The following is a 55691-nucleotide window of genomic DNA, read 5'->3' as shown; positions in this document are numbered from 1 at the left end:
GACCTGGCGCGCGTGCTGAGCGGGCTGGAGGAGCTGCTCCTGGTCGAGAGCCGCCCGCGCGGCGAGGAGTCCCGATGAGCGTCGCGAGCGTCGTCGTCCCCAGCTACGCGGGGGCGGCCCGCCTGCCCCGCCTCCTCGCCGCCCTCGCGGCTCAGACCCACCGCGACCTCGACGTGGTCGTGGTCCTCGACGGCGTCGTCGATGCCAGCGAGCGCGCCCTCGACGCCTCTCCCGTGCCTGTGCGCCGCGTCGTGCTCCCCGAGAACCGGGGGCGCTCCGCCGCGCTCACGGCCGGCTTCGATGCCGCGCGGGGGGACGTGCTGATCCGCTGCGACGACGACCTCGAGCCCGGCCCGGGCTGGGCCGCCGCGCACGTCGGGGCCCACCGGGACGCGGTCGTCGGCGTCGTCGGCCTCTGCCCCGACGTCGATCCGGGCACCGCCTACTCCCGCGCCTACGGCCGGCCCGCCGGCGAGCGCTTCCGCCGCGGCGCCTACGCGGCGGGCCCCGACGCCTCCTGGCGCTACTGGGGCGGCAACGTCTCGGTGACGCGGGCGACGTACGACCGGGTCGGCGGCTACAGCACCGACTACCGCGAGTACGGCTGGGAGGACGTCGACTGGGGCTACCGGCTGCACCGCCTGGGAGTGCCGGTGCGGATCGAGCCCGGCGCCGAGGCCCTGCACCACGGCGCTTCCGTCTCAGCGGCGGCCCGCAGCCGGCGCGCGTTCCTCTCGGGGGCGGCCCGCCGCACCTTCGAGCGGCTGCACCCCGAGCAGGTGCGGGAGGCGGTGCCCGCGGCCGGCGCGTGGGACGCGGCCGTGCGCCTCCTGGCCCGCGGCGGGAGCGAGCGGCGGACGGCACTGGTCGCCGGATTCGCGGACGCCGCGCTCGGAGTGGTGCCCCGCCCGGTCGGCGAGAAGCTGGTCGCGCTCGCCGTCGAGTCCGCGGCGATCGCGGGCTACGACCGCGGCAGAGGGCGTCCCGCGCACGGGTGACGGCGGCGCGGATCGACGGATCCGCGGGCCCGGCAGCGGCGCCGACGCCGTGCGGGAGCCGGTCTAGGCTCCCCCGCATGCGAGTCCTTCTGGTGGGCGGAGCGGGCTACATCGGGAGCCACACCGCCGTCGCGCTCCTCGAGAGCGGCCACGAGGTGCTGGTCGTGGACGACCTCTCGCACGCGAGCGAGCGGACCCTCGACACGGTGGAGGAGCTGACCGGCTCGGTGGTCCCCCGCCTGATCGCCGACGCGCGAGACACGGCCGCACTGACCCGCTTCCTCGCCGCCCACGGCCCGGTCGACGCCCTGGTCCTGCTCGCCGGGCTCAAGTCGGTCGGCGACTCGGTGCGGCGGCCCCTCGAGTACTGGACGGTCAACGTCGGGCTCGCCACCGCGGCGTTCTCGGTCGCGGCGGAGAGGGGGATCCGCACCGTCGTCTTCTCGAGCTCGGCGGCCGTCTACAGCCCGGGCTGCGTGATGCCGGTCGGGGAGGACTCCCCCGCCGGGCTCAGCGCGGCGAGCCCCTACGGCGCGACCAAGCGCGTCATCGAGAAGATCCTCGGCGACGCCGCGCGCGCCGATCCCCTCCTGCGCGGGGTCAGCCTCCGCTACTTCAATCCCATCGGCGCGCACCCGTCGGGGCGGATCGGCGAGGATCCGGCCACGGCGCCGGGGAGCCTCCTGCCCGTGCTGACGCGGGCCGCGGGCGACCCCTCCCGGTGCGTCGACGTCCTCGGCGACGACTACCCGACCCCCGACGGCACGGGGCTGCGCGACTACATCCACGTCTGCGATCTCGCGGCCGGGCACGTCGCGGCGCTCGAGCGCGCGCGGCCCGGGCACCGCGTCTACAACCTCGGCACGGGCTCGCCGACGAGCGTCCTCGAGCTGATCGACGAGGTCGAGCGGGCGAGCGGGGAGACGGTCCGTTGGCGGGCCGTGGGGCGCCGGCCGGGCGACCTCGCCGCGAGCTGGGCCGACCCGGGACGGGCCGAGCGGGAGCTGGGCTGGCGGGCGGTGCGCACCGTCCGCGAGGGAGTCCGCGACCAGTGGCGGTGGCAGACCCTGCAGCGCATCGGCGTCTCCTGATCCTCTCGGCACGGCGTCACTGAAAGAGTGACTTCTTCTTCCCCGCGGCTTTTCTCCATCGTTGTGATCTCCAAGGGAATAGCGCCTCCGCGACGCACTCCAGACGATCCTCGCCATTCCACTCGCGGCTTATCCGGATTATCGGACTCTCCTTTCCCCGTCGTTCTGCGACGACTCGTACTCGCCTTTCGATTCCTTCTCCACGAGCCGGTTAGCTTCTACTGCACTGCTGATCGGTCACCGACGACGGATAAGCATTCGGAGCCGCTCCCGTCTCCGGATGGCCGCCCGATCCTCACCGCACGCCCGGGGGAAGGGGCCCATCATCACTGCCGTCATCGACGCGACCACCCGTTCCCGATCCGTCCCGCCGGTCGGTCCCGGCCTGATCGTGCACGAGTGGGTCGAGCGCCGCGGAGGCGCCGAGCGCGTGCTCGAGGCGATGACCGAGGCCTTCGCCGACGCCGACGTCCGCGTCCTCTGGAGCGACTGCGCCGAGGTCGTCGGCAGGCCCGTCTCGGAGTCCTGGCTGGCGCGCACGCCGCTGCGCCGCCACAAGGTCCTCGCCCTGCCGGCGATGCTGCCCACGTGGCGGCTCCCGGTCGGCGCCTCCCGCGAGTGGGTGCTGGTCAGCTCGCACCTCTTCGCCCACCACGTCCGCACCAGCGGGCCGACCCGCAAGCTCGTCTACGCGCACACGCCGGCCCGCTACATCTGGGAGCCCGACCGCGACGGCCGCGGCAGCAGCCTCGCCGCCCGCACCGCGAGCCTGCTCCTCAAGCCGATCGACCGCCTCCGCGCCGCCGAGGCCTCCTCCATCGCCGTGAACAGCCTCTTCACCGGGCAGCGGGTGCGCGACGCGTGGCACCAGCCGTCGCGGGTCATCTACCCGCCGGTGAACACCGAGCTGCTCTCGACGATCACCGACTGGCGCTCCCCGCTCGACGACGACGAGCTGCGCCTTCTCGACTCGCTCGCGCGGCCGTTCATCCTGGGCGCCTCGCGGTTCGTCCCCTACAAGCGCCTCGAGAAGGTCATGGACGCCGGAGCCCGCACCGGGCTGCCGGTCGTCATCGCCGGGCACGGCCCCTGGGAGGCGCGGCTCCGCGCCTACGCCGAGGAGATCCGGGCCGACGTGACCTTCGTCATCTCGCCCTCCGACCAGCTGATCCGCGCGCTCTACGCGCAGGCGCTCGTGTACGTCTTCCCCGCGGTCGAGGACTTCGGGATCATGCCCGTCGAGGCGATGGCCTGCGGGACGCCGGTCATCGGGACCGACATCGGCGGAGTGCGCGAGAGCGTGTCCCTCGCCGGCGGGGGCGTCATCGCCGACCTCGAGGGCGATCCGGACTGGAGCGACCTGCTGCGCCGTGCGCTCGCGCTCGACGTCGACGCCTTCCGGGCTCGCACCCGGGTCTTCTCGCGCCGGCGCTTCATCGCCGAGATCCAGGACTGGGTCGCCGAGCAGACCGCCTGACGACGGCGCTCCCCGCCGCGGGAGGCCGTCCGTGCGCGCGTCACCGTGCGTGCGGACGACGCTCCCGCGGAGGGATCAGAACAGGCCGCGCGGGGGCTCGATCGAGGCGAGGACGCCGGGGGCGGCGATCACGCTGAGGCGGCCGACCTCCTCCGGGGTCAGCTCGGGCAGGCGCTGCGCGAGGTCGAGGAAGCGCTCGATCTCGGACTCCTCGAGCACGTCGGCGGCGAGCGTGCGGAACTTCGACACGTACTGCTCTCGGCTGAACGGGTGCGCGCCCAGCGGGTGCGCGTCCGCCACCGCGATCTCGTCGACGATCGTCGTGCCGTCCGTCATCAGGATCTCGACGCGGGCACCGAACGCCTTCTCGCCCGGATCGGTGGAGTGGTAGCGGCGCGTCCACTCCGCGTCCTCCTGCGTCGTGACCCGGTGCCAGAGCGCGATGGTGTCGGCGCGGGCGGCCCGCTCGGGGGCGTAGCTGTGCACGTGGTGCCAGGCGCCGTCCTGCAGCGCCACCGTGAAGATGTACGGCACGGAGTGGTCCAGCGTCTCGCGGGACGCGGCCGGGTCGTACTTCTGCGGGTCGTTCGCGCCCGAGCCGATCACGAAGTGCGTGTGGTGCGAGGTGTGCAGGACGATCCGCTCGACGCGCTCGGGGTCGGCGGCCTCGGGGTGCGTCCGGTGCAGGCGGCGGGCGAGGTCGATCAGCGCCTGCGCCTGGTACTCGGCCGAGTGCTCCTTCGTGTACGTGTCGAGGATCGCGCGCTTGGCCTCGCCGCGGTCGGGCAGCGGGACGTCGTAGCTCGCGTCGGCGCCGTCGAGCATCCAGGCGATGACGCCGTCCTCGCCCTCGTAGATCGGCGACGGGCTGGTCTCGCCGCGCATCGCCCGGTCGACCGCCTCGATCGCCATCTTGCCCGCGAAGGCCGGCGCGTACGCCTTCCAGCTCGAGATCTCGCCCTTGCGCGACTGCCGCGTGGCGGTCGTCGTGTGCAGGGCCTGCGCGACGGCCTGCTCGATCGTCGCGACGTCGAGGCCGAGCAGCGTGCCGATCCCGGCGGCGGCCGAGGGGCCGAGGTGCGCGACGTGGTCGATCTTGTGCCGGTGCAGGCTGATCGCGCGCACCAGGTCGACCTGGACCTCGTATCCGGTGACGATGCCGCGGACGAGCTGCGCCCCGCCGATGCCCGCGTGCTGGGCGACAGCGATCAGCGGAGGGATGTTGTCGCCCGGGTGCGAGTACTCGGCCGCCAGGAACGTGTCGTGGTAGTCGAGCTCGCGCACGGCGACTCCGTTGGCCCAGGCCGCCCACTCGGGCGAGACCCGGCGAGCCGGGTCGACGCCGAGGACGACCGAGCCCTGGCCGCCGATGGAGGCGGGGTGCGCGAGAGCCTGCGCGCGGGCGGCGACGACCGGGCGGCGCAGGAGCGACGCGGTGGCGACGGCGGCGTTGTCGATGACCCGGTTGACCACCATCTCGGCGACCTCGTCGTCGATCTCGACCGGATCGGCGGCGACCTCGGCGAGCGCGTGGGCGAGCTGCCCGTGTCGCGGGAGCTCCTCGTCGCTGCGGTGGACGCGGACGTGGTGTTCGTGCACGGGCGGCTCCTTCGTCTCTCCCCCCAGGCTATCGCCCGCCTCCGGCCCGGGCCGCGCGGGCAGAATGGGCGGATGTCCTCCCTCACGCGCGTCGCGGCGCTCGACTGCGGCACCAACTCCCTCCGCCTGCTGATCGCCGACGTGGAGGGCGGGCGCCTCCGGGACGTCCAGCGCCGCACCGAGCTCGTGCGGCTGGGCCGCGGGGTCGACCGCACCGGCCGCTTCGACCCGGCCGCGCTCGAGCGGACCCTCGCCGTCACCCGCGAGTACGCGGCCGCCGCGCAGGAGGCCGGCGCCGAGCACCTCCGCTTCGTCGCCACCTCGGCCACCCGCGACGCGGCCGACCGCGAGGACTTCCTCGCCGCCGTCGAGCGGATCCTCGGCGTCACCCCGGAGACGATCTCCGGCGAGGAGGAGGCGCGGCTCTCCTTCCGCGGCGCGGTCTCGGCCGTCGACTCCGCCCGGCCCGTGCTGGTCGTCGACCTCGGCGGCGGCTCGACCGAGCTCGTGCTCGGCGGAGCGGAGCCGGAGCAGGCGCACTCGATGGACGTCGGCAGCGTCCGCCTGACCGAGCGCCACCGCCGGGCCGCCGAACCGACGGAGGGCGAGCGCGCGGCGATGCGGGCGGACGTGGCCGCCGCGCTGGCCGCCTCCTCCGTCGACCTCTCGCAGGCCCGGAGCGTCGTCGGCGTCGCCGCGACCGTGCTCACGATCACCGCGCACGTCCTCCGCACCACCGACCGCGCCGCGCTCGAGACGTCCCTCCCCCTCTCCGACGTCCTCGCCGCCTGCGACGAGCTCGCCGCACTGTCTCCGGAGGGGACGGCGGCCCTCCCCTGGGTCCGCCCGGGGCGCGAGGACGTGCTGGCGGCCGGCGCGCTGGTCTGGGGCGAGGTCCTCCGCGCGGTCCACGAGGCGTCGCCAGGCGTCGACCGGGTCCGCTCGACCGCGCACGACATCCTCGACGGCATCGCGCTCGGCCTCGCCTGACGCCCGCGCGGGTCAGGCGGTGAGGGCGCTCCCGGAGTCGCGCGGGAGCCGGGCGGCGGCGGCGAGCGGCACGAGGGTCAGCACCGCGAGGGCGAGGAAGGCGACGCGGTACGGGACGAGTCCGGGCCCGATCGCGGTGCCGACGGCGAGCGCCACCGCGCCCACCGCGACTCCGAGGCCGGCCGCGATCTGCTGCGTGGTGGCGTTGAGGGTGTTCGCGCCCGACATCCCCTCCTGCGGGACCTCGGCGAACGTGACGGTGTTGTAGGCCGTGAAGCCCGCCGAGCGGGCCACTCCGCTCAGCACCAGCAGCGCCACCACGAGCGCCACCGGAGTCGCCGGATCGAGGAACGCCATCGCCGCCATGCACGCCGCCCCGACCGCGCTCGCCGCGACCAGCACCCCGCGGAAGCCGAGGCGCCGCAGCAGCGGAGTCGTAGCCGGCTTGATCGCCAGGTTGCCGGCGAAGAGCGCCAGCACCACGGAGCCGGCCTGCACCGGGCTCCAGCCGAACGCGTCCTGGAACAGCAGCGGGAGCAGGAACGGCACCGCGTTCACGGTCGCCCGGTAGAGCGATCCGCTCGCGTTGGCGACCCGGAAGGTGCGGAAGCGGAAGGCGTCGAGCCGCACGAGCGGATTCTCGGCGCGGCGCAGGTGCCGCACGGCGAGCGCCGTCACGACCGCGCCGACGAGCATCGGCGCCACCGCCCGCCCGTCGAGCTCGGAGCCGGTGAGGAGCCCCGCCGCTCCGACCAGCGCGCCGAGCCCGACCGCGACGAGCACCAGCCCCGTGACGTCGAGCGGGGGCGGCGCGCTCTCGGCGGTGCCGGGGACGATCCGGCGCGCGATCGCGAACGCGATGACCCCGAGGGGCAGGTTGATCAGGAAGATCCAGTGCCAGGAGGCGACGGTCGTGAGCAGCCCGCCGAGGAACGGCGCGATCACGGGGGCGACCAGTCCCGGCCAGACCAGGATCGCGATGGCGTGGATGATCCCCTCCCGCGGAGTCGCCCGCAGCACCGCGAGCCGGCCGACCGGCACCATCAGCGCGCCGCCGACGCCCTGCAGGACCCGGGCGCCGACCAGCAGCGGCAGCGTGGGGCTGAGCGCGCAGAGCAGGGAGGCGAGGGTGAAGACGGCGATCGCGCTGGTGAAGACGCGGCGCACGCCGAAGCGCTCGCTGAGCCAGCCCGAGGCCGGGATGAGGACGGCGACGGTGAGGAGGAACGCGGTGACGGTGATCGAGACCGCGGCGGAGTCGACGCCCAGGTCGGCGGCGATCGCGGGCGCGGCGGTCGTCACGATCGTGGCGTCGAGGTTCTCCATGAAGAAGCAGCCGGCGACGAGCAGAGCGAGGGAGCGGTGGCGGGGGTCCGTGCTGTCCTCCTCGGCGTGGGGCTGTCGGCGGCGAGCGTAGCGCGGCGACGGCGCGGCCGCCGGGCGGGTACCGTCGCAGCATGAGCGCTGCAGCCGAGACCAGGACGATCCAACTCCGACGCTACGAGCTGATGGACGGGGTGATGGACGACTTCCTCGCCTGGTTCCCCGAGCGGATCGTGCCGGCGCGCGAGGCCCACGGCTTCCGGATCGAGTTCGCCTACGCCGACCGCGAGGTGAACGAGTTCGTCTGGGCGGTCAGCACGGCCGGCGACGCCGACGCGTTCGCCGAGGTCGAGCGGGCGTACCTGGCCTCGCCCGAGCGCGACGCCGCCTTCGCGGGCGAGCCGAAGCGCGTCGCGGTGCAGCACGTGCGGCTGGTCGAGCGGATCGTCTGACCCGGGCGGCGTCCGAGCCGAGCGGCGTCCGACCCGGGCGCCGTCGTCTCCGGGGCGCCGCCGACTCCGGGTGCCGTCGGCTCCGGGCGCCGTCAGCTCCGGGCGCGCCGCACGGCCGCGAGGACCCCGCGGACCACGAGCGTCCCGACCGCGATCGACCCGATCGCTCCGGTCAGGCGTGCCCAGACGTGCTTCGGCCGGTTGATCCCGGCACGGTCGGCGGGCGAGGGGAGCGAGGCGGGCGCGAGCGTGCGTCCCGCGGCTCCCGCCTCGGCCATGTGGGCGAGCCGGCGCACGGCCTCGCGGTTGCGGATCCAGAGGAACGAGTGCATCAGCGGCTTCGGGATGAGCGTGCCCGGGCCCTTCACGGGCGCCTCGTGCATCCGCACCTTCGCGCCGCGGGCGTGCGGCTCGACCTCGACGCGCACCCGGGCCTCGCCGAGCGGCCAGCCGGCGGCCTGGATGACCATCCGGCGCGGAGGGTCCCACTCGAGAACCGTGGTGCGGTCGTCGATCACGAGCGGCCACAGGCCGAAGGAGTGGTGCAGCTGCGAGCCCACGTGCGGGAAGTCGGCGTCGACCTTCCGCATCCGCGACGCGCCGACGACCCAGCTCGGGAACAGCCAGCCGGAGGCGAGCACCGCGAAGACGGACTCGGGCGGGCAGTGGACGACGCGGGTGGTGCGGGACATCGCGGACTCCTTCGAGTGGTGGTGGGGCGCGTGGGGGCGCCGTCCCTCAGCCTGGCAGGCCGGGGGCGGCGACGGGCGCAGCGCAACGGCGGCGGCTCAGGCCGGGCGCGCCTCCGGCGACAGGTCGGGCGACTCGCGCACCCCGAACTCGTGCCGCAGCGCGCTGCGGGCGGCGTGCCAGCCGGCCATGCCGTGCACGCCCGGCCCGGGCGGGGTGGACGAGGAGCAGAGGTAGAGCCCCTTCGCGGGCGTCCGCCACGGGTCGGTCGTGGGGACCGGGCGCGAGAGCAGCTGCGCGACGCTCGCGGCGCCGGCGGCGATGTCGCCGCCCAGATAGTTCGGGTTGTAGGCCTGCATGTCGCGGGCGGTCATCGAGGAGGCGCCGATCACGCGGTCGCGGAACCCGGGGGCGAAGCGCTCGATCTGGGCGGTGATCGCCTCCTGCTGGTCGGCGGGCGAGTACCGGGGGACGTGCGTGTACGCCCAGAGGACGTGCTTGCCCTCGGGCGCCCGGGTCGGATCGACGATCGAGGGCTGCGCCACCAGCACGTAGGGGCTGCGGCTGTGCCGGCCCCGCTTCACGTCGCGCTCGGCGGCCGCGATCTCGGCGCGGCTGCCGCCCACGTGCAGCGTGCCCGCGCCGGCGAGCTCCGGGTTCGTCCACGGCACCGGCCCGTCGAGGGCGAAGTCGACCTTGGCCACGCCGTTGCCGTAGCGGAAGCGCTGGAGGGCCGCGGCGTACGCCGGGGGCAGCCGGTCCCCCGCCATCGCGAGCAGCGCCGTCGGCGTGCCGTCGACGAGCACGGCGCGGGCCGGGGGCAGCTCCGAGAGCGAGGTCACCTCGACGCCGGTCTCGATGGTGCCGCCGTGCGCCCGAAGGTCGTCGGCGAGCGCGTCGACGATCGACTGGCTGCCTCCGATCGGCACCGGCCAGCCGCGCGCGTGGGCGTAGGCGCCGAGCGCCAGGGCGGCCGCGGCCGTCGACGGGCTCGGCATCGGGCGGATCGAGTGCGCGGCGACCCCGGAGAACATCGCCGGGGCGACGTCCTCGCGGAAGCGCAGGTTCCACACCGGGGTGCCCTGCTCGAGCACCCGCAGCCCGAAGCGGATCAGCACGCTCGGGTCCGTCGGGATCCGCAGCAGCGCGTCGTTGGTGAAGCCCGCGACGCGGTCGGCCCGCTCGGAGAGAGGTCCCATCAGGGCGCGCCACGCCGCCCCGTCGCGGCCCAGCGCCTCGACCGTGCGGTCGAGGTCGCGGTAGGCGATGCCCGCGCGGCCCCCGTCGAGCGGATGCGCGTACGAGATCTCGGGGACGACCAGCTCGATGCGCCGGTCGAGCCCGAAGGCACGGAAGAAGCCGGACGCGAGCGCCATCGGGTGCACCGCCGAGCAGACGTCGTGGTGGAAGCCGGGCAGCGTCAGCTCCGCCGTGCGCGCGCCGCCGCCGATCGTCTCGTTGCGCTCGAGCACGGTGACCGAGAGCCCGGCCCGCGCGAGCGTGACCGCGGCGGCGAGGCCGTTGGGCCCCGCCCCGATGACGACGGCGTCGACCACGGTCACTTCCTCCGCAGGGCCGAGACGACGCCCGCGGCGCCGGCGGCGAGGGCCGCGGCGGCCCCCGCGTAGCTCAGGGCGCGGTGGCGGATCATCCAGATCTGGGGCGTCATGGTGTGCGCGCGGTCGCTGAAGAGGCCGCGGGCGCCGTGATCGCCGGGGACCGGCTCGTACACGTTGTTCGGGAGCATCGGCTCCGTCTTGTCGGGGGCCTGCTGACCGTCGAAGGCGCTGCGGGCGAGGTACCAGTCCATGAAGCGCCCGGCGAAGCGGTCGCCGAGGATGGTGCCCGCGGTCGGCTCGCCGACCCAGGTGCGGCGGCGCGGCTTGTCGGCCACGTCGGCGATCGCGATCGCGCCCACCTCGGGCTCGTAGATCGGCGGCACGGGCTGCGGGTGGTGCGGCAGCTGCGACTTCACCCAGTTGAACTGGATGGTGTTGAGCGCCGGCATGTCGACCTCGGACAGGCGCACGCGGCTCTTCGCGTGCAGCAGCTCCGCGGTGACGGCCTCGGTGAAGCCTCGGGCGCCGAACTTGGAGGCGCAGTACGCGGCCTGCAGCGGGATGCCCCGGTGCGCGAGGGCGGAGCCGACCTGGATGACGTGCCCGCGGTCGCGCGGGGTCATCCGGGAGAGGGCTGCGCGGGTGCCGTTGACGAAGCCGAAGAAGTTGACGCCCACGGCGCGCTCGAAGTCGGCGGGCTCGGTCGAGAGGAACTCGCCGAAGACGCCGACCATCGCGTCGTTGACCCACAGCTCGATCGGGCCGAGCTCGGCCTCGACCCGGTCGGCCGCCGACTCGACGGCCTCTCGGTCGGCCACGTCGGTCGGGATGCCCAGCCCGCGCCGGCCCTTCTGCTCGATCTCGGCGACCGTGGCCGCCAGTCCGTCCTCGCCGCGTGCCAGCACGGCGACGTCCCAGCCGCGGGAGGCGAGCTCGCGGACCGTGGCGCGTCCGAGCCCGGCCGTGCCGCCCGTGACGACGGCGACTCCGCGGCTCATGCGCGGGCCTCGCGGGAGGAGGTCTCGAGGCGGGGGTGCTGCGTCATGGTGCGGGCTCCTTCGTGAGGGCGCGGTGTGCGTCGGGAGTCCCACGCTAGGCGGGAGCGGCGGCGCGGCGCGCGGGGTTGCGCCCGATCGGTGGAGAGCTCGGTGGATCCGCGCCCGGGGAGGAGAATCGCTCCCGACAGCTCCCGGCACTCCTCCAGAGACCGCCGCCAGACTGACGCCCGCCCGAGCACCCTCCGACCGGATCGACGCATGACCTCTCTCCTCGACCTGAGCCTCGTCTCCGGCCCCCTCGTCGTCGCCGTCTACGTGCTCGCGATCGGAGCGCTCCTCCTCCTGCTCGCCGCCCACGTCCGCGCTCCCCGCCGCGGGCGCTCCCGACGCGGCGGGATCGCCGTCGCGGTCCTCCTCCTGGGCCTGATCGGCGGCGCCGCCCTGGCCGCCCTCGTCGACGGGCCCGACGGCCCGTTCGGCGTCGACTTCACGCCGGTCACCCGGGTCGCGATCGGCCTCGGGATCGGCGGGCTGGGCGTCGCCCTGGTCGTCCTCGGGCACGCGATCGCCCGCCGCCGCGCGCGCGGGGTGCTCGCGTCGCTCGCGGCCGGAGTGCTCGTCGTCGCGGCGGCCGCGATGACCGTCAACATCGACTTCGGCCAGTACCCCACGGTGCGCAGCGCGCTCGGGATCAGCGCGTACTCCGACTCCTCCGTGCCGGTCGCCGCCGCGGACGGACCGCACTCGGACCTCGCGACCTGGACCGCCCCGGCCGGGATGCCCGCCGTCGGCTCGGTCTCGACAGTCGCCATCCCCGCCACCGCGTCGGGCTTCCCGGCCCGCGACGCCGTCGTCTACCTCCCGCCCGCGGCCCTCACCGCGACCCCGCCGCTGCTGCCGGTGATGATCATGCTCTCGGGGCAGCCGGGGTCGCCCTCCGATCCCCTCTCGACCGAGAAGTTCCAGCAGACCCTCGACGCCTACGCCGCCGCGCACGCCGGCCTCGCGCCGATCGTCGTGTCGCCCGACCAGCTGGGCGATCCGGACAAGAACCCGATGTGCGTCGACTCGCCGCTCGGGAAGTCGGCCACCTACCTCACCGTCGACGTCCCGAACTGGATCCGCGCCAACCTGCCCGTGCTCGGGGACGCGCAGCACTGGGCAATCGGCGGCCTCTCGCAGGGCGGGACCTGCTCTATCCAGCTCGGCGCCGGCCACCCGTCGCTCTTCGGCAACATCGTCGACGCCTCGGGCGAGCTCGCGCCGACCCTCGGCAGCGAGGCGGCGACGGTCGCGCAGGGGTTCGGCGGCGACCAGGCCGCCTACGAGGCCGCGAAGCCGGTGAACGTCCTCGCGGAGAACGCCCCCTACACCGGCACCGTCGCGATCTTCGGAGTCGGCGCCGAGGACACCTCGTTCCTCCCCGGGGCGAAGACCGTCTACGCCGCGGCCGTCGCCGCCGGCATGAGCGCCACCTACCTCGAGGTGCCGGACAGCGCCCACGACGTCACGGCGTGGTCGGCGACCTTCGACAAGGGCCTCGAGATCCTCGCCGACCGCTGGAAGCTCGTCCCCGCCTCCTGAGCGGCTCCGCGCCTCAGGCGCTCTCGACCAGCCGGACCGCCGCCTCGATCCCGCCGCTCCACGGCGCCCCGTGTCCCGGTACCACCCAGCGCGCCCCGGTGGGCAGGAGCGCCCGGAGCGACGCGAGCGCCTGCTCCGGCTCGTCGGTGAAGGGCGCGGGCTGCGGACCCGTGCGGCCGGTGAGCACGTGGCGGGTGGTCAGCCCGTCGCCGACGAAGACCGCGTCGGCCAGCGGCACGTGCACGGCGATGCTCCCCGGGGAGTGGCCCGGGAGCGCGATCACGCGGGGAGCGCCCGGCAGGTCGAGCGTCTGCCCGTCGTGCACCTCGACGACCTCGGTGAGCGGCGGGACCGTCGCGATGCCCTTCCGCAGCGCGTAGGCCGCGAAGCCGAGGAGCGGCAGGACGCGCAGCCGCGGTGTCGCGGTCCTCGGCTTCGCCCCGCCCTTCGCCCGCTCGGCGTCGGCGGCGTGCACGTGGACCGGCACGCCGTGGTCGCGGCGCAGGCGCTCGGCGAAGCCCACGTGGTCGGAGTCGCCGTGGGTGAGCACGACGCCGCGCACGTCGTCGAGGGTGCGGCCCATCGCGCGCAGCTCGGCCAGGAGCTCCGGCCAGAGACCGGGCAGGCCGGCGTCGATGAGGGTGACGCCCTCGTGGGTGTGGACGAGGTGGACGGCGACGATGTCGGTGCCGATGCGGCGCAGGTGGGGTCCGAGTTCCATGATGGCTACGCTAGTTAGCCATCAAGGCTACTGTCAATAGCTATACTCGGCCCATGCCCACTCCCGACCGCACCTCCCTCGAGGCGATCGTGCGCGCCGCCGGCGAGCTCCTCGAGCGCGACGGGCTCGCCGGGGTCACGATGCAGGCCGTCGCGCAGAGCGTCGGAGTCCGCGCCCCCTCCCTCTACAAGCGCGTCGAGGGGCGCGAGACGCTGATCCGCCTCGTCGCCGCGGACGCCCTGACCGTGCTCGCCGACCGCCTCGCCGACGCCCCGGACGCCGCCGCGCTCGCCGACCGCCTCCGCGCCTTCGGCCACGAGCGGCCGGCCGCGTTCCTCCTCGTGATGGCCCCCGCTCCCGGCACGCCCGTCACCGCCCAGGAGTACCGCGACGCGGCGAGCGCCCGCCTGCTGGACCTCACCGCGCAGCTGGCGGGCGAGGAGGACGCCCTCGAGGCGGCGCGCACGCTGACCGCCTGGGCGACGGGGTTCATCGGGATGGAGATCACCGGCGCCTTCACCCTCGGCGGCGATGTGGAGAGCGCCTGGCGCTTCGGGCTGGGGCGGATCGTCTCCGCGCTCGCTCCGGCCGCGTCGCGCTGAGCGCCGCCGCTCAGGCTCGGCGGAGCGCCGCCTCGTCCTCGAGGAACCGCGGACGGCACGCGACGATCCCGCTGACCAGCAGCACCGCCACTCCGGCGAACAGCAGCGCGTACGCGCCGCTCCAGTCCCCCTGCGCCTCGTAGAGCACGCCGATCAGCAGCGGACCGAGGCAGGCGAGCCCGTAGCCGAGCCCCTGCGTGGCGCCGGAGAGGGTCGAGGAGCCGGTGGTCGTCCGCGTCCGCGCGTTCACGAGCGTCAGCGTCATCGGGAACGTGCTGACGCCGAGCCCGAGGCAGACCACCCACGCCACGGCACCCTCCAGCGGAGCGACGACGAGGCCCGCGTAGCCGACGGCGAGCAGCGCGCAGCACACCACCACGACCACGACCGGGTTGCGCATCCCCAGCGTCAGCGGCGGCACCACGAAGGCGGCGGCGAGGCCGAACACGGAGAACAGCGCCAGCAGCGCACCGCCCTGCGCCGGATCCGCGCCCGCGTCGACGAGGATCGTCGGCAGCCAGGTGATGATCCCGTAGGTGTGCAGACCGGTCATCCCGAGCATCAGCACCATCGCCCAGAGCAGCGGCGTGCGCCACGCCCCGTCCACGCGGCCGCCGGCGGCGGCCGGAGCCGCCCCACCTCCTCCGCGGGCCGCGAGCGCCGCCCAAAGCAGGCAGGCCGCGGCCGTCATCACGGCCCAGATCCCGATCGCCCAGCGCCACCCCTCCGTCGAGGCCAGCGGCACCGCGACCAGCGGAGCGACGAACTGGCCCACCTGCAGCAGCGCCAGGTAGAGCGAGCTGACCGTCTTGATCCGCTCGGCGAAGTACCGCTTCACGATCGGCACGATGAGCACGTTCGTGGTGCCCACGCCCGCGAAGGCGACGACGGTCGAGAGCACCAGAGCGACCGGGCTCGGGCTGAGCGCGCGGAGGGCGATGCCCAGCGTGGTCACCAGCGTCGCGATCGCGAGCGTGCGCTCCAGGCCGATCCGGCGCGAGACGGCCGCGGCGACGAAGCCGAAGACGGCGAAGGAGGCGGTGACGATCGTCCCCAGCGCCCCGTAGAGCGAGGGCCCGAAGCCGAGATCGGCGCCGATCGTGTCGAGCAGCGGGCTGAAGCCGGTGACGGCGGTGCGGAGGTTCAGCGCGGTGATCGCGATGGCGGCGAGGGCCAGGAGGGCGGTGGCGCGGAGCGTCGGTGCTGCGGTCATGGAGTCCCCGAGAGATAGGATGATGGGATGAATTCTGGCGAGTCTAGCCCCGCGGCGCCGTTCCAGCGCGAGAGCGTGATCGACCACGTCACGGCGCTGTTCCACGAGGAGATCCGCTCCGGCCGCTGGGCCGTCGGCGAGCGGATCCCGGTGGAGGCCGAGCTCGCCCGCTGGACCGGCGCCGGACGCAACTCCGTCCGCGAGGCCGTCCAGGCCCTCGTGCAGGCGGGCCTCGTGCGGCGGGAGCAGGGGCGCGGCACGTTCGTCACCGCGCGCTCGCAGCTCGCCGAGTCGCTGCGCCGCCGCATCCCGAGCGCCGCCCGCCGGGAGGGCCTCGAGCTGCGGTTCGCGATCGACGGGGCGACGGCCGCGCTGGCGGCCGAGCGCCGCACCGGGGAGGACGTCGCCGCCCTCCGCGCCCTGCTGGCCCGCCGGGCCCGCTCGTGGGAGGCGCCGGAGCTCGCCGAGCGGATCGCCGCGGACACCGCGCTGCACCGGGCCGTCGTCGTCGCGACCCACAACGACCTGTTCGTCGAGCTCTACGACGGCCTCACCGGCATGTTCGAGTCGGTGCTGGAGGAGGACGTCGTCGGCGAGGAGGACGTGCACGCCCGGCAGCACGCCGAGCTGGTCGAGGCGATCGCCGCGGGCGACGCCGAGGGGGCGCGGCGCCGGATCGAGGAGCTGCTCGCGCCGCTGCTGGCCGAGGCGCAGCACGGCGGCGGCTGAGGAGGATCCTCCGAGGCGGGCGGCACGCGCTCACGGCCGGCGTCGTGCCGCCCGGCGTGCCGCCCGCCGAGTGGGATCAGCCCCGCGGACGCCGGGTCGACCAGAGCGCCCACGCCACCAGCAGCGGCTGGAACGCGAGGCGCACGGCGCGCTTGCGGTCGGTGTCGAGGCCGAAGGCGCTCGTCCGCGTCACCCACTGCGAGACGTTGCCCGGGAAGATCGCGGTGAAGAAGGCGGCGGCCACGGCTCCGACCAGCGGCGCCCGTCGGCGCGCGAGCACCAGCGAGGCGCCCAGCCCGATCTCGACCACGCCCGAGGCGAGCACGACCGCGTCCTTGTCCAGCGGCACCCACTCGGGCACCTGCGCCTGGAACTCCTCCCGCTTGCGGGTGAGGTGGCTCACCCCCGCGAAGAGGAGGGCGGAGCCGAGGAGCACCTTGGCGCCGGTGCGGAGGAGGGACGGGGAGGAGGATGTCATGCGCTCCATCGTTCCCGATGCGGGCCGCCGCCGCCGCCGTGGCGCGGCCACTGCGCACGAACGTGCCGGTGTCGGAGGCGGCGCCTAGTCTGATCGCGTGACTGACCGCATCCTCGTCCTCACCACCGGTGGCACCGTCGACAAGGAGTACTCGCTCGCGGGCGAGCTCGAGATCGGCGCCCCGATGGTGCCGCGCCTGCTCGCCCCGGTGCTCACCACGCTCGAGTTCCGCGTCGAGGAGGTCCTCGCCAAGGACAGCCTCGAGCTCGACGACGCCGATCGGGCCCTCATCCGCGAGCGGGTGCTCGCCGCCGAGGAGGACCGGATCGTCCTCACCCACGGCACCGACACGATGACCGCGACGGCCGAGGCCCTCGGCGTCGTCCGCGATCGGGTGGTCGTCCTCACCGGCGCGATGCAGCCCGCACGGATGCTCGACAGCGATGCCGCGTTCAACCTCGGCACCGCGGTGGCCGCCGTGCAGCTGCTGCCGCCGGGCGTCTACCTCGCGATGAGCGGGCGGGTGCTGCCCGCCGGCTCCGTGGTGAAGGACCGGTCGATCGGCGTGTTCCTCCCGGCCTGAGCCGGACCAGGATCGAGGGGCGCCCGCGGACGGGCTCCCGGCCGGACCGGCGTCAGGCCTCGGCGAGCTCCGCGGTGCAGGCCGCGCAGAGCCCGAAGACGTCCACGACGTGGTGCGCGTCCGTGAAGCCGTTCTGCGACGCGACCGAGCGCGCCCACTCCTCGACCTCGTCGGCCGCGATCTCGACCGTCAGCCCGCAGCGGCGGCAGATCAGGTGGTGGTGGTGCGTCCCCGGCGTGCAGGCGCGGTAGAGGCTCTCGCCCTCGGGCGACTGCAGCGAGTCGGCCTCGCCCTCCACAGCCAGGTCCGAGAGCGCGCGGTAGACCGTCGCGAGCCCGATCGGCGAGCCGGAGGCGTGCAGCGCACTGTGCAGGCCCTGGGCGCTGACGAAGTCCTCGCGACGCCCGAGAGCCTCGCGCACCGCCTCGCGCTGCCACGTGTTGCGCTTGACCACTGGACCACCTCCACTCCGCACGACCCGGGCCACGCTACCGCCCCCCGCCGACGGCGAGCCGGGAGCGCCGGACGCCCTTGCGGCCGATGATCCGGCAGACCGCGTAGATCGCGAACGAGATCGTCGTCACGTAGGGGCTGATCGGGATCGATCCGCCCAGCGCGAGCAGGATGCCGCCCACCAGCGCGCCGACGGCGAAGAGCACGCTCAGCAGCGGCACGACCACCGGCGAGGCGGAGAGGCGCAGTGCCGCAGCCGCCGGCGTCACCAGGATCGCGAGCACGAGCAGCGAGCCGACGATCTGCACCGAGACGGCGACCGCGAGGCCGAGCAGGAGCATGAACGCGATCGAGAGCGCCCGGGTGGGGATGCCGCGCGCGGCCGCCACGTCGGCGTCGACGCTCGCGAAGGTGAGGGGGCGCCAGATCAGCGCGAGACCGACGAGGACGACCACCGAGATGCCGATCAGCCACCCGAGCTGCGGGTCGTCGACCGCGACGATCTGCCCGGTGAGCAGGCCGAACTTGTTCGCGCTGCGGCCCGGGTAGAGGGCCAGGCAGAGGATGCCGATGCCGAGTCCGAACGGCATCAGCACCGCGATGATCGAGTTGCGGTCGCGGGCGCGCGAGCCGAGCACGCCGATCAGGACCGCCGCGATCAGCGAGCCGACGATCGATCCCTCGACGACGCCGACGCCCAGCAGCAGCCCCGCGGAGGCCCCCGCGAACGAGAGCTCGCTGATGCCGTGGACCGCGAAGGCCATGTCGCGCGACATCACGAAGACGCCGATGAGCCCGCCGACCACTCCGAGGACCGCGCCGGCGATCACCGAGTTCATCAGGAGCGACAGCAGCGCTCCGTAGTCCGAGAAGTCGAAGATCTGCGACCAGACGTCCGTCACGACTGCCCCTCCTCGTGCTCGTGCACGTGCGAGTGGTCGGGGGCGCCGACCACGATGACCCGGCCCCGGGCGCGGATCACGTCGACGGGTGCGTCGTAGAGCTCGCTGAGCACCTCCGAGCGCAGGACCTCGTCGGGGGTGCCGATCCGGAACCGGCCGCCGGCGAGGTAGAGCACGCGGTCCACCATGCCGAGCACCGGATTCACGTCGTGCGTGACGAAGAGGACGCCGAGGTTCCGCTCGCGGCGGTGCCGGTCGATCAGCTCGCTGACCGCTCGCTGGTGGGCGAGGTCGAGCGCGATCAGCGGCTCGTCGCAGAGCAGGAGCGCCGGGTCGCCCGCGAGCGCCTGGCCGACGCGGACGCGCTGCTGCTCGCCGCCGGACAGGCTGCCGATGGGGGCGTCGGAGAAGGCGGTGGCACCGACGGCCTCGAGCAGCGCGTCGACGGCCGCGCGCCGGGAGCGGGAGGGCAGGGGCAGGCCGAACCGGTGGCCGTCGATCCCGAGCCCGAGCAGATCGCGGGCGCGCAGCGGAGTGCCCTCGTCGGCGAGCTTCTGCTGCGGGATGTAGCCGATGCGCCGGTTGCCGCGGTGCACGGGCTCGCCGAGCACCTGCAGCTCCCCCGCGCTCAGCTGCTGCTGGCCGAGCACCGCGCGCAGGAGGCTCGTCTTGCCGGAGCCGTTCGCGCCGAGCACCGCGACGAACTCGCCGGCGCGCACGTCGAGGTCGACGCCGCTCCACAGCTCGCGGTCGCCGAAGCGGAGGCCGGCGCCGCGCAGCCGCAGCACGGACGCCGAAGGGCCCGCCTCCGGGGAGACGGGCCTGGTCGGGGAGTCGTGGCTCACTGGGAGAGGGCTCCCTCGATCGCGTCGAGGTTGGCGGTCATCCAGCCGGTGTAGTCGTCGCCCTCGGGCAGCGTCTCGGTGACGGGGACGGCCGGGATCCCGGCGGCCTTCGCGGCGTCGAGCACCGCGTCCGTCTGCGCGCCCTCGGTCTGCTCGTTGTAGATCAACGCGTCGACGGCCTTGCCGGAGAACAGCGCCAGCGTCTCCTGGAGCGTGGTCGCGGGGACGTCGGTGCCCTCCTCGACCGCCTCGCTGAAGGCCTCGGGAGTCGCGTCGGTCAGGCCGAGCGCATCGGTCATGTACAGCGGGACGGGCTCGGTGATCGCGATGGAGCGGCCGGAGAGCGCGCCCTTCAGCTCGCCCTCGCGGGCGATCAGAGCGTCGAGCCCCTCGTCGAGGGTGGCGAGATTGGCGGAGTAGGCGGAGGCGTTGTCGGGGTCGAGCGCGGCGAGCTCGTCGCCGATCCGCCCCGCGACCTCCTTCATCACCGAGAGGTCGTACCAGACGTGCTCGTTGAACTCCGCGTGCTCGTGCCCGCCCTCCGACTCCTCCTCCTCCGCGTGGTCGTGGACGTCCTCCAGGCCGGCGATCACGGTGGCCGTGATGACGGGGGCCTCGGTGCCGGCCGCGCTGATCATGGTGTCGAGGAAGTGGTCGTAGCCGCCGCCGTTCTCGATCACGAGGGTCGCGCCGGACACCGCGAGCTGATCGCGGGCGGTGGCCTCGTACTCGTGCGGGTCCTTGTCCGGGCTGTCGATGATGCTGGTCACCTCGACCAGGTCGCCGCCGATGCTCGAGACGAGGTCGCCGTAGACGTTCGTCGACGCGACGACCTTCACGGGCCCGCCCGCGGCGGCGGCGGAGGAGCTGTCGGAGGCGCTGCCCGCTCCGGAGCAGCCGCTCAGGGCGAGCGCGGTGCCGCCGAGGAGGGCGGTGAGGGCGAGGAGGCGGGTCTTCACGGTGAGCCGATCTGGGTCAGGGGCCGGGCGGGTGCCCCCACGCTAACGGCTATTGATAACGATTGTCAAAATCGTGCAGAGGCGCCCGCCGGTCATCCGCGGACACACGCGGACACGGGGCGACACGCGCCTCGCTCCGGACACCTCGCCCTGGCACAGTCGCTGCACACCGCCCCCGACGAGACGAGGACACCGTGACCACCACCGCACCCACGACCGCCGGCGCCGACGCCGCGACGACGATCGGCGCCGCCGCCGAGCACTGGTCGGCCGCACCCCGGCCCGACTCCCCTGACGCCTGGCTCGTCCGCGCCGAGGAGGTCGCCACCGTGCTCGCGACCGACGCCCTCGAGCGCGACCGCGCCGGCGCCGCCCCCTTCGCCGAGGTCGCCCTGCTCAAGGCGGCCGGCCTCGTCACGCTGCTCGGGCCCGCCGAGCACGGCGGCGGTGCCCAGGAGTGGACCACCGCCCTCCGCGTCGTCCGCACCGTCGCGCGCGGCGACGGCTCGATCGGCCAGCTGCTCGGCTACCACTACCTCTGGGCCTGGGCGGCCCGCCTCGTGGGGACTCCTGAGCAGATCATCGCGGTCGAGCAGCTCGCGACCGAGGGGGACCTCCTCTACGGAGGCGCGGTGAACCCCCGCGACTCCGACCTCACCGTGCGGGAGGAGGGCGACGAGCTGGTCTTCACCGGCCGCAAGTCGTTCTCGACCGGCGGCGTGGTCAGCGACCTGACCGTGCTCGAGGGGGTGCTCGAGGGGACGGACACCCACCTCTTCGCGATCGTCCCCACCGATCAGGAGGGGATCGTCTTCGGCCGCGACTGGGACAGCCTCGGCCAGCGGCTCACCGAGTCCGGCTCCGTCGAGATCCGCGGCGTCCGCGTGCCGTGGGCGGCCGCGGCCGGCTTCGTCGACAAGGTCTACCGTCCGCTCGTCTACAACACCCTCAACGTGCCCGTCATCCAGCAGGTCTTCGCCGAGTTCTACCTCGGCATCGCGCAGGGAGCGCTCGAGCGCGCGGCGCAGTACACCCGCGAGCACACTCGGGCCTGGCCGTACGGCGGCGACGACAAGGAGCGCGCCGGCGACGAGTGGTACGTGCTCGAGGGATACGGCGACCTGCAGTCCCGGCTCTGGGCCGACGAGGCGCTGATCGACGCGACGGGGGCCGCGCTCTCGGCCGCGCTGCACGCTCCGCGCGAGAAGCTGACGCCTCGGCGCCGCGGCGAGATCGCCGTGCGGATCGCCGCGGCCAAGGCGCGGATCGTGGAGGACGGCCTCGCGACGGCGACCCGCGTCTTCGAGCTGACCGGCGCCCGCGCCTCCGCGAGCTCGGTCGGACTCGACCTCTACTGGCGGAACCTCCGCACCCACTCCCTGCACGATCCGCTGCCCTACAAGCGCCGCGAGGTCGGCGTCTTCGCCCTGCTCGACACCGTCCCCGAGCCCAGCTGGTACACCTGATCGGCCGCGGGGCGCGTCCTGCTCCGGCGGCGCGCCCCGCCCGCACGCCGCCCCGGCGTCGATCCGCGACAGGCCGGAGCGGAGCCCCGGGGTAGCGTGAGGGCCGAGCGGAGGGAGGACCGTGGCCGTCACGCTGCACGACGTCGCCCGCGCCGCCGACGTCTCGATCAAGACCGTCTCGAACGTGATCAACGACTATCCGCACGTGCGCCCGGCCACCCGCTCCCGGGTGCAGGCGGCCATCGCGCAGCTGGGCTACCGCCCCAACCTCTCCGCGCGGAGCCTGCGCCGCGGCCGCACCGGCGTGATCGGCCTCGCCCTGCCGGAGCTGAGCCTCCCCTACTTCGCCGAGCTCGCCGACAGCGTGATGCGCGCCGCCGACGAGCGCGGCCTGACGGTGCTGATCGAGCAGACCGGCGGCGACCCCGAGCGCGAGCGGAGCGTCCTGGCGAGCGAGCGCCGGCAGCTCACCGACGGCCTGCTCTTCAGCCCGCTGGGCCTCGCCGACGAGGACGCACTCGCGGTCGGCTTCCCCCTGGTGCTGCTCGGCGAGCGGATCTTCACCGGGCTGGTCGACCACGTCACCATGCAGAACACCGCGGCGGCGCACGCGGCCACCGCGCACCTGCTCGCCTCCGGAAGGCGCCGGATCGTGGCGCTCGGGACGCACCCCGACGCCGCTGTCAGCTCGGCGTCGCTCCGCCTCGAGGGCTACCGCGCCGCGCTCGCCGAGGCCGGCATCGCCTACGACGAGCGGATGATCGGCGTCTCGGGCCCGTGGCGGCGCTCCGGCGGCGCCGAGGCGATGCGCCGCGTGCTCGCCTCCGGGCTCGACTTCGACGCCGTGTTCGCACTCAACGACACCCTCGCACTCGGCGCGGTCCGCGCGCTCCAGGAGGCGGGGGTCCGCGTCCCCGAGGAGGTGGCGGTGATCGGCTTCGACGACATCGACGAGGCGGGCTACTCCTCCCCCAGCCTCTCCACCGTGGACTCGGGGCGCGACGAGATCGCGCGCACCGCGGTCGAGGTGCTGCAGGCGCGGATCGAGGGCACCCGCACCGGCCCCGGGACGCTCCACGAGGCGGCGTTCACCGTGGTCGCCCGGGAGTCGACCGCGGGCCGGCCGATCGCGGAGGACCCGTCGGTCGGCCGGGCGTCGGCCGGGGCCTAGGCGCAGGTCCCGCTGCCGCAGATCTCGCGGCGGATCCACGCGCCCGCGTCCGCGACGGCCAGCTCGCCGCGGCGGAGGAGCCGGCTCCACTCCACGGCCCGCGTCGTCAGCCGGTCGTCGGCCGAGCCGCGGACGTCGCCGCCGACGGTACGGAGGAACAGGTGCGCGAGCGGGCCGCCGAGGTACAGCGTGGCGCCCGCGACGCCGGCGAAGTGGCGGGCCTGGCCGCGGGTGCCGTCGTCGTAGGGGCGGCGGAAGCCCTTCCCCCGGACCCGGTTGCGGCCGCCGTGCGCCAGGTCGAGGGCGCCGAGCGGGGCGCTGCGGATGCCGGCGACGTCCTTCGCGACGGCCGCGAGGAACGCGCGCGGGCGGGGATGCGACGCCGCGAGGGCGTCGGCGCGGTCGGCGAGCTCGGAGCAGGCGTCGGTGACGGCATCGGAGGAGGGCACCCGCCCAGTCGAGCACAGGTGCGCTGAGCGGCGGCGGGGAGGGCCGACGCGCGAGGAGGTCTGCCGATCTCGGCAGCGGCGCAGCGAGGCGGGTGGGTCCCGTGCCGCTCTTGACAGCAGCGGAGGCGGGGCGGACCATCGTGTACAACGTTAGAAAGACCGCTCGCCGCCGAGCCCGCTGCGGGAGCCCGAAGCCCGAAAGGCCCTCATGACCGACGCCCCCGCCGCCACCGCGCGCATCAGCCTCGACCCCGCCGCGGTCGTCGCCCCCGTCACTCCGCGCCTCTTCGGCTCGTTCGTCGAGCACCTCGGCCGCTGCGTGTACGACGGCATCTACGAGCCCGGCCACCCCGCCTCGAACGAGGACGGGTTCCGCCTCGACGTGGTCGAGCTGGTCAAGGAGCTGGGCACCACGACGATCCGCTACCCCGGCGGCAACTTCGTCTCGGGCTACCGCTGGGAGGACGGCGTCGGCCCGCGCTCCGAGCGCCCCCGCCGCCGCGACCTGGCCTGGCACTCGCTCGAGACCAACGAGGTCGGGCTGGACGACTTCGCGAAGTGGGCGGAGCTGACCGGCAGCGAGATCATGTACGCCGTCAACCTCGGCACCCGCGGCGTCCTCGAGGCGCTCGACGTCCTCGAGTACGCCAACGGACCGGCCGGCACCGCTCTCGCCGACCAGCGCATCGCCAACGGCGGGACCGAGCCCTACGACATCCGCATGTGGTGCCTCGGGAACGAGATGGACGGCCCCTGGCAGGTCGGCCACATGAGCGCCGACGACTACGGCAAGCTCGCCTCCCGCACCGCCAAGGCCCTCAAGATCGCCGACCCCTCGCTCGAGCTGGTCGTCTGCGGCTCGTCGAGCTCGTCGATGCCGACCTTCGGCGAGTGGGAGCGCGTGGTCCTCGAGCACGCGTACGACGACGTCGAGTACGTCTCGTGCCACGCCTACTACCAGGAGTACGACGGAGACCTCGGCTCCTTCCTCGCCTCCTCCCTCGACATGGAGTACTTCATCGCCACCGTCGCGGCGACCGTGGACCACGTGAAGTTCAAGCTCAAGAAGACGAAGGACATCAAGCTCTCCTTCGACGAGTGGAACGTCTGGTACCTCGAGGAGTGGCAGGCCAAGGAGAAGGCCGACGCCGAGGGCGACCAGAGCACCCGCGAGTGGGCCTACGCCCCGCGCCTGCTCGAGGACGTCTACTCCGTCGCCGACGCCGTCGTCCTCGGCAACCTGATGATCACGCTGCTGAAGAACTCCGACCGGGTCACCTCCGCCTCCCTCGCGCAGCTCGTCAACGTGATCGCGCCGATCATGACCGAGCCGGGCGGAGCCGCGTGGCGCCAGACCACGTTCTTCCCGTTCTCGACCACTGCACGCCTGGCCTCCGGCTCGGTGCTGCGCCCCCGGATCGACGCGGAGACCTACTCGACCGCCCGCCACGGCGACGCTCCGCTCATCGACTCCGTCGCCACCGTCGACGAGGGCCGCGCGGCCGTCTTCCTGGTGAACCGCTCGCAGACGGAGCCGATCGAGGTCACCGTCGACGTCAGCGGCCTCGGAGTCTCGAGCATCGCGGAGGCGGTGGCCCTGTTCGACGAGGACCCCTACGCGAAGAACACCCGCGACGACCAGGACCGCGTGCGCCTGCGCGAGGCCCCGGCGACGCTCGAGGACGGCGTGCTGACGCTGACCCTCCCGCCCGTCTCGTGGACGGCGGTCGCGCTCATGGCATAGCGGCGTCCGACCCGCGGGACCGCGTCCGGCCTCCCGGAGCCGCGCGGCCCCGTCGGGAACCGTCCCGGCTCAGGCCGCGGGCCACTGCACGGGCACCGGCAGGCGGCGGCGCTCGGGAGGGGCGTCGCGTCGGGCGAGGCGCTCGATGAGCAGCTCCGCGGCCGCCCGGCCCAGCTGCTCGCCGTCCACGTCGACCGCCGGCACCCCCACCAGCCCGAGCGCGTCGACGATCGACCGCTCCGAGCTCACCACGAGCCGCTCCGGGAGGCCGCCGGAGGCCAGCAGCGCGTACTGCACCCCGAGCCCGAGAGCGGTCGCGTAGGGCACGACCGCCGTCGCTCCGGACTCGCGCACCGCGGCCGCGGCCGAGACGCCGGCCGCGAAGGTGGCCGGGAAGGGCCCGAGCACCGTGAGCTCCGCTCCTCCGCTCGCCGCCGCCTCGTGCACGGCCGCGGTGCGCTGCCTGTCCTGCCACGAGCCCTCCGGCCCGCCGAGGTAGAGCACGCGCTCGTGCCCGTCGGCGGCGAAGCGCGCCACCAGCGACCCGAACGCGGCGGCCGTGTCGGCGACGACGGAGGCGAGACCGTCGACCTCGCGGTCCACCAGCACGGTCGGCTTGTGCGATCCGGCCGCCAGCAGCAGCTCGTCCCCGCCGCGGGGAGCGACGACGATGAAGCCGTCGACCTGCCGCGAGAGCCGGTCGAACGCGCCGAGCTCGCGCACGGCCTCGAGCGGGTGCACGGCGACGGTCAGCTGCAGGCCGTCCTCGTCGGCGCGGCGCTGCGCCCCTCCGATGATCGGAGTGAAGAAGGCGTTGTCGAGCGTGGGGACGACCAGGGCCACGACGCCGGTGCGGCCGCGGGCGAGCTGGCGCGCGGCGGAGTTCGGGATGAAGCCGAGCTTGGCCGCCGCGGTCAGCACGCGGGCGGCCGTCTCGGGCGAGACGACCTCCGGGCGCGAGAGCGTGCGCGAGGCGGTGGCCTTCGAGACGCCGGCGAGGGCGGCGACGTCGGCGAGCGTGGCCATCCGGCTCCTCCCTGCGGTCCTCCCGCGATCATAGGGGCCCGCCTGCAACCGGTCGCACCGGCGGCGCGAAGCGGTCCCGGATTCCGAAACACGGAATTTACACGGGCGACGCAGACCGGGTACCGCCGCACCCGTAGGGTCGATGCAACCGGTTACATCCGCAGCCGGCCACCGCTCGCCCCGGAAGGAGCAACCCGTGAGGACACGATCCGCTCCCCTCCTGCTCCTGCCGGGACTCGGGTTCCTGCTGCTGTTCTTCGTGGTCCCGTCGCTCGTGATGCTGTTCGCGCCGCCCGGCGCCACCGCCGCCGACGTGATCGCGAGAGTCGGCCAGATGCTGACCGACCCGTACGAGCTGCGGATCATCGGCCGCACCGTCGGCATCGGCCTCGTCGTCACGCTGATCTGCGTCGTCCTCGGCTTCCCGATCGCCTACCTGCTGGCCCGCTCCACCTCGCGCTGGGCGGGCGTGCTGCTGGCCCTCGCGATCTTCCCGCTGCTGCTCAGCAACGTGGTGCGCACCTTCGGCTGGCTCGTGGTCCTCGGCTCCAACGGCGCGATCGGGCAGCTCCTCGTCGCGACCGGCCTGGTCGACGAGGCCCCCCAGCTGCTCTACACCGAGCTGGCGATCGTGCTCGGCCTCACGCAGCTGTTCCTCCCGCTCGCGATCATCTCCTGCTACTCCGCCGTCTCGCAGGTGGACGCCGGGCTCGACGACGCCGCCCGCGGCCTCGGCGCGAGCCCGACCCGGACCTTCTGGGACGTCGTGGTGCCGCTCTCGCTCCCCGGCGTCGTCGTCGCGGCGACCCTCGTCTTCGCGGGATCCGTGACCGCGTACACGACTCCGTACCTGCTCGGCGGGTCCTCGCAGCGGATGCTGAGCACGCAGCTGTTCTCGTACTCCAGCGTGACGATCGACTGGGCGGGCGCGTCGGCCACGGCGATAGTGATGACGATCCTGGTCTTCCTCGTCTCGGGGCTCTCCTCGCTCGTCGCACGCCGGGGGGCCGTCTCGTGAGGACCCGCCGCCCCGTCGCCGCGACCCTGGCCGTCGCCGGCTACGTGATCATGATCGTGCCGATCCTGTTCGTCGTCGCCACGGCGTTCACGGCCGGGTCCACGCTGCGCTTCCCGCCGGAGGGCTTCTCGTTCCGCTGGTTCGGCGAAGCGCTCTCGTACGACCCGTTCCTCGAGTCGCTCGCCACCAGCGCTCAGCTCGCCGTCCTCTCGACTGCGATCGCGCTCCTGCTCGGGATCCCGGCGACCCTCGCCATCCACCGCGGGCGCATCCCGGGGAAGGGGATCGTCGAGGGGCTCTTCCTCTCGCCGCTGATCGTGCCCGAGCTCGTCGTCGGGCTGGCCCTCTTCCAGCAGCTCGTCGTGACGCTCAAGGTCGACAACGCCGCCGTGCTCCTCGTCGGCCACACCGCGCTCCTGCTCCCCTACGCGGTGCGCGTCACCGGCGCCTCGCTCGCCACCAGCGACCCGGCGCTGGAGGAGGCCGCCCGCGGACTCGGGGCCGGACCGCTGCGCACCTTCTTCACGATCACGCTGCCGATCCTGCGCCCCGGCGTCTTCTCGGCCGCCCTGCTCGGCTTCGTGACGTCCTTCAACAACGTCCCCCTGTCGCTCCTGCTGCAGAGCCGCGACGCCAGGACCCTGCCCGTCACGATGCTCGACTACGTGCAGCAGAGCTACGACCCGATGGTCGCGGCCACCTCCACCCTCATCCTCGCGGCGACCGTCGTCATCGCGTTCCTCGCCGAGCGCAGCGTCGGCTTCGCCCAGATCTTCGGAGGCATCAACCGATGAGCGCCGCAGCGGAATTCGTCAACGTCAGCCAGGTCTTCGGGGACTTCACCGCCGTCGACCGCATCGATCTCGCGATCCCCGCGGGGCGGCTGACCACCCTGCTCGGCCCCAGCGGCTGCGGCAAGACCACCTCGCTCCGGATGCTCGCGGGCTACTCGGCCCCCAGCTCCGGCCGCATCCTCATCGACGGCCTGGACAGCACGAAGCTGCCCCCGGAGAAGCGCGGGCTCGGCATGGTGTTCCAGTCGTACGCGCTCTTCCCGCACCTCAGCGTCGCCGAGAACGTCGGCTACGGGCTGAAGCTGCGCGGAGTCGGGCGGGCGGAGCGGCAGGCCCGGGTCGTGGAGAGCCTCGAGATGGTGGGCCTGGCGCACCTCGCCGCCAGCAGGCCGAGGAAGCTCTCCGGCGGCCAGCAGCAGCGGGTCGCGCTCGCCCGGGCCATCGCGATCCGGCCGAGGCTGCTCCTGCTCGACGAGCCGCTGTCGAACCTCGACGCCCGGTTGCGCGTGCAGATGCGCTCCGAGATCCGCCGCATCCAGGCGGAGACCGGGCTGACCGTGGTGCTCGTCACCCACGACCAGGACGAGGCGCTCGAGATGAGCGACGAGATGGTCCTGATGCGCGCCGGGCGGATCATGCAGCAGGGCGCCCCGAGCGCCGTCTTCGGCTCCCCCGCGAACCGCTTCGTCGCCGACTTCCTCGGCTACGAGAACTTCCTCGTCCTCGCGGACGGGTCGCTCGCGACGGTCCGGCCCGAGCACCTCGCGGTGTCGGCGACGGCCCCCGCCTCGCCCGGGCTCGCGCTCGACGGCGTGGTCGTCGACGTCGCCTACCGCGGCGTCGACGTGCTGGTCACCGTGGCCGCGACCGACCCCTCCGGTGCCCCGGTGCGCCTGGTGTCGGACGTCCGGGCCGACGGATCGGCCGCGCTCTCCCCCGGCGACGCCGTCGTGGTCTCGGCGCCGGCCGCGCGGCTGGTGCCGCTCGCCGCCGACGTCCCGGCCTGATCCGCGGTCCTCCCACCCCTCGCTCCTCCCGCCCCGCACCGCCTGCTCCCTCCCGCCCCGCAGCGCTCTCCTCCTCCACCGCCCCTCGAAAGGACCCGCCATGTCCCGCACCACCGCCCGGCGCACGCTCGCCCTCACCGCGGGGGCCGTCATCGGCGCCCTCGCCCTGGCCGGCTGCTCCGGCTCCGGCTCCTCCGACGAGTCCGACGCGCAGTCGCTCGTGGTCAGCACCTTCCCCTTCGGCGTGGAGGAGTTCCAGGAGGCCGTGATCGACCCGTTCACCGAGGCCACCGGCATCGAGGTCGAGGTCGAGACCGGCTCCAACTCCGACCGCCTCTCGCAGCTCCAGCTGGCCGGCGGGAACGACCCCGGCGTCGACGTGATGCTCATCAGCGACTACTACGCCGCGCTGGGCCAGAAGGACGACCTGTTCCAGCAGGTCGACGCGGCCTCGGTGCCCGCGCTCGCCGACGTCGCCGCCTTCGCCACCGAGGAGTCCTACCTCGGGCCCGCCTACAGCTACCAGCTCAACGGCACGCTCTACTCGACCGACGCCCTCACCGCCGACCAGGCGGCGCAGTGGTCGGTCTACTCCGACCCCGCGAACGCCGGGAAGGTCGCGCTGCCCGACATCTCCGTCACTGCGGGCCAGCTGATGGTCAGCGGAGTCGCCGCGACCGAGGGCTCCGGCCCGTACGACATCGACGCGGCCCTCAGCACCCTCGCCGACTGGGCCCCCGGAGTGCTGCAGTTCTACAGCTCCTCCACCGAGGTCACGAACCTGCTCACGCAGGGCGAGATCGTCGCCGCCGACGCCCTCAGCGGCTTCGCCACCGACCTGGTGGCCTCCGGCGAGCCGATCGGGTGGACCCCGCCCGCGACCGGCCGCTACATGGCGACCAACCGCGCGATGATCCCGACCGGAGCCGCGAACGTCGACGCCGCCGAGCAGTTCATCGACTACCTGCTCTCGGTCGAGGCGCAGACCTCCTCCGCCGCGATCGTCGGCGACCTGCCCGTGAACCTCTCCGCCGAGGTGCCCGACACCATCACGGCCGTCGTCGGCGACATCGCGGCCGACCCGACCGCCGCCGGCTACTCCACCCTCGACCCCGCCGAGCTCGTCCCCACCCGCTCGGAGTGGGTCGACCGCTTCGCCCGCGAGGTCACCGCCCAGTAGCGGCCCGCCCCGTGCGCGACGCCCGCGCACGGGGCCCCGACCGTCCGATCCCGCACCTCCGGAGACCGCCATGAGCACCACCCCCACCGCCGCCGTGCCCGACGAGTGGATCCGCCGGATCCCGAAGGCCGATCTGCACTGCCACCTCATCGGGACCGTGCGGCCCGCGACCTTCGCCGAGCTCGCCCGCCGCGAGGGCCTCGCCCTGCCGGCCGAGCCGGAGCGGATCTTCGCCGACATCAACTCGCTGCCCCCGGACCCGGCGCTCTACCGGGACACCGTGATCCCGGTGCCCCAGGGCCGCTCCGCCGACGAGCCCGCGGTGTCGTACTCGCTCTTCCAGGTCTCGAACTGGGTGGTGCAGCTGCTCCGCACTCCGGAGGACCTGACCCGGATCGTGCACGAGGCGTTCGAGGACGCCCACCGCACGAGCGGCACCCGCCACCTGGAGCTGTTCTTCGACGCCGTCCCGGAGCACCTCGCCGGGTTCGGCTACCGCGGCAGCGTCGAGGCCTACGCCGAGGGCATCCGGATGGCCGAGCGCGACTTCGGCATGACGGGGCGGATGATCGCCGGCATCGACCGCAGCCGCAGCGGGGAGGAGGCGCTCGAGCTGGTCCGCGAGGTCGTCCGCCACCCCCACGACTACGTGGCGGGGATCGGGCTCGACAACCTCGAGACGGCGGGTCCGCCCGAGCGCTTCGCCGACGCCTACCGCCTCGCCGGGGAGGCCGGCCTGGGCCGGACCGCCCACTCCTCCGAGCACGCCCCGACCGCGGCCAACACGACGACCTGCCTCGATCTGCTGGGCTGCGACCGGATCGACCACGGCTACTTCGTCCTCGAGGACCCCGCCGTCGTCGAGCGCGTCCGCGAGCAGGGCGTGGTGTTCACCGTCGCCTCGACGACCTCGCGCCGCTCCTGGCGGCCCTGGCGGCGCGCGTCCATCCGGGCGATGCTCGACGCGGGACTGCGGGTCGTGCCGTGCTCCGACGATCCCGGGATGTTCCCGACCACGCTCGCCGACGAGTACCGCCTCGCCGCCGGCCCGATCGGCGCGACCGCCGGTCAGCTGCGCGAGATGGCGCTCACCGGAGCGGAGGCCTCCTGGCTGCCCGCCGACGAGAAGGAGAGTCTGCGCGCGTCGTTCGCCGCGGAGCTGGACGCGCTGGACGCGGAGTTCGGGCTCGTCTGAGGCCCGGGACGCGACGGGCTCCCCGCCCTGACAGAGTGGACGGATGAGCCCCCTCCCCGATCCCCTGGCCTTCGACCTCGAGGCGCTGCGCCGGGAGGTGCTGCCGGACGACGGGGGCGAGGTCGACGACAGCATCCCCGCGCTCGCGGACGCCGAGCCGGGACTCTGCGCGATCGCGCTCGTCCTGCCCGACGGGTCCGTCCGCGCGACCGCCGACGCGGAGGAGCGGTTCAGCATCCAGTCGGCCGTGAAGCCGTTCCTGTTCGCGCTCGCGCTCCTCGACACCGGCGGTGACGCGCTCGACCGCGTCGGCATCGAGCCCACCGGCGAGGCCTTCGACGCCCTCAAGCTCGAGAGCGGCACCGGGCGCCCGCCGAACCCGATGGTCAACGCGGGAGCGCTGCTGACCGCCGCCCTGGTCGACGGGGGCGACGCCGACGGCCGGAGCGAGCGGATCCTCCGCGGCCTCTCCGCCTTCGCCGGCCGCCCGCTCTCCGTCGACGAGAGCGTCGCCGCCGACGAGCACCTCCTCGGCGACCGGAACCACGCCCTCGCGCACCTGATGCGCGCGGAGGGCACCCTGCACCGCAGCGCCGACGACGCCGTCTCCGCGTACGCCCGGGCGTGCGCCGTGCTGGTCGACGTCCGCGACCTCGCCGCGATGGGCGCGACCCTCGCGTTCGGCGGCGTGCACCCGGGGACCGGCGAGCGGGTCGTGCCGGCGTCGGTCGCGCGCGACGTGGTCGCGGTCATGGCGACGTGCGGTGTCTACGACGGCTCGGGCCGCTGGATGCGCGCGGTCGGCGTCCCCGCCAAGTCGAGCGTCTCGGGCGCCCTCGTCCTCTCCGCTCCCGGCCGCCTCGGCGCCGCCGTCGTCAGCCCGCCGCTGGACCCCCAGGGCACCAGCGTCCGCGGCGCCCGCGTCGCCGCCCGCCTGAGCGACGCCCTCGCCCTGCACTCCTTCGCCGTCTCCCCCCGCTGACCGCTGCCGTTCCCCCGCTCCCGCCGTCGCGGGCGCCCACCGCACCCTCAGCGGAGACCACCCGCCCTCCCTCGACAGCGAAGGGCCGAGCCGCATCCGTGCACGCTCGCCCTCAGGGCCGAGCCACGTCAGCGCACGCTCGCCCGCAGGGCCGAGCTGACCGCCGAATCGCGTTCCAGCGATTCGCCGTAGCGGTACGCTCCCCGCTCCGCGACACGCCCCCACCTCGTACAGCCGACCGCGGAGCGGATGACGACGAAGGAGGAACCCGCCCGATCGAGCACCGCCCGCTCAGTCGAGCAGCAGCGCCGGTTCCTCCAGCACGCTGGCGACGTCGGCGACGAAGCGGCTGACGACGTCGCCGTCGACGACGCGGTGGTCGAAGGAGCCGCCGACCGTGGTGACGAAGCGGGGGCGGACCTCGCCGTCGACGACCCAGGGCTTCTGCTTGATCGTGCCGAGGGCGATGATCGCGACTTCGCCGGGGTTGAGGATGGGGGTGCCCGTGTCCATCCCGAAGACGCCGATGTTGGTGATGGTGATGGTGCCGTTCTGCATGTCGGCGGCGGTGGTCTTGCCGTCGCGGGCGTCGAGGGTGAGCTTCTCGAGGGCCTGGGCCAGTTCGAGGAGGCTCATCGACTGGGCGTCCTTGACGTTGGGGACGAGCAGTCCGCGCGGGGTGGCCGCGGCGATGCCGAGGTTGACGTAGTGGCGGACGACGATCTCGGTGTCGGTCCAGGCGGAGTTGACGGTGGGGTTGCGGCGGACGGCCCAGATGATGGCCTTGGCCATGATGAGCAGCGGCGAGACCTTGACGCCGGCGAAGTCGGGCGAGTTCTTGAGGCGCTTGACGAACTCCATGGTGCGGGTCGCGTCGACGTCGACGAAGACGCTGACGTGGGGCGCGGTGAACGCGCTCGTCGACATCGCGGCGGCGATCGCCTTGCGGACGCCGCGCACGGGGATCCGCTCCTCGCGGTCGTCGCCCCAGGCGGGGGTCTGGATGTTGCGGAAGACGCTGGCCTGGGAGGCGTGGCGGATGACGTCGTCGCGGGTGACCTCGCCGGCGAGGCCGGTGGCCTGCACCTCGAGGAGGTCGACGTCGAGGTCCTTCGCGAGCTTGCGGATCGGCGGCTTCGCGATGACGGGGAGCGCGGCGGCGGCCGGCACGGAGGCGGGCCGGGATCGCGGGCACCTCGGAGCCGATCGAGCCGGCTCCGGCCTGGACGGTGATGATCGCGGTGCCGACGTCGACCGTCTGGCCCTCGTCGACGAGCACGTCGACCACGGTGCCGCTGAACGGCGAGGGGAGCTCGACGAGCGACTTGGCGGTCTCGATCTCGACGAGGACCTGGTTGACGGCCACCTCGTCGCCGACCTTGACCTTCCAGGCCACGATCTCGGCCTCGGTGAGGCCCTCGCCGACGTCGGGGAGGAGGAACTGCTCTGTCATCGGGGGGACTCCTGTGGGCTCGTGCGGGCGGATGTCGCGCGCGTCAGTACGCGAGCGAGCGGTCGACGGCCTCGAGCACGCGGTCGACGTCGGGGAGGAAGAGCTTCTCGACCTTGGCGGGCGGGAAGGGGGTGTCGAAGCCGGCGACCCGGAGGACCGGCGCCTCCAGCGAGAAGAAGGCGCGCTCGGTGACGGTCGCCGCGATCTCGGAGCCGAGGCTCACGTTCGCGGACGCCTCCTGCGCGACGACGAGCCGGCCGGTCCTGCGGACCGACGCGAGCAGCGGCTCCCAGTCGATCGGGGAGAGCGAGCGCAGGTCGACGACCTCGACGCTCGTGCCCTCCTCGCCCGCGAGCTCGGCGGCCTGGAGGAGGACGGCGACCATCGGGCCCCAGCCGACCAGCGTGACCTCGGTGCCCTGGCGGACGACGCGGCTGGCGTGCAGCGGCGCGGCGGACCCGCTGAGGTCGACGTCGCCCTTGGGCCAGTAGCGGCTCTTGGGCTCGAAGAACATGACGGGGTCGTCCGAGGCGATGGCCTCCTGGATCATCCAGTAGGCGTCGTTGGGAGTCGACGGGCTGACCGCGCGCAGGCCCGCGGTGTGCGCGAAGTACGCCTCGTTGCTCTCCTGGTGGTGCTCGACCGCTCCGATGTGCCCGCCGTAGGGCACGCGGATGACGACGGGCATGGTGATCGCGCCCTCGTGGCGGTTGGTCATCTTGGCCAGCTGCGAGGTGATCTGGTCGAAGGCCGGGTAGATGAACCCGTCGAACTGGATCTCGCAGACCGGGCGGAAGCCGCGCATCGCGAGCCCGATCGCGGTGCCGACGATGCCGGACTCGGCGAGCGGCGTGTCGAGCACGCGCTTCGCCCCGAACTCGGCGTGCAGGCCCTCGGTGATGCGGAAGACGCCGCCCAGGGGGCCGATGTCCTCGCCCATCAGGAGGACGCGGTCGTCCTGCGTCATCGCGCGGCGGAGGCCGGCGTTGAGCGCCTTGGCCATGGACATGGACTCGAGCTGCGACCCGGTGAGGGGCGGCTGCGCGGCCGTCGTGCTGGTGTCGATCGTCATCACTCGCCTCCGAACGATTCTTCGTAGCGCTGCAGCCACGCCTTCTGCTCCTCGACGAGCACGTGCGGCTCCGAGTAGACGTGGTCGAACATGACGCCCGTGGGCGGGACCTCGAGGGCGAGGAGGCGGCGGCGGATGTCGGACGCGAAGTCCTTCGCCTCCTCGTCGACCTCGTCGAAGAAGGACTGCTCCACGCCCTCGCTCCGCAGGAACGCGGCGAAGCGGGTGATCGGGTCCTTCGCGACCCACGAGGCGAGCTCGTCGTCGGTGCGGTACTTCGTCGGGTCGTCGCTCGAGGTGTGCGCGCCGATCCGGTAGGTCAGCGCCTCGATGAACTGGGGACCGCCGCCGGAGCGCGCGTCCTGCAGGTGCTTGGCGGTGACCGCGTAGCTCGCGAGCACGTCGTTGCCGTCGATCTGCACGCCGGGGATGCCGAAGCCGGAGGAGCGGAGGTAGAGGGGGCTGCGCGACTGCGTGGCCACGGGGACCGAGATCGCGTAGTGGTTGTTCTGGAGGAAGAAGACCTCGGGAGCCTGGTAGCTCGCGGCGAAGACCATCGCCTCGCTGACGTCGCCCTGGCTGGAGGCGCCGTCGCCGAAGTAGACGACGACGGCCGCGTCCTTCTCGGGGTCGCCCGTGCCGGTCGCTCCGTCGAGGGTGAGGCCCATCGCGTAGCCGGTCGCGTGCAGGGCCTGGGAGCCCAGCACCAGCGTGTAGAGGTGGAAGTTCCCGTTCGTCGGGTCGGTCGGGTCCCAGCCGCCGTGCGTCGTGCCGCGCAGGAGCGCGAGGACGCCGAGCAGGTCGATGCCGCGGATCTTGCCGACGACGTGCTCGCGGTAGGAGGGGAATACGTGGTCCTGCGGGCGCATCGCGAACGCGGAGCCGACCTGCGCCGCCTCCTGCCCGTGGCTCGGGACCCACAGCCCGAGCTGGCCCTGGCGCTGCAGGTTCGCGGCCTCGGTGTCGAAGCGGCGGACCACCGCCATCTCGCGGTAGAAGGAGCGGTGCTGCGCCTCGTCCACCCCGTCGAGGTAGGAGGCGTACTGCTCGGCCGCGGGGGTCGGCGAGAACCGCCCGTCCGCGGAGAGGAACTGGACAGTCGGCGACTCCGTGCTGGTGGCTACCACCCGACTAACCTATCCGTCTCGCGGGGTGGCCCTCGGGGAGGGAAGCCACAATCTCGGCCGCCGCGCTGAGGAGCTTGTCGACAGAGCGCGCCTCGCCGACGGAGACGCGGATCCCCTCCGGCGGGAACGCGCGGACCACGACCCCGGCGCGCTCGAAGACCTCGGCCGCCCGCGCCGTGTCCTCGCGGGTGTCGAACCAGAGGAAGTTCGCCTGCGACTCCGGGATCGTCCAGCCCTGGTCGAGCAGCGCCCGCCAGAGGTCGTCGCGGAGGCGGGTGATGCGGTGGACGCGCTCGAGGAGCTCCTCGCGGTGCTCGAGGGAGGCGACCGCCGCGGTCTCGGCGAACCGGGTGACCGAGAGCGGGATGGCGGTGGAGCGGGCGGCGTCGAGGATCCGCGCGTGGCCGATCGCGTAGCCGACGCGGAGGCCGGCGAGGCCGTACGCCTTGGAGAAGGTGCGAGCGATCACGAGGTTCGGGTAGCGGCCGAGCAGGCGGGTGCCGTCCACGGCCCGCTCGTCGTCGACGAACTCGGCGTACGCCTCGTCGAGGAGCACGAGGACGTCTCCCGGGACGCGCTCGAGGAGCGCCTCGACGTCGTCGGCGGTCGCGACGGTGCCGGTGGGGTTGTTGGGGCTGCAGACGATCAGCAGGCGGGTGCGCTCGGTGACGGCCTGGGCCATGGCGTCGAGGTCGTGGGTGTCGTCGGCGCGCAGCGGCACGCGCACGCTGGTGGCGCCCGCGGTCGTGACGAGCGAGGGGTAGGCCTCGAACGAGCGCCAGGCGTAGACGACCTCGTCGCCCGGGCCCGCCGCCGCGGTGATGAGCTGGGCGATGACCGCGACGGAGCCGGCTCCGACGATCACCTCCTCGATCGGGACGCCGTACTCCGCGGCGAGCGCTGTGCGCAGGGCGGTCGCCGCCGCGTCCGGGTACCGGTTGAAGTCGTCCACCTCGCGGACCCGCGCGAGCACGGAGGGCAGCGGGTCGAACGGGTTCTCGTTGGAGGAGAGCTTGAAGGCGTCGGCGGCGGCCGCGCGGCCCTGCCTGTAGGCGGGGAGCGCCAGGATCTCGGGGCGGAGGCGGACGGGAGGCTCCTGCTGGTCGGTCACCCGCCCCATGCTAGGCGGCGCGGCGGCGGGCGCCCCGCCGTTCCGCGCGCGCCGTCCCCCGCCCTCGACGGGTGTGCGCCGGGCCCCCTTCCCACCGGTCGAGCGCCGCCGGTGCGGCCCGGAGGTGCGGCCGACCCGGGTCTCGGATGCGCGAACCGCCCCACTGACCGGCGCCCACGGCGGCCGTCCCCCGATTAGGGTGCAGTGATGCGGAGTCGAGGGCGAGCCGAGCGGCGCGGGGGTGCGCGCCCGCTCCTCCGGGGCGCCACGGCCGCGATCGCCCTGCTCATCGCCGCCGGCGCGCTCACCGGATGCACTCCCTCCGCGGAGGGCACGCAGGCGACCCCGACTCTCCGGGAGACGTCCATCGACGTCGCCGCTCCCCCGGCCTACACCGCCGCGCGCGAGGCCGGCCTCGCGCTGCGGGACGACTCGCTCGCGCTCCTCACCGCGACCGACGGCACCGTCGCGGGCGCGGCCCGCACCGATCTGCTGGTGGCGATCGGATCCCTGAACGCAGCGCTCGAGGGAGTCTCGGCCGACGCCATCACCACCGCGACGACCGCGGCCGGGGAGCAGCGGACGGCGCTGGCCGAGCGCGTGCTCGGCCTCGCCACGTCGGCCCTCGCCTCCGGTCGCGGATCGACGTCCCGGCGGGCGGTGCTGACCGACGCGGTCGAGCAGCTCCGGAGCGCCCTCGCCTCGGGAGCCGCGGTCGCTCCGCTGGCCGTCGCCGTGATCGAGGCGCGCGAGCCGCTCGTCCCGGAGCCGGGCAGCGGATTCGCTCCTCCCCCGCGCCCCGCGCCTCCCGCCGCTCCCCGGCCGACCAGTGCGCCCGAGCCCACCCAGGAGCCGACGCCCGATCCCCCGGCTCCGGAGCCGGCTCCCGCGCCCGCCCCCGAGCCGACCGAGGCCCCGCAGCCGACGGCGGAGCCCCTGCCGCAGCCCGAGCCCACCGCGGTGCTCCCTCCGCGGACCTGCGCCGACGACCCCCGCCTCTGCACTCCTGCGCCCGAGCCGACCATCGGCGGGCCCCTCACCTGAGCCCCGGCTCGCGGCCCGCCCCGCCTGCGGGGATAGTGGAGGCATGAGCAGACTCCTCCTCGGCCTCCTGACCAACGCCGTCGCGATCTGGCTCACGACCCTGGTCGTGGCGGGCGTGCGCGTCGACCCGTACGAGGAGGGCCCCGCAGCGGCGGTCCTCACGTACCTGCTGGTGGCGGTGATCTTCGGCGTCGTCAACGCCGTCGTCGGCGGAGTGGTGCGGGTGGTCGCGTTCCCCCTGTACGTGCTGACGCTCGGCCTGGTCTCGTTCCTCGTCAACGGCCTCCTGCTGCTCGTGACCGCCTGGATCAGCGGCCTCTTCGGCTTCGGCCTCGTCGTGGACGGCTTCTGGTGGGGCGTGCTCGGCGCCCTCGTGCTCGCCCTGGTGAACTGGTTCATCGGCCTCCTCCTGCGCCCCTTCCTCCGCCGCCGTCAGGACTGACACCGCGGGCTCGGCAGCCGGCATCGGCCGCGCCGCCGCCGCCCGGGAGGCCGCGCGCGCCATCGGTGGACGACGGCCGCGATCGGCCTGCTGTGGAGGAGCCGCGGTGCGCCATGATGGGCGGGTGACCCCCGACTCCCCTGCGCCCTCGGCCTTCGCCGTGTGCTTCGTCTGCACCGGCAACATCTGCCGGTCGCCGATGGCCGAGGTGGTGCTGCGCTCCCTGGCGGAGCAGGCGGGGCTCGGCTCCGCGATCGAGATCAGCTCGGCCGGCACCGGCGAGTGGCACCTCGGCGAGCACGCCGACAGCCGCGCCCTCGCAGCGCTGGAGCGGCACGGCTTCGACGGGGGCCGCCACCGCGCCCAGCTCTTCGACCCGTCCCGCTTCGCCGAGTTCGACCTGGTCGTCGCGCTCGACCACGGGCACGAGCGCGCGCTGCGCTCCTGGGCGCGCACCGAGGTCGACCGGCAGAAGATCCGCCGCCTGCTCGACTTCGAGCCCGCCCTCTCCCCGCAGGGCGACGTCCCCGACCCCTACTATTCCGATGCGGCGGCGTTCGACTCGGTGCTCGCGCTGATCGAGCGCGCCTGCCGGGCCCTCTTCGCCCAGATCGAACCAGGACTGCGCGGCAACCGCTCTGTCCGCCCCGACTCCACCGACGCGCGCGCCGCCCTCGCGCAGGACACCTGAGAACCGGAAGGCACCACCGCATGACCTCGCTCCCCACCCAGCCGCTGAGCCCCCTCGACGGCCGCTACAGCGGTGCCGTCTCGTCGCTCGGCGAGTACCTCTCGGAGGCGGGGCTGAACCGCGCGCGGGTGCACGTCGAGGTCGAGTGGCTGCTGGCGCTGACCGACCGCCGCCTCTTCGGCTCCGAGCCCGTCGACGCGGCGACCGCCGAGGAGCTGCGCCGCCGCGCCCGCGACTTCGGCCAGCCCGAGATCGACGAGCTGGCGATCCTCGAGGCCCGCACCCGCCACGACGTGAAGGCCGTGGAGTACCTCGTCCGCCAGTGGCTCGAGGAGCTGGGCCTGCAGCGCATCGCCGAGCTCACCCACTTCGCCGCCACCAGCGAGGACATCAACAACCTCTCCTACGCGATCGTGGTCCGCCAGGCCGTCGGCGAGATCTGGCTGCCGAAGCTGCGCTCGGTCGTCGCGTCGCTCCGGGAGCTGGCCGTCCGCTACCGCGACGAGTCGATGCTCAGCCGCACCCACGGCCAGCCCGCGACCCCGACCACGATGGGCAAGGAGTTCGCCGTCTACGCGTACCGGCTCGAGCGGGTCGTCGCGCAGATCGAGGCGACGGAGTACCTGGGCAAGTTCAGCGGAGCGACGGGCACGTTCGCCGCGCACCTCGCCGCCGACCCCGGCACCGACTGGCCCGCCCTCGCGGAGGAGTTCGTCACCTCCCTCGGCCTCGTCTTCAACCCGCTGACCACCCAGATCGAGTCGCACGACTGGCAGGCCGAGCTCTACGGCAGGGCCGCGCACGCGAACCGCATCCTGCACAACATCTGCACCGACGTCTGGACCTACATCTCGCTCGGCTACTTCCGGCAGATCCCCCAGGCCGGGGCGACCGGCTCGTCCACGATGCCGCACAAGATCAACCCGATCCGCTTCGAGAACGCCGAGGCGAACCTCGAGCTCTCCAGCGCCCTGCTCGACTCGCTCGCGCAGACCCTGGTCACCTCGCGCCTCCAGCGCGACCTCACCGACTCGACCACGCAGCGCAACATCGGCGTCGCGTTCGGCCACTCCCTCCTCGCCCTCGACAACATCGCGCGCGGCCTGCTCGAGATCGACCTCGACCCGACCGCCCTCGCCGCCGACCTCGACGGCAACTGGGAGGTGCTGGCCGAGGCGATCCAGACGGTGATCCGCGCGGAGGTGGCGGCCGGCCGCTCCTCGATCACCGACCCGTACGCGCTGCTGAAGGACCTGACCCGCGGCAAGCGCCTCGGTGCCGACGACCTCGCCGTCTTCGTGCAGGGTCTCGACATCGGCGACGCGGCGAAGGAGCGCCTGCTGGCGCTGACGCCGGGCGGCTACACGGGCCTCGCCTCGTCGCTGGTCGACCGCCTGAGCTGATCCGCCGGGCAGCGAGCGCGCGGGTGCCGCCGTCCTCGAGAGCGAGCACTCCGACTCCTGCGTGCTCGCGGCGGCGCGGTCGACGGCGGCGCGATGTCGGGGGTCGCACCTAGCGTCGGCGGCATGTCAGCGTGCGCGATCGGAGGGTGCGCCTCCTCGGCCGAGACGGGCGCCCCCCTCGCGCTCTGCGCGGCGCACCTCGAGCTCGCGCACGACTGGGTCGCCCGCGAGGACGGCGTGATCGACGCCCTGCCCTCGCCGTGCGCGGCGTGCGGGTCCCGCCTGGGCGTCCGGCTCCCCTCCGCCTGGCTCTGCGCCGCCTGCGAGTGGCGGCTCGGCGATGCTCCCGACGGCGAGCTCCCGCCGCCCCGGGTCGACGTCGTCTACTACATCCGCTTCGGCGAGCGGATCAAGATCGGCACCAGCGGAAATCCCCGGCAGCGCCTACACCGGCTCCGGCACGAGGAGCTCCTCGCCTTCGAGCGCGGCGGGCGGGCGCTCGAGCAGCACCGGCACGCCCAGTTCGCCGACGAGCGCCTGGAGCGCACCGAGTGGTTCGCGCGCAGCCCCGCGCTCGACGCACACATCGAGACCGTGCGCGCCGGGGAGCCCGACCCCTGGGCCCTGCACCGCCGCTGGCGCAGCGAGGCGCTGGCCCTGCGGCTTTGACGCGTCGGCTGCGAGCGGTCGGCTGCGACTCGACCGCTCCGACTCGCCGGCTCCTACTCGACGGTTCCCGCTCGCCGGCACTGCGTCGGCGGGTCCCGTTCCGCCGAGCCGGACACCGGCACGGAGCGACGGGGAGGGAGCGACGGGGAGGGAGCGACGGGGACGGATCCCGGAGGACCGTCCCGCAGCCGCCGCGCGACTCGGTCAGCGCCCCCAGGCGTCGACGAGCAGCGGACCGCGGACATCGCGGAGCCGGTCGACCAGGCGGTCCGCCAGCGCGGCCGTGACCCCCGTGGCGACCAGATCGTGGGGGCCGAGCGGCAGCAGCTTCCCCGTGCGGATGCGCACCACCTCCCATCCGGCGGAGCGGAGCGCGCGGTCCTTCCGCCGGTCGGCCTCCTCGCGGTGCCCGACGTGCTCGAGTCCGTGACGGCCGGTGGAGTCGTACTCGATCGCGACGCGCAGCTCGCCGAGCACCAGGTCGGGCCACGCCTCGCAGTGCTCGAAGAACGGCCGCGCGAGACGCACCGCGGTGTGCGCCGGATCGAAGACGAGCCGCTCGACGAGGAGTGCCCGGAGCCGGGCCTCGACGGCGGAGGCGGGAGGAGGCGCGCACCGGCTCGCGAAGGGCTCGCCGACGGGGAGGTCCGGCGTCTTCGGGCACACGCGGGCGGGCGCGCGGCCGGAGCGGCGGCAGCTGGAGGACTCGATCGAGCGGACGGAGGAGTCGGCGACGCGGCGGGCGCGGATCCGCTCGGGTCGGCGGGTGACGCGGACCCGCGGACGGTGGGCGACGCGGACATCGGGAGCCCCCGCGCGATCACGGCGGGCGGCGCCAGGAGGACGAAGGAGCCGTCGTCGGGGGCGGCCGTCGGCGCGAGCACCTCGACGAGCCGGCCGCCGATCATCGGCGCGGCCCGGGGCAGGCGCGGCGAGGCGAGCTCGGCGCAGTCGGGGCACCAGGAGGAGCGGCGCCGCTCCCGGCCGGGACGGTGGCGCTGCTCCTCGGGAGTGGCGACGAAGACGTGTCCGGCGTCGCAGAGCCAGCACAGGTACACGTCGGCCGCGGGCGGGATCTGGCTGAGCACGATGCCCTCGTTGTACTCGGGCCGGTACTGCCGCACCAGGACGGGGTAGGACGCCCAGGCCTCCCGGTAGGTGCCGACCGCGTAGGGGACGTCGGCGCCACGCGAGAACCGCCGCCGCTGCCACCACCGCCCGATCGCCTCCGCCACCCTCCGCACGCTACGCGCGACCACCGACGCGGAAGCGGCACCCGCGTGCGCAGGCGGGATCTCGAGACGCCCTGCGGGCTGCTCGATCGGCATGCGCGGCGGAAGGGACTATCCGCCCGCGCGGCGTGCTCCCGGTCGACTGGGAGCGGCGGAGCCGTCCCTCGCCTAGTGTGCGGAGTCCTGCTCGTCGATGTCCGCGATCTCGGCCTCGTCCGGCTTGAAGGTCAGCGAGAACATGGCGATCGCGACGAGCACGACGATGAAGGCGACGCCGAACGAGATGAGCGCGACGACCGGCTCGCGGGTCGAGAGCATGACGACCAGGCCGACGAAGGCCGCCATCACCGCGGAGAAGCCGATGAGCTCGAGCGGGCGCAGGCGGTCCTTGCGGGTCGGCTGGAACGTGCGGGGCGTGAACTCGCCGGGGTCGCGCGCCGGGGCGGAGTCGGCCGCCGAGGCGCGGTCTGCGGGAGAGGCGGGGTCGGGCTGCTGGCCTTCGGCGGTCATCGGTCTCCTCCGGAGGTCGGTGTCGTGGGGGCGACGGGATCGTGTCCGGTGGCTGCGTCGGCGCCGGCGGCCCATTTGAGCGAGAACGCCGCGATGGCGAGGAACACGGCGACCATCACGGCGTAGGCGCCGAGGAGGCCGACGGTGACGACGGGATGGGGCGGGAGGAGTCCGAAGGCGGCGCCGAGGAGCATCGTGCCGATGCCGACGATCACGGAGTCGCGGGCGGCGAGGCCCTGACCGCGGCGGCCGCTCGAGAACTCGAGGAAGCCGGAGAGCAGCGCCCAGCCGGCGACGAGGGCGACGAAGGAGAGCAGGTTGGCGACCGGGAGCGCGACGAGCGCCGCGACTCCGGCGACCAGGGTGAGCACCGCGGAGCCGAGGGCGAGCGGGCGGGCCCGGCCGCTCCAGCTGCGGAGCCCGATGGCGAGCGAGACGGCGCCGGTCGCGATCGCGAAGCCGCCGAAGACGGCGAGGCCGAAGGCGGGCCCGTGGTCGGGCGAGAAGGTGACGACGCAGCCGGCGACCGCCGCGATCACGGCGCGCGCGAGGGGCAGGGTCCACAGGCGGCGGTCGGAGTCGGCGGCGATGGCCACGGTCGAGCCTCTCTGGGATGGAGGGAGAAGGCGTCCGGGAGCGGACGGCTGGGCGCGCGGCGGCACGGCGACGCGGACTCCAGCGATTTTACGCTCCCGCGGCTCCGCCCAGGCCCGGAGCGGGGCCCGGGGCGCGATCCGGGGCGAAGTCGCAGGCGGCTCAGCCGAGCCAGACCTCCTCCACCCGCGGGAACACGGCGTCGGCGGAGAAGCGCTCGCGGAAGCGCGCCCCGGCCTTCTCGACGACCTCGGCACGGGCGTCCTCGTCGGTGATGAGCTCGGTCAGCGCGGCGGCGAGGCCCTCCACGTCTCCGGGCGCGACCACGCGGCCGCAGCCGTCGCCGAGGACCTCGGGGATGCCGCCGACCGCGGTCGAGACGACGGCCGCGTCGCGGGCGAGGGCCTCGAGGATGAAGATCGGCATCGCCTCGTCGCGCGAGGGCAGGACGGCGATGGACGCCTCGTCGAGCAGGGCGAGCAGGCGGGCGTTCTCGAGCGAGCCGAGGAACTCGATCCCCGGGACGCCGCGGTCGACGACCTCCGGCTCGCGGATCGGACCGGCGACCAGCAGGCGCCAGCCCTCCTTGCCCTCGACCTGCGCCCACGCCTTCTGCAGCACGTCGACGCCCTTGCGGTGGCTGACGACGCCGCCGAAGACGACGGTGCGGGTCTTCTCGCGCGGGGTGCCCTGCTCGAGCGCGTTGGGTACGAGGTGCACGCGCTCGGCGGGGACGTAGCGGCGGCAGATCGCCGAGGTCTCCTCCGAGAGCGAGATGATCTCGTCCGCGCTGCGCAGCACGTCCTTCACCAGGCGCGGGTGCGCGGCGGTGAAGGCGGCGAACTCGCTGCCGTGCAGGTGGGCGACCGTGCGCAGGCCCAGGCGGTGCGCGAGGCGGAGGAGGGACCCCTCGCGGAGGAACGAGCCGCGCTCCGAGAGGTGGACGACGATCACGGCGCCGGGCTCGCGGCGCGCGATCGCGACGATGCGGGCGGCGGCGCCGGCGGCCAGGCGGGCCGCGGCGACGTGCTCCCCCGGAGCGGTGCGGGAGGAGATCACCCGGACGTCCGAGCGCTCGAACGGCCAGCGCAGGTACCCGTTGACGACCTGCGTCATGCCTCCGGGGACCTCTCCGCTGCGGCCGACGTGGTACACCCGCGTCTTCGGGCCGGCAGAAGCTGCCGCGGCGGCCGGGCGGCTGCGGGGCGGCACGGCGAGCAGCGCCTGGATGTCGTCGCGGACGCCGCGGAGGCGTCCGCGGGCGACGAGCAGCTTCTCGAGCAGCTCGCTCCGGCGGGCGACCACGGCGGAGAAGGTCTCGACGCCGGCGGCCGGGGTCGTCCGGGACATGTCGACGGTGACGTCGTGGATCCCGATGGTCTCGAAGTGGCGCGAGGCCTTCGTCGATCCGTCCATCTGCAGGCTCACCGGGGCCGCGCCCTCGGTGAACGCCATGATGATCACGTGCAGCCGGTCGCTCATCGCGACGCGGGCCGTGCGGTAGAGCTCGCGCAGCAGGATCTCGTGCTCGTCGTGGGTGTGCGCGGGATCCCAGTCGAGGATGTCCGCGTCGAGGTCGGCGGCGAGACGGCGGGAGCGCTCGGCGTCGACGGCGACCTGCGTGACCACGACGATGTCGAGGTCCTCGCGCTCGGCGAAGCCCTTGATCGCGGCCAGCCACTCCTGCTCGGGGTAGGGGCGGGCGTCCACCTCGTGGTCCTCGCGGAGGGAGAGGACCAGAATGCGCCGCTCCTCGTCGGGCTGCGCGGCGAACGCGGTCAGCTCCGCGTCGCTCGAGCCCTCGCCGTAGCCGAGGTCGGGCATGGCGGCGCCGACGCGCATGTAGCCGGCCGTCTTGTCGTCGCGCCAGCGGGTGTAGCTCGAGAGCGCCATCGAGGGCCACATGATCGCGCGGGGCAGCGGGGCGAAGTTGCGGGTGCCCACGCCGGCGCGGATCACGCGGCCGCCGCCGAGGCGCACGAGGGCGATGCCCGGGAGCATCACGAGGTGCTCCTTCATCCCGATCAGGGTCAGCTGGATCTCCCCCGGCTTGAACACCGAGTTCGCCCGGCCGGCGAGGGCCTCGCGGGCGAGCGCCGCGTACCAGCGCAGGAGCGAGCGGTACACCGTGTCGTCCGGGCCCAGGCGCAGGCCGTCGTCGTAGCCCCACGGCGAGTGGCCCACGTAGACGTGGAGCGGACCCGACTCGCGGAGCCAGTCGAGGAGCTGGCGGCGCAGGATGATGTCGCCGATGTTCTCGTACTGGCCGCGGCCGACGGCGAAGATCGATCGGGCAGGTGTCACGGGCGGGCCTTTCGGAGGGGTTCGCGTGGGGGTGACCGGTGCGGAGCGGGGAGCGTCGCGGGTCTCCCCGGTCGATCCTCCTGCCGCGCTGCCGTCGTGGGCCGGGCCGGCCGGGCTCCGCAGGAGCGGGCTCGGGGCCGATGGCGCCCCGGGCAGACTAGCGCAGGCGGGCTCGGCGGCTCGAGGAGGAGTGCTCGCGTCAACAGCCGTTGGTGACCAGGAAGGCCTTGAGGAACGCGCCGGTCTGGTAGACGTACTGGTTCACCAGGTAGTCCAGGCCCATCGGCTCGCCCGAGGGCACCATCGAGAGCTCGCCGGAGTAGCAGCGCTCGATGATCATCTCGGCGCGCACGAGGTGGGAGGCGTTGGTGATCACGATGACGTGGTCCCAGCCGTACTGCTCGGCCATGTCGCGCAGCTGCCGGGCCTCTCCCTGGGTCGTGAGCGGGTCGGCGGAGTAGCAGAGGACGTCGCCGCCGGGCTCATTGCACTTCTTGTACTTCTTGGCCTCGTAGGGAGCGTTCATCTCGCCGGGGCCGACCGAGAGCACCATCGTGTCCGTCGCTCCGGAGGTGATGATCCGGCGGGCGAACTCGACGCGCGCCCTCGTGGACGGGCCGAGCACGAAGACCGCGTCCGCCTGCTCGGGGATCGGGTCGATCGGGGGCGTGACGTAGAGCGGGATCCCGGCGCCGAAGAGGGCGAGCACCACGAGGGGGACGAGCAGGAGCCGTCCGATCACGGTGCGAGCGCGGACCCGGGGGCGCCTCAAGCGCTCCCGGGACGGCGGGGTGGACGGGCGGTCGCCGGTCGCGGTCGTGGCCGTGTCCATCGCGTCCTCCCTCTCGTCGGGACCGCCGCTCGCCCGCGGCGGGTGATCCGCGACGCGGGTGCGACGGCGATCACCAGTGGAGAGCCCATCATCGCAGTGTTTCGGCGCGGGGTCGGCCCGGTGAACGCCCGGTCAATTCTCTCGCCCAGCGGCCCGGCCCGGGGCCGTGTCCAGAGTCGCCGGATAGGGTCGCCGTTCCTCGACCGAGCAGCACTCCCCCTCGTCCATTCCGCGGACGGGCATTCCCGGAGTCCCCTCCCGATCCGACATCCGCCCTCCGATCCGTCGTCGACAGCGCGTGTGACCGTTCCGTGTACACGCATGCGCGGCGGTTCGCCAGTCCTTCAGCGGAATCGCTGATATAAGCCCGACCACCACGCCCGAATGGGGCACTACAACCTGAATCCGTCTCATCCAGCCATCAGTCGCAAGGCCCGTCTATAGCGTCGGGAGGACCAGCACCACCCCCTTGAGCAGCCCCCTCGAACCGCCCCCGACGCCCCCTCGAAGACCCGGAGCCGATCGTGAATCCTCAGACGACGCCAGACCCGACCCGCCCTCGCCGACGACGCGCACGCCTCTCCCTCACCACCGCTCTGATCGCCGCTCTCGGCATCCTGGTCGCCCCCCTCACGGCGCCCGCCGCCTCCGCGGCCACTCTCGACCCGGGCGCCGGGCAGAGCACCCGGATCCAGGAGACGAACTCCTCGCTGACCTACAGCGGCTCGTGGCGCACGATGACGGGCGGCGACAGCGGCGGCGGGATCAAGTTCCTCAACAGCACCGGCTCCGTCTCGTTCAGCTTCCGCGGCACCGGCTTCAGCTGGGTCAGCCGCACCACCGCCTCCGCCGGCATCGCCACCGTCACGGTCGACGGCGCGAGCACCTCGGTCGACCGGTACACGAAGACCACGGCGTACCAGGTCCCGGTGTTCACGAAGAAGGACCTCGCCGACACCGTCCACACGGTCAAGATCGCGTGGAGCGGCAAGGCCAACAGCTCCGCGAGCGACAAGAACCTCGTCATCGACGCGTTCGACATCACCCGCGCGACTCCCGCCACCGAGGAGCCGACCGACGAGACCGGCGGCGGCGAGGACGACGGCCCCGTACTCGACCCCTCCGGAGCGACCAGCCTCCTCGTGCAGGAGACCGACCCCGCGCTGCAGTACACCGGCTCGTGGAGATCGATGGCGGGCGGCGACAGCGGCGGCGGGATGAAGTACCTGACCTCCGCCGGATCGGTGAAGTTCACCTTCGTCGGCACGTCGTGGCGCTGGATCAGCCGGAAGACCTCCTCCTCCGGCATCGCCGCGGTCTCGGTCGACGGCGGACCCGTCACCAAGGTCGACCGCTACAGCTCGACCGCGCAGTACCAGGTGCCGGTCTACGAGACGACCGACCTCGCCGAGGGCACGCACACCGTGACCATCTCCTACACGGGGACGAAGAACTCCAAGTCGACCGACAAGAACCTGATCATCGACGCGTTCGTCCTCGCCGAGGACGGCCTCGCGACCGACGCCGTGGAGCTCTCCCCCCTGACCGACGGCTACACCGTCGCCTGGGACGCGCCCTTCAGCTCCCGGGTCGTCTCGTACGACGTGCACCGCTCGAACGAGGACGGCTCCGGCGACACGGTCGTCGGCACCGTCGCCGACCCGGTGCGCCAGTACCGCGACGAGACCGCCGAGGCGGGACGCGCCTACACGTACACCGTCACGGCGACCGACGACGCCGGCCGCGACTCGCGGCTGAAGGAGTCGGCCACCACCACGGCCGACCTCCTCGCCTCCCGCGCCTCGCTGCTCGCGGCCTTCGACTGCCCCGCCGCCACCAAGACGGTGTCGACCTCGGCGCAGCTCGTCACGGCCCTGACCAACCCCTCTTCCGGCGACGTCATCCGCCTGGCCGACGGCGTCTACACCGGCAAGTTCGCCCTCCGCGGCACCGCCGCCCAGCCCGGCTCGATCTGGATCTGCGGCTCGCCCAACGCGGTCCTCACCTCCGGATCCACCTCGAGCGGCACCGCGCTCATCCTGAACACGGTGAGCGACGTGCACCTCGTGGGCTTCTCGGTCCGCAGCTCCTTCCAGGGCATCCAGGTGCTCGCCAGCAAGGGCGTCCAGATGGCCGGCCTGACGGTGAGCGAGATCGGCTACGAGGCGGTCCACTTCCGCAACCAGACCACCGACTCCCTGATCGTCGGCAGCACCATCCGCCGCACCGGCATCGTCTCCGCCAAGTACGGCGAGGGCGTCTACGTCGGCACCTCCGACCGCAACTGGTGCGAGTACAACAGCTGCAACCCTGATCGCACGGCCCGCATCGCGGTCGTGGACAACGCGATCAGCGACACCGGCGCCGAGCCGATCGAGGCCAAGGAGGGCACCCTCGACGGCGACATCATCGGGAACACGGTCCTCGGTGGATCGCGGCTCGCCTCGGACGTCGTCTCGCTGATCCTGGTCTCGGGCAACAGCTGGCTGGCCGCGGGCAACTCCGCCGCGGGCACCACCACCTACGGCTACCAGGTGATCACCCGCGCCGACGGCTCGGGCAACGACAACACCATCAGCGGCAACCTCGCGCTGAAGACCAGCAACGCGGTGGTCTACCTCCACCAGCCGTCCAACTGGTCCACCAGCGGAAACACGCTGAGCTGCTCCAACTCCGGGAAGGACCTGATCGGGAACGTGGCCTGCACGCCGTGACCTGATCCGCTCCCCGCGCGCAGAACCGCCGCCGTCGTCCCCTCGACGGCGGCGGTTCTGCGTGTGCCCGCCTCCCGCCGACCAGGCGGGAGTCGGCGGAGTCGCGCGCCAGTACGGCGACTTCTGCGGACTCGCGGGGTGAGCGGGCTCCCGGGAGCCGGTGAGGCACCTGGTCCGGCCACGGCGGGCGCTGGAGAGGGCTGGACGGGCCGGGCAGGTCCCGGGGAGTCGAGCGGGCCCGGACGGCGACGCCGCCTCCTGTCGAGTCCGCGGAAGTGGGCGGAGTCGCGCGCGAGTACTGCGACTTGTGGGGGCTCGCGGGGTGAGCGGGCTCCCGGGAGCCGGTGAGGCACGTGATCAGGCCACGGCGGGCGCTGGAGACGCTGAGGAAGGACGGACGGGTGGGCCAGGCCCCGGAGAGTCCGCGGGCCCGGACGGTGACGCCGCCTCCTGCCGAGTCCGCGGAGGTGGGCGGAGTCGAGCGCGAGTACCGCGAGTTCTGCGGGCTCGCGGAGTGAGCGGGCTCGCGGAGGGGTGGAGGGGGCTGGAGTGCCGGCCAGGCGTCGGAGGGGCCGGCTGGGCCCGGAGAGAGGGCAAGCCGGGCCCCCGGGCACCGCGCAGTCCCCGGATGCGGAAGAGCGCACCGCGGCCGGGGCCGGGGTGCGCTCTTCCGCAGCGTGCGAGGACGCGATCAGACGATCGCGGGGGCCTTCTGCAGCTTGTGGCGGGCCAGGACGACCGCGCCGACCACGGGGGTGCCGGCGGTCTCGATCCAGTGCACGTCGGCGGCGGCCTGGGGCGAGTCGACCTTGCCCTCGATCAGAACGAGGACGGCTCCGTCGGCCACTCCGCGGAAGGTCGGCGACTGCTCGGTCGCGCCAAGGGTGCCGGTGACGATCAGGACGATGTCGTAGACCTTCTCGAGCTCCTCGACCAGCGCGCGGAGGGCGTCGGTCGGCATCGGCGTGCCGGCCTGGGCGCCGCCCGCGGGGAGCAGGTCAACGCGGTCGGTCGAGCGCTTGATGATCGCGTCGTCGAGCGAGGCGGCTCCGGCGAGCACCTCGCGCAGGCCCGGGCGTCCGCCCGAGGCGGAAGCGAGAGCCGAGCCCTCGGCGGTGCCGTCCACGATCACGACGGACGAGCCGAGCACGGCCAGCGCCTTGGCGAGCAGCACCGCGCTGGCGGTGTGCGGGGTCTTCTCGGACGCCGGGGCTATCGCGAAGGAGGAGTACGAGCGGGTGCGCGCGATGGCGGAGAGCTCGAACGCGACGGCCGAGTAGCGGGCCGGGATCTCGGTCGAGTTCAGCATCTCGTCGAGCTTGGTGGCCTTGACCGGGACGATGCCCAGCAGCGGCCGGTCGATCGCGGAGCGGACGTCGTCGCCGCTGCGGAGGCGGCGGTCGAGGGCGGTCATCACGATCGCCACTCCCACGCCGACCACGGCGCCGCCGAGGATGCCGAGCGCGAGCAGGACGAGGATGCCACCGGTGACCGGCAGCTCCGGCGGGAGCGCCTGGCTGAGCACCTGGAGCTGGATCTGCGGGACGGCGACGCCGTTCGTGGTGGTCGCCGGATCGGCGCCCTTCACGGCCGCGTCGAGCTGGGCGGCGACCGCGTTGGCGATGACCGCGGCCTGCTCGGGCGAGGGGTCGGTGGCCGAGATCGTGATGACCACGGACTCCGGCTCGGCGAGGACGGTCACGCGCTTGGCGAAGTCCTCGATGGGCTCGTCGATGCCGAGGCCGTCGATGACGCCCTGCAGGACGGTGTCCGAGGTGCCGAGGGCGACGGAGGTGACCGTGGCCTGGGAGGCGGCGCTGTTGGCCGCGACCCGGTCCGCGGTCGAGAGGACCCCGGACGAGGAGACCGCGACGTACACGCGTGCGTCCGCCTTGTACTGCGGGAGGAGGACGGCGTTGAGTACCAGGGCCGCCACGGCGCCGAGCAGAGCGAAGGCGACGATGTAGACCCACCTCCGGCCGATGCCGGCGAACAGTCCGTTCAAGGTCATGGTGTGTGGTGTCCCTTTCGTCGACTGCACCGGAGTGCAGGGGGTCTGACTGTAGCGTCGTGATGTGTCGTCCGCGTTGCGCGGACCCGGCCGCGAGGTTTCGCGCGGGAGCGGTGGATCAGAGGTGGGCCTGCAGGAAGGCGAGGATCGCCTTCTTGTTGTTCGGGGTGTTGTTCTGGAGCCCGTGGTGGCCGGAGCCGTCCACGCCGACCTCGGACGCCACTCCGGCGTCCTGCAGGGCGACCTGCATCGCGTCGGCCTGCTCGACCGGGACGAGCTCGTCCTCGGAGGTCAGCCAGATCTGCGGGGCGTCCGTGGAGTCGACCGAGGTGATCGGCGACGCGGGGATGCTCTGCGGGCAGGTCGTCGAGTCGATCTCGTCGCAGTCCAGGTAGGAGAGGATCTGCTCCTTCGCCTCGGGCACCGGCGTGCCCAGCGACATCCCGGTCTCGGTCATGTCGGCGACCGCCGAGAAGGCGACGACCGTCTTGACCCGCGAGCCCTCGGTGAGGGAGCCCTCGCCGAGCGTGCCCATGGTCGCTCCGATGATCGCTCCGGCGGAGCTGCCCATCACGCCGATGCGGGCGGGGTCGAGGCCGAAGCGCGTGACCTGCGCGGGCTCGCGCAGCCACTCCACGGCGGCCTGCGCGTCCTCGATCTGGCCGGGGTACCGGCTGTCCTGGAGGAGGCGGTAGTCGACGGAGACCGAGACGAAGCCGCGCTCGGCGTAGTACTCGCAGAGCTCGGTCATCCCGCCCTCGTCGCGGGCGCCGTCGACGAACCCTCCGCCGTGCAGCATCAGCAGCGCGGGGCGGTCGGTGCCGCCCGCGGTGGGGAGGCAGGCGTCGGCCTTCAGCGAGACGCCGTCGACCGAGCGGTACTCGATCGCCTTCTCCGTCGTGAAGCCGTCGGGCGTGCGGACGGGCTCGGGCTGCGAGGAGCAGCCGGCCAGCCCGAGGGCGACGGCCACGACGGCCGCCAGGACTCCGGCTCTGCGTGCTCGTGTCGTCTTCACTCGTGGGACTCCGCTCTCTTCTTCTCGTGACTGGGGGAGGTGCCGGGCTCATCGGCCGGGACCGCGACGGGATCGGAGACGACTCCGGGGCCGCGCGCAGGGACGGGCACGGGCTTGCGCCGCTTGCCGGGGCCGCCGAGGGCGGCCGGGGGGACGTAGATCCACTTGACCTTCGAGAGGTAGCGGGTCACGAAGAGCGAGAGGACGACCGCGAGCACCATCACGACCAGCAGCAGCGGCACCTCGAAGCCGCCGATCTCGGAGCGGTCCTCGGGGAGGATCACCCGCAGGATCGTGATGGCTATCACGATGAAGTAGAGGTGCAGCAGGTAGATGTGCAGGCTGCGCTCGCCGCAGATCGTGAAGAAGTTCAGGAATCGCACTCGTGAGAGGGCCCGCGACACGAGGATGCCCATCGCGACGGCGGCCATCTGGCCGGCGAGGGCGAGGAACGGCACCCAGCGGATCGGGAAGAGGAAGAGCACCGCGCTCAGCACGACGAAGACCGGAGTGACGTAGAGGAACGCGCGGCTCCCCTTCTGCTCGACGAAGTCGATGATCCTCTTCGAGTAGAGCGTGCCCACCAGGAAGAAGACGAACAGGGCGCCGATGCGGTTCCAGCCCACGTTGGTCGTGTTGAGGAGACCGGTGGTGAACATCGTCCCCATCACCGCGGCGAGGGCGACCTGCACGCGGTGGTCGACCTTGCGCAGGAGCCACGCGCCGAGCGTGAAGAGGACGAGGCCGTAGATGAACCAGTAGCTGCTGCTGGGCCAGAAGAACAGCAGGAGCAGGTTGAGCGGGTCGGTCGCGGGGAGCTCGCCGAGTCCGCCGTTCGCGAGCGGCACGACCAGGTAGAAGGCCATGCGGATCACGGACCAGACCACGTAGAGCCAGAGAAGCGGGTACAGCCTGCGGCGCCAGAGGTCGCCGAAGCTCCAGGTGCGGATGCGCGAGCCGAAGAGACCGGACACCAGGAAGAAGAGGGGCATCGGGAACAGCTCGAACACGACCTTGATGCGGCCGAGAGTGTTCTCGACCCCGATGTCACCGAGGTACAACGACGTGTGGTAGTAGACGACCATCAGGATGGCGGCACCCTTGGCGAAATCCACCCATTCGCGTCGGGCCCCGCCCGCAGGCTTCAGCAGCTTCATTCTCTCCCCCTTGTGCCCGGTCGTACCGCTCGTGAATTCCATCCGAGGTGAACAAGGCTCAGAGAAGGACGCAGGCTCGGTCGCAGAATGCGACCGAGGATCAAGACTAAGGGTGTATCGTCCGCGCCGCACATTCGACGGAATAGTGACGAGGACTCGATTGCCGGGAAGCGCACTCCGGCCTCTCCGCTCACCGGGGGGACGACGGTCACCGGCGTCCGTTCCCGGCGCTCATCGCCGCACGGTAGAGCGCGGGCGCCGCGGCGGCGAGCCCGAAGAGGACGGAGCGCTTCAGGTCGCGCCGGCGCACGAGCGCGACCAGGTGCCGGAGCCCCGCCTCGTCGTGCGCGGCCCGCCAGAGCCGGTCGGCCTCCTCGGGGCTGTGTGCGCCCGAGGTGGCGTCCTTGAAGCGGGAGAGCAGGGAGAAGCGCGCGCGGTAGTAGGAGTAGTCCTGCGAGTCGAGGAGGCGCGGGTCGAGCCCGCGGGCCGTCCGCTCGATCACGGCGGCGAGCCCGGCGAGCGAGTCGGCGCGCTTCGCGCCCGAGCGGATGATCGAGCCCGAGCGGAGGCGGTACTCGTAGACGGAGTCGGGGACGACGACGACCTCGTCGGCCGCGGCGAGCAGCTGCGCGACCTGCGCCTGGTCCGAGTGCTGGCGGATCCGAGTGAAGTCGATGCCGTCGAAGAGCTCGCGGCGGAACAGCTTGTTCCAGAGGTGCCCGGTCAGCTCCCCGACCAGGAGCGCGGTGAAGGCGCCCCGGCCCGAGAGCGCGAGCGGGCCGCGCAGGGAGCCGACGGGCGTGGATCCGGTGGCGTCGACCGTGACCGCCTGGGCGACCACCACGTCGGCGCGGCCCGCCTCCCCCGCGGTGAGCATCGCCTCGACCGCGGTCTCCGGCCACTCGTCGTCGGCGTCGACCAGCCAGACCCATTCGCCGGCGGCCTCGCCGACAGCGCGCTCGCGAGCGGCCGCGACGCCCTGGTTCTCGTCCTGGCGGAGGTAGCGGATCCGCTCGTGCTCCTCGGCGAACGCGCGGCCGATCGCCTCGGTCCCGTCGGTCGAGGCGTCGTCGACCACGAGGATCTCGAGCTCGGCGTGGGTCTGCCGCAGCAGGCGCTCCAGGGCGGAGGCGAGGTGCGCCTCCTCCTGGTGCGCCGGGACCACCACCGAGACGAGGCTCACTTCTGCCCCACGACCCGGCGGAGCACCGTCTCGAGGTCGCGGCCGCTGGACTCCAGCGAGAAGCGGTCGAGCCAGCGGTCGATGCCGGTGATCTCGAGCTCGCTCGCGCGGATCAGCGCGTCGGCGAGGTCGGAGGCGGAGGGGGTGAGCGCGAGCTCGCCGGTGAGGCCGGGGACGATCGCGTCCGCGACTCCGAGCGCCCCGGACACGGCGACCGAGGGGACGCCGGCGGCGGCCGCCTCGACCAGCACGTTGCCGAAGCCCTCGCGCAGCGACGGGAGCAGCACGACGGCGTTCTCGTCGAAGTGGTGGAACCAGTCCTCGACCCAGCCCATGTCCTGGAAGTCCACGCCGCGCGCGGTCGCCTCCGCCTTCATGCTGCCGAGCAGCGGGCCGCCGCCGAAGGAGACGACCTTCGCGGGGATGCCGCGGCGCTCCAGCTCCTCGGCCGCGAGGATCGCGAGCTCGGGGCGCTTCTGGACGACGAGGCGGCAGGGCAGCACGATCTGCAGGCCCGCCGCGGTGCCGGGGGTGCGCGAGACCTGGCGGGAGCGGTCGACCTTGGCGGTCGCCGGGTTCGGCACGACGGTGCAGCGCTCGCCCGAGACGCCGAAGCCGGCGACGAGCTCGCCTGCGACGGGGTGCGAGATCGCGATGACGTGGTCGGCGCGGCGGTAGAGCGTCTTGGCGAGCCCGAGCTGCACCTTCTGGGTCCTCGAGAAGCCCGGGATGCCGAGCGAGACGAGGTTGCGCTCGCTCACGATGGTCTTCGGGCGGTCCGCCTTCGCGGTCATCTCGGCCGAGGCCAGGAGCACGATGTTCGGGTAGCCCTGCAGGGCGACCGCGACG

Annotated in this window: 52 protein-coding genes and 1 pseudogene (2 of these 53 running past the window's edge); 25 read left to right on the top strand and 28 right to left on the bottom strand. The window is 73.6% G+C overall.

Annotated elements, in window-relative coordinates:
• The 4 genes from C5D50_RS06345 to C5D50_RS06330 form a co-directional block, all read left to right on the top strand.
• Positions 1 to 78, top strand: partial view of a hypothetical protein gene (locus C5D50_RS06345; RefSeq protein ID WP_146086893.1) — the 3' portion only. Its footprint begins 237 nt before the window's first position; 78 of the gene's 315 nt are visible here — the last part of the coding sequence; its start codon lies off the left edge, out of view; the stop codon is at positions 76 to 78.
• Positions 75 to 998, top strand: coding sequence for a glycosyltransferase family 2 protein (locus tag C5D50_RS06340; protein ID WP_104283078.1), 924 nt, complete (start codon positions 75 to 77; stop codon positions 996 to 998). The genes C5D50_RS06345 and C5D50_RS06340 overlap by 4 nt, the downstream gene beginning before the upstream one ends.
• Positions 999 to 1075: 77 nt before the next feature.
• Positions 1076 to 2089 carry a UDP-glucose 4-epimerase GalE gene (gene galE, locus C5D50_RS06335; RefSeq protein WP_104288959.1) on the top strand — a complete coding sequence of 338 codons (1014 nt, stop codon included), beginning with the start codon at positions 1076 to 1078 and terminating at the stop codon, positions 2087 to 2089.
• A 280-nt stretch (positions 2090 to 2369) separates the two neighbouring features.
• The gene (locus tag C5D50_RS06330) at positions 2370 to 3566 is read left to right on the top strand and encodes a glycosyltransferase (protein WP_104224527.1); all 1197 of its coding nucleotides are present in this window, start codon (positions 2370 to 2372) and stop codon (positions 3564 to 3566) included.
• 75 nt (positions 3567 to 3641) lie between these two features.
• Here C5D50_RS06330 and C5D50_RS06325 read toward each other — a convergent pair whose 3' ends face one another.
• The gene (locus C5D50_RS06325; protein WP_104251037.1) at positions 3642 to 5165 is read right to left on the bottom strand and encodes an MmgE/PrpD family protein; all 1524 of its coding nucleotides are present in this window, start codon (positions 5163 to 5165) and stop codon (positions 3642 to 3644) included.
• A gap of 72 nt (positions 5166 to 5237) precedes the next feature.
• On the opposite strand from C5D50_RS06325, the gene C5D50_RS06320 reads away from it, so the two are divergent.
• On the top strand, positions 5238 to 6155 hold the full coding sequence (locus C5D50_RS06320; RefSeq protein ID WP_104283076.1) for an exopolyphosphatase: 918 nt from the start codon (positions 5238 to 5240) through the stop codon (positions 6153 to 6155).
• Positions 6156 to 6167: 12 nt separating this feature from the next.
• On the opposite strand, the gene C5D50_RS06315 is transcribed toward C5D50_RS06320, so the two are convergent.
• Positions 6168 to 7481: an MFS transporter gene (locus tag C5D50_RS06315; RefSeq protein ID WP_104283075.1), complete on the bottom strand. Its 1314-nt coding sequence runs from the start codon at positions 7479 to 7481 to the stop codon at positions 6168 to 6170.
• 131 nt (positions 7482 to 7612) lie between these two features.
• Between C5D50_RS06315 and C5D50_RS06310 the strand changes: the two genes are divergently transcribed.
• A complete protein-coding gene (locus tag C5D50_RS06310) occupies positions 7613 to 7930 on the top strand; it encodes an NIPSNAP family protein (protein ID WP_104224531.1) in 318 nt (105 codons plus the stop codon).
• Between the two features lie 92 nt (positions 7931 to 8022).
• Here the strand turns inward: C5D50_RS06310 and C5D50_RS06305 are convergent, their stop codons facing one another.
• The 3 genes from C5D50_RS06305 to C5D50_RS06295 form a co-directional block, all read right to left on the bottom strand.
• Positions 8023 to 8622: an SRPBCC domain-containing protein gene (locus C5D50_RS06305; RefSeq protein WP_104283074.1), complete on the bottom strand. Its 600-nt coding sequence runs from the start codon at positions 8620 to 8622 to the stop codon at positions 8023 to 8025.
• A 96-nt stretch (positions 8623 to 8718) separates the two neighbouring features.
• Positions 8719 to 10176, bottom strand: a complete 1458-nt coding sequence (locus C5D50_RS06300; RefSeq protein ID WP_374953736.1) for a phytoene desaturase family protein — start codon at positions 10174 to 10176, stop codon at positions 8719 to 8721.
• A 2-nt stretch (positions 10177 to 10178) separates the two neighbouring features.
• Positions 10179 to 11177, bottom strand: coding sequence for an SDR family oxidoreductase (locus C5D50_RS06295; protein WP_104233564.1), 999 nt, complete (start codon positions 11175 to 11177; stop codon positions 10179 to 10181).
• 258 nt (positions 11178 to 11435) lie between these two features.
• Between C5D50_RS06295 and C5D50_RS06290 the strand changes: the two genes are divergently transcribed.
• Entirely contained in the window at positions 11436 to 12761 is a 1326-nt protein-coding gene (locus tag C5D50_RS06290) for an esterase family protein (RefSeq protein ID WP_104283073.1), read from the top strand.
• Between the two features lie 13 nt (positions 12762 to 12774).
• Here the strand turns inward: C5D50_RS06290 and C5D50_RS06285 are convergent, their stop codons facing one another.
• Positions 12775 to 13482 carry an MBL fold metallo-hydrolase gene (locus tag C5D50_RS06285; RefSeq protein WP_104283072.1) on the bottom strand — a complete coding sequence of 236 codons (708 nt, stop codon included), beginning with the start codon at positions 13480 to 13482 and terminating at the stop codon, positions 12775 to 12777.
• A gap of 53 nt (positions 13483 to 13535) precedes the next feature.
• Here C5D50_RS06285 and C5D50_RS06280 point away from each other — a divergent pair, with 53 nt between their 5' ends.
• Positions 13536 to 14084 (top strand): TetR/AcrR family transcriptional regulator, encoded by a 549-nt coding sequence (locus C5D50_RS06280; RefSeq protein ID WP_104267833.1) that lies wholly within the window; start codon positions 13536 to 13538, stop codon positions 14082 to 14084.
• A 10-nt stretch (positions 14085 to 14094) separates the two neighbouring features.
• Here C5D50_RS06280 and C5D50_RS06275 read toward each other — a convergent pair whose 3' ends face one another.
• A complete protein-coding gene (locus C5D50_RS06275) occupies positions 14095 to 15297 on the bottom strand; it encodes an MFS transporter (protein ID WP_104283071.1) in 1203 nt (400 codons plus the stop codon).
• Positions 15298 to 15324: 27 nt separating this feature from the next.
• On the opposite strand from C5D50_RS06275, the gene C5D50_RS06270 reads away from it, so the two are divergent.
• On the top strand, positions 15325 to 16026 hold the full coding sequence (locus C5D50_RS06270) for a FadR/GntR family transcriptional regulator (protein WP_104283070.1): 702 nt from the start codon (positions 15325 to 15327) through the stop codon (positions 16024 to 16026).
• Between the two features lie 76 nt (positions 16027 to 16102).
• On the opposite strand, the gene C5D50_RS06265 is transcribed toward C5D50_RS06270, so the two are convergent.
• Positions 16103 to 16513 (bottom strand): hypothetical protein, encoded by a 411-nt coding sequence (locus C5D50_RS06265; protein ID WP_181028836.1) that lies wholly within the window; start codon positions 16511 to 16513, stop codon positions 16103 to 16105.
• Positions 16514 to 16601: 88 nt separating this feature from the next.
• On the opposite strand from C5D50_RS06265, the gene C5D50_RS06260 reads away from it, so the two are divergent.
• Positions 16602 to 17087, top strand: coding sequence for an asparaginase domain-containing protein (locus C5D50_RS06260; protein ID WP_104224541.1), 486 nt, complete (start codon positions 16602 to 16604; stop codon positions 17085 to 17087).
• A gap of 52 nt (positions 17088 to 17139) precedes the next feature.
• Here the strand turns inward: C5D50_RS06260 and C5D50_RS06255 are convergent, their stop codons facing one another.
• From C5D50_RS06255 to C5D50_RS06240, 4 genes are read right to left on the bottom strand one after another with little or no spacing between them, the layout of a single operon-like run.
• Positions 17140 to 17541 (bottom strand): Fur family transcriptional regulator, encoded by a 402-nt coding sequence (locus tag C5D50_RS06255; RefSeq protein WP_104238381.1) that lies wholly within the window; start codon positions 17539 to 17541, stop codon positions 17140 to 17142.
• A 34-nt stretch (positions 17542 to 17575) separates the two neighbouring features.
• A complete protein-coding gene (locus tag C5D50_RS06250; RefSeq protein WP_104224551.1) occupies positions 17576 to 18379 on the bottom strand; it encodes a metal ABC transporter permease in 804 nt (267 codons plus the stop codon).
• A 59-nt stretch (positions 18380 to 18438) separates the two neighbouring features.
• On the bottom strand, positions 18439 to 19287 hold the full coding sequence (locus C5D50_RS06245) for a metal ABC transporter ATP-binding protein (protein ID WP_104283068.1): 849 nt from the start codon (positions 19285 to 19287) through the stop codon (positions 18439 to 18441).
• Positions 19284 to 20246: a metal ABC transporter solute-binding protein, Zn/Mn family gene (locus C5D50_RS06240; protein ID WP_104283067.1), complete on the bottom strand. Its 963-nt coding sequence runs from the start codon at positions 20244 to 20246 to the stop codon at positions 19284 to 19286. Before C5D50_RS06240 ends, C5D50_RS06245 begins: the two co-directional genes overlap by 4 nt.
• A gap of 194 nt (positions 20247 to 20440) precedes the next feature.
• Between C5D50_RS06240 and C5D50_RS06235 the strand changes: the two genes are divergently transcribed.
• Together C5D50_RS06235 and C5D50_RS06230 are read left to right on the top strand one after the other, a co-directional pair.
• On the top strand, positions 20441 to 21712 hold the full coding sequence (locus C5D50_RS06235; protein WP_258069571.1) for an acyl-CoA dehydrogenase family protein: 1272 nt from the start codon (positions 20441 to 20443) through the stop codon (positions 21710 to 21712).
• A gap of 121 nt (positions 21713 to 21833) precedes the next feature.
• Positions 21834 to 22883 carry a LacI family DNA-binding transcriptional regulator gene (locus C5D50_RS06230; protein ID WP_104283066.1) on the top strand — a complete coding sequence of 350 codons (1050 nt, stop codon included), beginning with the start codon at positions 21834 to 21836 and terminating at the stop codon, positions 22881 to 22883.
• Here C5D50_RS06230 and C5D50_RS06225 read toward each other — a convergent pair.
• The gene (locus C5D50_RS06225; RefSeq protein ID WP_104224546.1) at positions 22880 to 23332 is read right to left on the bottom strand and encodes a hypothetical protein; all 453 of its coding nucleotides are present in this window, start codon (positions 23330 to 23332) and stop codon (positions 22880 to 22882) included. The two genes, C5D50_RS06230 and C5D50_RS06225, sit on opposite strands and share 4 nt — an antisense overlap.
• 208 nt (positions 23333 to 23540) lie before the next feature.
• Here C5D50_RS06225 and C5D50_RS06220 point away from each other — a divergent pair, with 208 nt between their 5' ends.
• Positions 23541 to 25076 (top strand): alpha-N-arabinofuranosidase, encoded by a 1536-nt coding sequence (locus C5D50_RS06220; RefSeq protein WP_104283065.1) that lies wholly within the window; start codon positions 23541 to 23543, stop codon positions 25074 to 25076.
• 69 nt (positions 25077 to 25145) lie between these two features.
• Here the strand turns inward: C5D50_RS06220 and C5D50_RS06215 are convergent, their stop codons facing one another.
• Positions 25146 to 26102, bottom strand: a complete 957-nt coding sequence (locus C5D50_RS06215) for a LacI family DNA-binding transcriptional regulator (RefSeq protein WP_104283064.1) — start codon at positions 26100 to 26102, stop codon at positions 25146 to 25148.
• Positions 26103 to 26298: 196 nt separating this feature from the next.
• Here C5D50_RS06215 and C5D50_RS06210 point away from each other — a divergent pair, with 196 nt between their 5' ends.
• The 6 genes from C5D50_RS06210 (at position 26299) to glsA (ending at position 32278) form a co-directional block, all read left to right on the top strand.
• Positions 26299 to 27120, top strand: coding sequence for an ABC transporter permease (locus tag C5D50_RS06210; RefSeq protein ID WP_104283063.1), 822 nt, complete (start codon positions 26299 to 26301; stop codon positions 27118 to 27120).
• On the top strand, positions 27117 to 27914 hold the full coding sequence (locus C5D50_RS06205; protein WP_104283062.1) for an ABC transporter permease: 798 nt from the start codon (positions 27117 to 27119) through the stop codon (positions 27912 to 27914). Before C5D50_RS06210 ends, C5D50_RS06205 begins: the two co-directional genes overlap by 4 nt.
• Positions 27911 to 28921: an ABC transporter ATP-binding protein gene (locus tag C5D50_RS06200; RefSeq protein WP_104288958.1), complete on the top strand. Its 1011-nt coding sequence runs from the start codon at positions 27911 to 27913 to the stop codon at positions 28919 to 28921. Before C5D50_RS06205 ends, C5D50_RS06200 begins: the two co-directional genes overlap by 4 nt.
• A 100-nt stretch (positions 28922 to 29021) precedes the next feature.
• Positions 29022 to 30101 carry an extracellular solute-binding protein gene (locus C5D50_RS06195; protein ID WP_104288957.1) on the top strand — a complete coding sequence of 360 codons (1080 nt, stop codon included), beginning with the start codon at positions 29022 to 29024 and terminating at the stop codon, positions 30099 to 30101.
• 70 nt (positions 30102 to 30171) lie between these two features.
• Positions 30172 to 31296 (top strand): hypothetical protein, encoded by a 1125-nt coding sequence (locus C5D50_RS06190; protein WP_258069570.1) that lies wholly within the window; start codon positions 30172 to 30174, stop codon positions 31294 to 31296.
• 43 nt (positions 31297 to 31339) lie between these two features.
• The gene (gene glsA, locus C5D50_RS06185) at positions 31340 to 32278 is read left to right on the top strand and encodes a glutaminase A (RefSeq protein WP_104288956.1); all 939 of its coding nucleotides are present in this window, start codon (positions 31340 to 31342) and stop codon (positions 32276 to 32278) included.
• Positions 32279 to 32569: 291 nt separating this feature from the next.
• Here the strand turns inward: glsA and C5D50_RS06180 are convergent.
• The 4 genes and pseudogenes from C5D50_RS06180 to hisC all read right to left on the bottom strand — a co-directional run bounded on the left by C5D50_RS06180 (position 32570) and on the right by hisC (position 37050).
• Positions 32570 to 33731, bottom strand: a pseudogene (locus C5D50_RS06180) (dihydrolipoamide acetyltransferase family protein).
• A 43-nt stretch (positions 33732 to 33774) separates the two neighbouring features.
• Positions 33775 to 34740 carry an alpha-ketoacid dehydrogenase subunit beta gene (locus C5D50_RS06175; RefSeq protein WP_181027250.1) on the bottom strand — a complete coding sequence of 322 codons (966 nt, stop codon included), beginning with the start codon at positions 34738 to 34740 and terminating at the stop codon, positions 33775 to 33777.
• A gap of 62 nt (positions 34741 to 34802) precedes the next feature.
• A complete protein-coding gene (locus C5D50_RS06170; protein ID WP_104226633.1) occupies positions 34803 to 35930 on the bottom strand; it encodes a thiamine pyrophosphate-dependent dehydrogenase E1 component subunit alpha in 1128 nt (375 codons plus the stop codon).
• 4 nt (positions 35931 to 35934) lie between these two features.
• Positions 35935 to 37050 (bottom strand): histidinol-phosphate transaminase, encoded by a 1116-nt coding sequence (gene hisC, locus C5D50_RS06165; RefSeq protein ID WP_104283060.1) that lies wholly within the window; start codon positions 37048 to 37050, stop codon positions 35935 to 35937.
• Between the two features lie 198 nt (positions 37051 to 37248).
• Between hisC and C5D50_RS06160 the strand changes: the two genes are divergently transcribed.
• The 5 genes from C5D50_RS06160 to C5D50_RS06140 all read left to right on the top strand — a co-directional run bounded on the left by C5D50_RS06160 (position 37249) and on the right by C5D50_RS06140 (position 41290).
• A complete protein-coding gene (locus C5D50_RS06160; RefSeq protein WP_104288955.1) occupies positions 37249 to 38085 on the top strand; it encodes a hypothetical protein in 837 nt (278 codons plus the stop codon).
• 43 nt (positions 38086 to 38128) lie between these two features.
• Positions 38129 to 38527: a phage holin family protein gene (locus C5D50_RS06155; RefSeq protein ID WP_104237970.1), complete on the top strand. Its 399-nt coding sequence runs from the start codon at positions 38129 to 38131 to the stop codon at positions 38525 to 38527.
• Positions 38528 to 38651: 124 nt separating this feature from the next.
• On the top strand, positions 38652 to 39218 hold the full coding sequence (locus tag C5D50_RS06150) for a low molecular weight protein-tyrosine-phosphatase (RefSeq protein WP_181137313.1): 567 nt from the start codon (positions 38652 to 38654) through the stop codon (positions 39216 to 39218).
• A 20-nt stretch (positions 39219 to 39238) separates the two neighbouring features.
• On the top strand, positions 39239 to 40621 hold the full coding sequence (gene purB / locus C5D50_RS06145; protein ID WP_104283058.1) for an adenylosuccinate lyase: 1383 nt from the start codon (positions 39239 to 39241) through the stop codon (positions 40619 to 40621).
• A 123-nt stretch (positions 40622 to 40744) separates the two neighbouring features.
• Positions 40745 to 41290, top strand: coding sequence for a GIY-YIG nuclease family protein (locus tag C5D50_RS06140; protein ID WP_104233549.1), 546 nt, complete (start codon positions 40745 to 40747; stop codon positions 41288 to 41290).
• Positions 41291 to 41494: 204 nt separating this feature from the next.
• On the opposite strand, the gene C5D50_RS16995 is transcribed toward C5D50_RS06140, so the two are convergent.
• The 5 genes from C5D50_RS16995 to C5D50_RS06115 all read right to left on the bottom strand — a co-directional run bounded on the left by C5D50_RS16995 (position 41495) and on the right by C5D50_RS06115 (position 46762).
• Complete coding sequence (locus tag C5D50_RS16995) at positions 41495 to 41956, bottom strand: hypothetical protein (protein WP_374955382.1); 462 nt, start codon at positions 41954 to 41956, stop codon at positions 41495 to 41497.
• A gap of 734 nt (positions 41957 to 42690) precedes the next feature.
• Positions 42691 to 43032, bottom strand: coding sequence for a hypothetical protein (locus C5D50_RS16825; RefSeq protein WP_258059918.1), 342 nt, complete (start codon positions 43030 to 43032; stop codon positions 42691 to 42693).
• A complete protein-coding gene (locus C5D50_RS06125; protein WP_104283057.1) occupies positions 43029 to 43628 on the bottom strand; it encodes a DUF308 domain-containing protein in 600 nt (199 codons plus the stop codon). The genes C5D50_RS16825 and C5D50_RS06125 overlap by 4 nt, the downstream gene beginning before the upstream one ends.
• 160 nt (positions 43629 to 43788) lie before the next feature.
• Complete coding sequence (locus C5D50_RS06120; RefSeq protein ID WP_104283056.1) at positions 43789 to 45930, bottom strand: glycosyltransferase family 4 protein; 2142 nt, start codon at positions 45928 to 45930, stop codon at positions 43789 to 43791.
• A 199-nt stretch (positions 45931 to 46129) separates the two neighbouring features.
• Positions 46130 to 46762 carry a YdcF family protein gene (locus C5D50_RS06115; RefSeq protein ID WP_104283055.1) on the bottom strand — a complete coding sequence of 211 codons (633 nt, stop codon included), beginning with the start codon at positions 46760 to 46762 and terminating at the stop codon, positions 46130 to 46132.
• Between the two features lie 524 nt (positions 46763 to 47286).
• On the opposite strand from C5D50_RS06115, the gene C5D50_RS06110 reads away from it, so the two are divergent.
• The gene (locus C5D50_RS06110) at positions 47287 to 49476 is read left to right on the top strand and encodes a hypothetical protein (RefSeq protein ID WP_104283053.1); all 2190 of its coding nucleotides are present in this window, start codon (positions 47287 to 47289) and stop codon (positions 49474 to 49476) included.
• Between the two features lie 691 nt (positions 49477 to 50167).
• Here the strand turns inward: C5D50_RS06110 and C5D50_RS06105 are convergent.
• The 5 genes from C5D50_RS06105 to C5D50_RS06085 form a co-directional block, all read right to left on the bottom strand.
• A complete protein-coding gene (locus C5D50_RS06105) occupies positions 50168 to 51487 on the bottom strand; it encodes a Wzz/FepE/Etk N-terminal domain-containing protein (RefSeq protein WP_104226623.1) in 1320 nt (439 codons plus the stop codon).
• Between the two features lie 118 nt (positions 51488 to 51605).
• On the bottom strand, positions 51606 to 52502 hold the full coding sequence (locus tag C5D50_RS06100) for an alpha/beta hydrolase (RefSeq protein ID WP_104247646.1): 897 nt from the start codon (positions 52500 to 52502) through the stop codon (positions 51606 to 51608).
• Positions 52499 to 53659 carry an acyltransferase family protein gene (locus C5D50_RS06095; RefSeq protein WP_104353481.1) on the bottom strand — a complete coding sequence of 387 codons (1161 nt, stop codon included), beginning with the start codon at positions 53657 to 53659 and terminating at the stop codon, positions 52499 to 52501. Before C5D50_RS06095 ends, C5D50_RS06100 begins: the two co-directional genes overlap by 4 nt.
• Positions 53660 to 53867: 208 nt before the next feature.
• Positions 53868 to 54842, bottom strand: coding sequence for a glycosyltransferase family 2 protein (locus tag C5D50_RS06090; protein ID WP_181137312.1), 975 nt, complete (start codon positions 54840 to 54842; stop codon positions 53868 to 53870).
• Positions 54839 to 55691, bottom strand: the 3' portion of a protein-coding gene (locus C5D50_RS06085) for a glycosyltransferase (RefSeq protein WP_181067812.1). Its footprint extends 236 nt past the window's final position; the window shows 853 of its 1089 coding nt (coding positions 237-1089); its start codon lies off the right edge, out of view — the gene reads right to left on this strand; its stop codon occupies positions 54839 to 54841. Before C5D50_RS06085 ends, C5D50_RS06090 begins: the two co-directional genes overlap by 4 nt.

Source organism: Rathayibacter sp. RFBD1 (assembly GCF_002932915.1).
GTDB lineage: Bacteria > Actinomycetota > Actinomycetes > Actinomycetales > Microbacteriaceae > Rathayibacter.
Note: the sequence above shows the minus strand (reverse complement) of the source record. Positions and strands in the feature narration are given on the sequence as shown.

What these genes read in the sequence shown, in the direction of transcription:
- C5D50_RS06270 (WP_104283070.1), top strand. Translation starts at nt 15,325, where the DNA reads ATGAATTCTGGCGAGTCTAGCCCCGCGGCGCCGTTCCAGCGCGAGAGC.
- C5D50_RS06340 (WP_104283078.1), top strand. Translation starts at nt 75, where the DNA reads ATGAGCGTCGCGAGCGTCGTCGTCCCCAGCTACGCGGGGGCGGCCCGC.
- C5D50_RS06280 (WP_104267833.1), top strand. Translation starts at nt 13,536, where the DNA reads ATGCCCACTCCCGACCGCACCTCCCTCGAGGCGATCGTGCGCGCCGCC.
- C5D50_RS06160 (WP_104288955.1), top strand. Translation starts at nt 37,249, where the DNA reads ATGCGGAGTCGAGGGCGAGCCGAGCGGCGCGGGGGTGCGCGCCCGCTC.
- C5D50_RS06320 (WP_104283076.1), top strand. Translation starts at nt 5,238, where the DNA reads ATGTCCTCCCTCACGCGCGTCGCGGCGCTCGACTGCGGCACCAACTCC.
- C5D50_RS06200 (WP_104288958.1), top strand. Translation starts at nt 27,911, where the DNA reads ATGAGCGCCGCAGCGGAATTCGTCAACGTCAGCCAGGTCTTCGGGGAC.
- C5D50_RS16825 (WP_258059918.1), bottom strand. Translation starts at nt 43,032, where the DNA reads ATGACCGCCGAAGGCCAGCAGCCCGACCCCGCCTCTCCCGCAGACCGC.
- C5D50_RS06105 (WP_104226623.1), bottom strand. Translation starts at nt 51,487, where the DNA reads ATGACCTTGAACGGACTGTTCGCCGGCATCGGCCGGAGGTGGGTCTAC.
- C5D50_RS06115 (WP_104283055.1), bottom strand. Translation starts at nt 46,762, where the DNA reads ATGGACACGGCCACGACCGCGACCGGCGACCGCCCGTCCACCCCGCCG.
- C5D50_RS06190 (WP_258069570.1), top strand. Translation starts at nt 30,172, where the DNA reads ATGAGCACCACCCCCACCGCCGCCGTGCCCGACGAGTGGATCCGCCGG.
- C5D50_RS06310 (WP_104224531.1), top strand. Translation starts at nt 7,613, where the DNA reads ATGAGCGCTGCAGCCGAGACCAGGACGATCCAACTCCGACGCTACGAG.
- hisC (WP_104283060.1), bottom strand. Translation starts at nt 37,050, where the DNA reads ATGGGGCGGGTGACCGACCAGCAGGAGCCTCCCGTCCGCCTCCGCCCC.
- C5D50_RS06315 (WP_104283075.1), bottom strand. Translation starts at nt 7,481, where the DNA reads ATGGAGAACCTCGACGCCACGATCGTGACGACCGCCGCGCCCGCGATC.
- C5D50_RS06265 (WP_181028836.1), bottom strand. Translation starts at nt 16,513, where the DNA reads ATGGAGCGCATGACATCCTCCTCCCCGTCCCTCCTCCGCACCGGCGCC.
- C5D50_RS06295 (WP_104233564.1), bottom strand. Translation starts at nt 11,177, where the DNA reads ATGAGCCGCGGAGTCGCCGTCGTCACGGGCGGCACGGCCGGGCTCGGA.
- C5D50_RS06220 (WP_104283065.1), top strand. Translation starts at nt 23,541, where the DNA reads ATGACCGACGCCCCCGCCGCCACCGCGCGCATCAGCCTCGACCCCGCC.
- C5D50_RS06175 (WP_181027250.1), bottom strand. Translation starts at nt 34,740, where the DNA reads ATGTCCATGGCCAAGGCGCTCAACGCCGGCCTCCGCCGCGCGATGACG.
- C5D50_RS06155 (WP_104237970.1), top strand. Translation starts at nt 38,129, where the DNA reads ATGAGCAGACTCCTCCTCGGCCTCCTGACCAACGCCGTCGCGATCTGG.
- galE (WP_104288959.1), top strand. Translation starts at nt 1,076, where the DNA reads ATGCGAGTCCTTCTGGTGGGCGGAGCGGGCTACATCGGGAGCCACACC.
- C5D50_RS06305 (WP_104283074.1), bottom strand. Translation starts at nt 8,622, where the DNA reads ATGTCCCGCACCACCCGCGTCGTCCACTGCCCGCCCGAGTCCGTCTTC.
- purB (WP_104283058.1), top strand. Translation starts at nt 39,239, where the DNA reads ATGACCTCGCTCCCCACCCAGCCGCTGAGCCCCCTCGACGGCCGCTAC.
- C5D50_RS06330 (WP_104224527.1), top strand. Translation starts at nt 2,370, where the DNA reads ATGGCCGCCCGATCCTCACCGCACGCCCGGGGGAAGGGGCCCATCATC.
- C5D50_RS06215 (WP_104283064.1), bottom strand. Translation starts at nt 26,102, where the DNA reads ATGGCCACGCTCGCCGACGTCGCCGCCCTCGCCGGCGTCTCGAAGGCC.
- C5D50_RS06140 (WP_104233549.1), top strand. Translation starts at nt 40,745, where the DNA reads ATGTCAGCGTGCGCGATCGGAGGGTGCGCCTCCTCGGCCGAGACGGGC.
- C5D50_RS06290 (WP_104283073.1), top strand. Translation starts at nt 11,436, where the DNA reads ATGACCTCTCTCCTCGACCTGAGCCTCGTCTCCGGCCCCCTCGTCGTC.
- C5D50_RS06285 (WP_104283072.1), bottom strand. Translation starts at nt 13,482, where the DNA reads ATGGAACTCGGACCCCACCTGCGCCGCATCGGCACCGACATCGTCGCC.
- glsA (WP_104288956.1), top strand. Translation starts at nt 31,340, where the DNA reads ATGAGCCCCCTCCCCGATCCCCTGGCCTTCGACCTCGAGGCGCTGCGC.
- C5D50_RS06275 (WP_104283071.1), bottom strand. Translation starts at nt 15,297, where the DNA reads ATGACCGCAGCACCGACGCTCCGCGCCACCGCCCTCCTGGCCCTCGCC.
- C5D50_RS06250 (WP_104224551.1), bottom strand. Translation starts at nt 18,379, where the DNA reads ATGAACTCGGTGATCGCCGGCGCGGTCCTCGGAGTGGTCGGCGGGCTC.
- C5D50_RS06195 (WP_104288957.1), top strand. Translation starts at nt 29,022, where the DNA reads ATGTCCCGCACCACCGCCCGGCGCACGCTCGCCCTCACCGCGGGGGCC.
- C5D50_RS06095 (WP_104353481.1), bottom strand. Translation starts at nt 53,659, where the DNA reads ATGAAGCTGCTGAAGCCTGCGGGCGGGGCCCGACGCGAATGGGTGGAT.